Here is a 56555-nt window from a genome sequence, read left to right on the forward strand (position 1 = left end):
GTACCGGTGCTCAGGTACATCGCTTTCGGTTGCACGTGTGTCTTGCACGGTCCTGCCTTCTTGTGGTCGCCGATCCCCGACAAACTTCGTCTATCAGGGTAGAACGTCGCGTCGGCAGGACCGAAAATCGGGCTGGCCTGCGGTTGCGGCGGGGTTCGCCGGGACGCCGCCCGTCGGAGGGCGCACGGCGCCGATGCGCTAGCCTGCATGAGTGTTCGTCGTCGCTCTCGTCCTGTTCGTGCTGGCTGTGGTGGCCGTCGCAACCGGAGCACTCGGGCTGACCGGCCGGTTGCCCCGCAATCGTTTCTTCGGTGTCCACACCGAGGTCGCGCTGTCGACGGACGAGACCTTCCGCGTCGCCAACCGCGTCGCCGCTCCCACCTCGATCGCGGCCGGGGCGCTGCTGTTCGCCGGTGGTCTGGTCGGGCTGGCCGCGGACGGCTTCATCGCGCTGGCGGTCGCGGCCTGCGCCGCCGTCGTCGCGCTGTTCACCCTCGGCGCGGGCGCGAACGCCGCCGCGCAGGCGGCCGAAGCCATCGCTCCGCCGCCGCAGACCGGTGGTTGCGGCAACTCCTGCGGCGCCTGCTCGCTGCGCGACGCCTGCCAGCCCGCGAGCTGAACCGGTCGCCCCGCCTCTGCCACGTCGCGCTGCTGTCGGCTCGCGAGCTGAGGCCGGTTGACTCGCGTCCGCGCACTATGCCGGCCTCGGCCCGCGAGCTGAACCGGCCCCCCGCCTCCACACCTGGTGCCCCGCGAGTGAGACCGATTGCCCCGCGTCCGCGCACTATGCGATGCCTGCCAGCCCGCGAACGGTGTGCGGTCAGCTTGCGTCCGCGCACTCCGGCGGGGGAATGCTGCGGGACAACGGACTGCCGACCGGCGTGACGTAGAGCACGCACAGCAGTACCGGCACGGTCCCGAGATTGCGCGCGACGTGCGGGTAGCGCGGCCCACTGGGTTCCCGGAACACCCGCCAGCGCCGGTAGGTCACCGGCGCGCAGTCCGCGCCCGGATGATCCAGCGTCCCCCGCGCGACCAGCACGAACAGCGTCCCGTCGTGGTAGTGCCACCCGCTGCTGCCGCCCGGCTCGATCAGCGTCTGGCGCAGTATGACCGCTCGCCGACCCAGCGTGAACCGGAACAGGACCCGGCTGGCCGTCCCGCGGGCGGGCGGCGCGTTCACCTCGAATTCGGACCACACGCCTCGATCGAACCATCCCCCTCCGCGCCTCGCACTGGCCTCGACTGCCGCCCGTCGACCCGCTGTTGCCGCCGACGCGACGATCCAGCCGGTCGACGGATCGCTCGTAGAAAGACCGGGGCGAATCCGTTCGCAAGGCATCCGCGCGGATGGTTGCAGTTAAGAAGGGCCACCCAAGCTTCTATACGGTGGGGAAGGAGTTCACAATCAGGCGAAGCTCTTTATCCAACTTTCGTAGCCAACGTAGGCGAAGAGCCTCATCCAGATCGATACGAGCGGTCAATCTCGCCTGTTCTTGAGTCTCGCGATACCGACCGTCGATCAGAATCGAACGAATCCGTTCCTTCGCTCCGCGAATGGTTTCCGGGTTCTCGATGGTAGGAGTGCCGGTCTTGGTCAGCCCCACCTCGGCGAGACTATCGGCCGCTGCAAGAAAAATGGATTCGTACTCACGTTGGGCGGAAATTACCACTACCGGACAAGCCGCTCCTGCCGCTTCTCCAGCCGACGAAACGGACTGCGCTAGTTCAACCGGGCAGGCGTCGTCACTGTCCAACACGATGATCACAGCACCGAAGTCCTCTACGCGCAATGAAGCAAGTTTAATCGCCCGGGAGAGCTCCTTTTCTCTGACCATCTGATCGCGTGGAATCCTGACAGGTGGCGCCACTCGCAGAGAGTAGAATCCTATTCGTTCCAAGAGGCGCCGTAGAAGAATTGGCACAGCTTGCGCATCGCCGTGTCCCTCGACGATCGGAGCGAGTATCATCGAATTCAAGAAGCACCCTCGAAAAGCCGCATCTGACTTGACTCAGGATCGCTTTCGCCTTCGTCGGGTAATAGTTGATTTATACGCAGAAGCTCCCCCGGTGTATAGAGGTGGTCTCGTAGAGCGGCTATCCCCGCCCGGTCGGGCCGTGCAAGTCGGGTCGTTCCCTCCTCGGCAGTTACCGCGATTATTTGATCATCCCCTATGTCCGAGGAATCGAGTAGTTCGGGACTATGGCTGCTGGCCAGCACTTGCCGGGTTTCACTGGCCTCGAGGAGAGCATCGCGAAGCACGTCTGCAGCGGCAGGATGGAGAGCGACCTCTGGCTCTTCGATCGCGATGAGCGGAAGATTGTCGGTCGTGGCCGGTACTTGGAAGAGCGCGACAAGCACACCGAGCGCCCGCAGGGTCCCATCGGACATACTGGCGGCGGAGAACCGCCAAGAATGGCCGCCTCCTTGCACATTTTGGCGAAATTCTAAAGTCTCTTTAGGACCGAGGTTCACTCTTGCCACCGAAACTATGCCGGGCACTACAGTCGCCAGGTAACTCTCTATACGCTCCTTGGCTTTCGGGAATCGATGCTCGAGGCGTCCGAGCACACTGGCAACATTCGCGCCATCCCGAAGCAGAAGTTCTCCCGCATCTGGCGATTGAAGCTCGCGAACGGCGTCGGGATTGAGGTTGTAGAAACCCATCTCACTCAGGCCGTCGTATATCGGTCGATACAATGGATTTCCCGACAAGGCCACGAGTAGCAGCCGATCTTCGCTCACCGCTGGCAGCGTCTTTTCGCTGGAATCCACTACCCTGCCGCGCTCGACCCGGTACCAGCAAGACGGCGTCTCCATATCGACATATTCGACACGGCACTCCTCTTTGGTGACCGCATATGAGCCGCCTTCACGAGATCCGATTTCGAAAGCGTAGTGTCCTGCGGTATTCGCCGACGCGAAATCAAGACGAATCGAGAAATTTCGAGGGTGCCCCGTGGACCTCCTGCGAACCTCGGAGATTCCGCCGCGGTCTCGCAGCGCATGATCCAGCGACGTACGGAGGGAGTCGGCAACCAATCTCAGGGCATCAATGAAATTGCTCTTTCCTGATCCGTTCGGCCCTACCAAGAATGTCAGCGAGCCAAGCCTGACATCACAAGCCGCGACGCTGCGATAATTCTTGATCCGCACGCGCGTAATCCGAAACCCTGCCACTTCACCTCCGCTGTTCGGGTACTGGCGTACATGGCGGCGTCGCTCGGTCCAGTTGCGCGCTCAATCTCCAGTTCCGCGTAGTCCACGATAGTGGACCTGTTGCGCCAATGGTCAGCGGACACAGAAGGATGCAAGCGTGCAGCTCAAAAGTTGTGCGCAGATGGGCGCGGCCTGGAAGTGAGGGCCACGAGCACCGCATGGTCGGACGACGGGTCGCCGACGGCGATGCGGGCGCTGCCGTCTGCGTAGTACTTGGCGGCTATGCCCGCGCGGCGCAGGGCCGTTGTCGTGCCGGGGCCGGGGATGTACAGGAAGTTGGCGTGGCTCTCCGGAATCGCGTAGCCACGGGCCAGCAGTGCGCCGCGCAGCGCGTCTCGCGCTTCGGTGATGCGGAGGGTGCGCGCGGCGAGTTCGGGTTCGGCGGCGTAAGAGGCGGCGACCGCGGCCACCGCCGCCGCGCTCACTCCGAAGGGCAGTTGCAGCTTGCCGATCCGCGCGATCAACTCGGTTCGGCCGAAGGCGTAGCCGATGCGCAACCCGGCCAAACCGTACGCCTTCGAAAAGGTCCGCAGCACAATCAGATTGGAGTGCTTCGCGATCAACGCGCGCGGGTCGGCGTACTCGGTGGCGCCGAGGAATTCGACGTACGCCTCGTCCAGCACGACCGGAACCCGGCTCGGCACATCGGACAGGAACGCCTTCAGCTCGTCGGCGGGGACGACCGTTCCGGTGGGATTGTGCGGACGGCACACCACGATCAGCGCGGTGCGCCGGTCGACGGCCCGCCGCATCGCCCGCAGGTCCTGGTTCCCCGCCGCATCCAGCGGCACCGGTACCGCGGTGACCCCGGTCATCTCGGCCATGATCGGATACCCGTCGAAGGTCGGGGCGCTGTAGACGATCTCCGCTCCCGGCGTGGTCAGGGTCTGCAGAATTTGCAGCGCCACGCCGGTCGCCCCCGACCCGACCACCACCTGGTCCGCCCGCACACCGAGGTGTCGCGCGATCAGCAGCGGCAGGCGTTGCGGCGAGAACTCCGGGTACCGGTTGGCCTCGGCCAGCGTCATCTGCACCGCCCGCAGCACCGAGGTCAGCGGCGGGAACGGGTTCTCGCTCAGGGCGAGGTCGAAGCGGGGCGGCACCCGCGACGCGCGGTGCCTGTGGGAGGGCCGGGTGCCGTCGACGACGTGCACGCTCATCGCGCGGCTCCCCAGCGGACGGCGGCCGCGCCCGCGAAGTCGCCCGCGTGCGCGAACGCCGCCATCAGCACCAGCGATCCGTTGGGCAGCCGTCCGGCCCGGTTCTCCACGTCCAGGGTCACCGGAATGCCGGCCGCGAACAGGTTTCCACAGGAGTCGAAGGTGTCGGGGTGGCGGTCCGGCGGCAGTTCCAGCGCGTCGTGCCAATTGCGCAGGAACAGCCGGTTCGGCTGGTTGGTGACGAACGTGTCCACGTCACGTCCCCGCACGCCGATCCGATCACACACCGCGAGGGCGACTTCCGGCACCAGCCGATTGCCCCTGGCGAACACCTTGGTCACCTTGGATTCGGTGAAGCTGACGCATCCCTGGCCTTCGCCCGGCTCCCAGTACTTGCGCTCGCCGTTCGTAGAAAAGTCCATGTCTCCGGCGAATTCGGGATAGGTCCGGCATTCGATGTCGAGGATCGGCGCGCTGTCGTCCTTGCGCAGCAGTCCGACCCCGCAGCCGTCGCCGGGCACCGGAGCCTGCGCCAGCTTGCGGATCTCGGTCTGGGTGAACACCGGTCCCGCGCAGTTCTGCGTCGCCGCGATCAGCGCGGTGCGTGCGGCCGTGGTCTGCAGGATCATGCGGGCCATCGCCATCATGTGCACGAACGCCGCGCAGCCGCCGTTGTGCACGTCGTAGACGGACGACGGACGGATGCCGAGCCGTCGCGCCACCTCCGGCCCACAGCCGAGCACCGGATTGTCCGGCAGTTGGGTGTGCGTGATCAGGACGTCGACCTCGGCGATCGCGTCGGCGCCGTTGCGTTCGATCAGCGGTGCGACGGCACGCTCGACCATGTCCACCGCGGTCTCGTCGCGCGCGACGTGGTGGCGGCCCTTGGGCGCGCGGAACATGACGTTCTTCGCCATCCGATCCGAGCGCGCGAACTGGGTGAAGTACTCGGTGCCGACCGGCTCGCCGGGCAGGTACGAGGCCACGTCGACGAGACTGACCTGCGGCAGATGTTGTTGCGTGGGGATCACGTGCGTCTCACTTCATCCAGTCGGGCTTGATGGGCAGGCCGTGCGCGGCCCGGTACTCGCAGATGGCTTTGAGGTTGTCCATCTCCAGCTGATGTCCCGCCGAGAACATCTCCCAGAAATCGCCGACCCACACCGGCCGCTGCGGCGGCGCGGTCTCCGGATAGGGGTTGGCGTCGTAGAACGGGTGTTTGCAGTTCATCCACAGCACCACCGAACCGGGCTTGTGGAACACCACCTGCGCGTCGACCACGCGCAGCAGGTAGATCATCCACAAGTGTTTGCCCTGGTCCCAGGCGCAGTGGTAGTCGACAGTCATAGCGTCGGGGTTGGCGACGGTGCGGGTGAAGATCTTGGTCTCCGAGCCGAGCCGGTCGTAGGCCAGCCAGAGCCCGGGTTCCTCGGTCTCCACGAACCCGCGCAGGCTGTAGGTCCACTCCTCCAGCGACCTGGTGTCGGCGAGGTATTCGTAGACCTCGCGCGGCGGCGCGTCGATGTACGCCTGCACCGGACAGAATTCGCCGTAGATCTGGTCGTGCGGATACACCGACCGCAGCATGTCCATGATGATCGGCGTGGTCGCGTCCTTGTCGGAGTTCTCGATGCGGAGCACGCCGGGCACGGCCTCCTGCGGGATGTCGCTGAGGGCGGGGAGGGAACTGGTGGTCACGGTGTTACTCCTTCGGGTGGGCGTCGGCGGCGCCGCCGCGGGGGCGTTCATCGGTGATCGCGGGGATTACTCCACGGTGGTCAGGAAGGGCAGGAACGGGGGAATCTCGTCGGGATCGCATTCGATCGAAAGGAACGACGGCCCTTCGGTTTCCAGGCAGCTCCGGAGCGCGGCGGCGAGCTCGCTGCCGGTGCGCACGGAGAACGCGGGCAGGCCGGGGAACATCGCGGCGATGCCCGCGCCCAGGTCGGCCGGGCGGAATCGGTTGAAGCTGTAGTGGTCCCCGTAATACAGCTGTTCCCTGGTCAGGCACATGGCGTGCGCGTTGTTGTTCAGCACGACGAAGGTGACCGGCAAGGCGTGCTCGATCGCGGTGTGCAACTCCATGCCGTGCATATAGAAGGAGCCGTCCCCGGCGATGACCACCGTCCGCCGGACGCCGCCGGTTCGGGCGTGCCGGGCGAACGCGGACCCGATGCCCGCGCCGAAGGCGTATCCCATCCCGCCCATGCCGAGGGCCACCACGAACCGCCCGTCGCGCGGCACCCGGAGGTGGTGCACCACCGAGGCGCCGGTGTTGCCCGCGTCGGCGAACACGTCGGTGCCCTCCGGCAACGCGGCGTCGATCGTCTCGACCACTTCCTGGTACCGCAGACCGGGACCGGAGGACTCGGGCACCCGCAGCGAAGTCAGCGGTTGCGCCGCGCGCACGCGTTCGGCTCCGGTGGTGCCGTCGTCCAGTTCGCCGGCCAGTTCGGCGAGCGTTCGGGACAGATCGGTGCTGGTCGCGTGGATGGCGGGCAGGTAAGGCGGCGCCAAGCCGATGCTCGCGACCGTTCGGTCGGCGAGCGCGCTCTCCGAGCCCGCGCGGGCGGTGACCGGCAATCGAGTGCCGACCAGCAGGCACAGCGCCGAGGAGCGGATGGCCGCCGCCAGTTCCGGGTGACCCATGGTGCCCGCGACGCCGCAGAAGGCCGGATCGGCGTTGTCGTAGACGTCCTTGGCGTCCGGCGTGACGCCCACGGCGGCGTCCAGGGCGGTGGCCAGGCGGGCCAGTTCGGCGCGCGCGTCGTCGCGCGCGACCTGATCACCGGCGATGATCACGATCTTCCCGATGTGCCTGGCCGTCGTGAGCGCGTCGCGCACGCGAGCGAGCCCGGCCTGGTCGGATCGATGCGCCCTAGGGGCCGGACAGAGCGGCGCGATCGGGCCCGCGTCGGCCTGCTGCACGTCTTTGGGCAGCAAAAGCACCGCCGGACCGCCACGACGGGCGGCCAGCACCGCTCTGTCCAGCCGATCTGCCAGGTCGGCCGCGGTTTCCACCCGTGCGCAATAGGTGCTGACCGCGCCGAAGAGGCGGACCGCGTCGATGGCTCCCGCGCGCCCGCTGGTGTCCTGGAAGGCGCCGTTGCCCTCCAGCGTGGTCGGGGGCTGCCCGACCAGGGCGAGTACCGGCACCCGCGAGGCGAACGATTCGGCGAGCCCGGCGACGAGGTTCATCGCGCCGCCGCCGGAGGTCGCGGCGACCACGCCGAGCCCGCCCGTGCCGCGGGCGTACCCGTCGGCCATGGTGGCCGCCGAGAACTCGTGTTTCGCGACCACCCCGGTGATCCGGTCCCGCGCGTCGAAGATCGCGTCGTAGAGGTCTTCGATATTGGCGCCGTCCACTCCGAAGATGTGGCGCACGCCCAGTGCCGAAACCGTTCGCACCAGATGGTCCACGACCCGAGTCCGCATCGGCACTCCTTTCCGCTGACGAGACTTCGACTGCGTACACGAGTGATACGGGCGCGGCCGCCGATCGGTTCAACGGCGGCTCAGAAGAGACGATGACCGATCTTGCATGTACGTATACATCTACGTATAGTTGGGTCATGCCCAACAAGACGATCTACGTTGCCGATGACGACCTCCCGCTGTTCCAGCGCGCGCAGGAGTTGGTCGGTGGCAATCTCTCGGGGGCGGTGGTCACGGCGCTGCGCCGGTTCATCGAACTCGAGGAGGGCCGGCTGGAGGGCTATGACGAGATCGTGCTCAAGGTCGGTCGCGACGGTGTGCGACAGGTCCGCTTCTCCGGCACTCTGCTCGGGGAGTGGCACGAGGTAAACGATACGCGGATCGAGCACGTCCAGGTCTATCGCAGCCGTAAGGGCAAATTCGTGATGCACGCCCAGTATTCGAATTGGGACGAATATCCCGCCGAGGTGGGTACGAACTGGCTCAAGGACTGGCGGGACCCGAAGAGCTGGCGTCGCTTGCTCGGCGTCGGGCAGCAGGACTGGGGTGACTTCCACTTCGTCGTGGTGGATTCGCTCGACGAGTTGAAGGGCCGACTGCCCGACAAGCTCTACCGGCGACTGGTCGACGTGGCCGAAGGGCCGAAGATCGAGGATCTGGACATCTAGCCGCCGCATCCGCCAGCACGAACGAATCGACCGGCACCGCGCCCCAGTAGGGGAGCGGTGTGGATAAAACATGCTCACATGCGCATAGTGGAATTAATTTCAGAAAGGAAGAGCCCATGGTGAACGGCCATCGCGCGCCCGCCGTCTCGGTGCACGGCCTGCGGAAATCTTTCGGCGAGCAAGTAGTGCTCGACGGGATAGACCTCACCGTCCCGGAGGGCACGGTCTTCTCCCTGCTCGGGCCGAACGGCGCGGGCAAGACCACCACCGTGCAGATCCTCACCACCCTGATCCGCCCGGACGCGGGCGAGATCCGGGTCGGAGGCCACGATCTCGCCGCCGAGCGCAAGCAGGTGCGCGCGCGGATCGGCGTCACCGGGCAGTTCTCTGCCGTCGACGAATTGCTCACCGGCCGGGAGAACCTGCTGCTGATGGGCGACCTGCACCACCTCTCGCGCCGGGACAACCGCAGGCTGGCGGCGGATCTGCTGGAGCGCTTCGACCTGGTCGATGCGGCGGACAAGACGGTGTCCACCTACTCCGGCGGCATGACCAGGCGCCTCGATCTGGCCATGACGCTGGTCGGCGATCCGCGCATCATCTTCCTCGACGAGCCGACCACCGGGCTAGACCCGCGCAGCAGGCGGGCGATCTGGGACATCATCCGCGGGCTGGTCGACGATTACCGCGTCACGGTCTTCCTCACCACCCAGTACCTGGAGGAAGCCGACCAACTCGCCGACCGCATCGCCGTGCTCGACCGCGGCAAGCTCGTCGCCGAGGGCACCGCGCCGGAGTTGAAGCGGCTGGTGCCCGGCGGCCACATCCGCCTGGAATTCGCCGATCGAGCCGCCCTGACCGCCGCGGCCGATGCGCTCGGCGCCGTGGCCCCGCCGCAGGACGACGAGGAGAACCTCACCCTCGCGGTGCCCAGCGACGGCGGCGTGAAATCGCTGCGCGCCGTGCTCGACCGGCTCGACTACGAGCGGATCGAGGTCGAGGGTCTCGCCGTGCACACCCCCAACCTCGACGACGTCTTCCTCACCCTCACCGGCCACGCCCCGACCGAAAAGGAACCCGTGCGATGAGCATGTCCTACGCCCTCGCCGATTCGGCGACCATGCTGCGGCGCAATCTCGTGCGCGCCAAGCGTTATCCGAGCATGACCTTCGGCGTCATCGTGATGCCGACGGTGCTGCTGCTGGTGTTCAACTTCGTCTTCGGCGGCGCGCTGGAGAAGTCCTCCGGCGGAAACTACATCGACTATCTCGCCCCGGGCATGCTGCTGATGATTCCGGCGTACATGACGGTCTCGGTCGCGGTGTCGGTCGCCACCGACACGACGAAGGGCATCGTGAACCGGTTCCGCACCATGGACATCGCGCAGTCGGCCATGCTGACCGGTCACGTGGTCGGCGCGCTGATCCAGGCGCTGATCGGCATCGCCGCGATGACGGGCGTCGCACTGCTCATCGGTTTCCGCCCGAACGCGAACCCGGTCGAGTGGCTCGCCGTGTTCGCGTTGCTCGCGGCGGTGATGTTCGCGCTCACCTGGCTTTCGGTGGCGCTCGGCCTGCTCGCGCCGAACCCCGAAAGCGCGAGCAACTCGCCCTTTCCGCTGGTGATGCTGCCGTTCCTCGGCAGCGGCTTGGTCGCCACCGACACCATGCCCGCCGGGTTGCGTCAGTTCGCCGAGTACCAGCCCTTCACGCCGTTCACCGAGACCATCCGCGGCCTGTTGATGGGCACCGAGATCGGTGACAACGGGATCATCTCGCTCGCCTGGTGTGTCGGGCTCGCCGCGGTCGGCTACCTGTGGTCGTCGTCGATCTTCCGGCGGCAGACGCGCTGAACCGGTCGCAAGCGCAGACGATCCCTCGCAGGCAGTGGCTGCGGGGGATCGTTCATTGCTCAGACCGTGCCGGTGAGCACAACCTTCCCGGTATTCGCCGCGCGGATCTCGACCGAGCGGACCTGGTCGGGCTTGCCGTCGATGGTCTGGTCGACGGTCAGCTCGGTGCCGGGGCCTGCCGGCCACTGGCCGAGCTGTTCTTGCCTGCCGTTGACGCGGGTGACGTACAGCACGAGATTCGGGCTGTAGGGCAATGGCTCGCCCGGAGGATAGCTGCATGTCATCACGAGTCGCGTCTGGTCACCCGCCGCGATCAGCTTGAAGTTCGCGGAGACCGGCGTCGGCTCCACCGGCGTCATCTGGCGTTCGGCGAAAGCCTGCTCGCTGGTGCCCGGCGCCGGCGCGTTGTGGTTTCCGGCCACCGTGACGGCGATCGGAACCGCGATCGCCACCGCGGCCGCGGCAGAGGCCAGCGCGACGCCGACCGACGTCCAGCCGCTGCGCCTGCGGCGGCGCTCGGCCGCGTCGGCCAGCCGCGTGGGCGGCGGCGGAAGCTCGGGCATGGGTGGCGGCGGAAGCTCGGGCATGGGTGGCGGCGGCGGCACGGCTTGCGCGGGCGGTTCGATCATCGAGGTCGCCACGTCGGCGTCCACGAGGGCGAGCATGCCGGGCAAGCCCGCCAGTTCGGCCACGGCCGCGCGGCAGTCGAGACAGCTCGAGAGGTGGCTCTCGTACTGCAAGCGCTCGTCGCGGGTGAGCGAGCCGAGCACGTACGGGGCGTCCCACGTGCTGAAATCGTCGGTGATGTCCGTCACTGGTTTGTCACCCCCATCTCCTGTAGTGCCAGGCGCAATGCGCGCATGCCGTAGTGCATCCGGGACTTCACCGTGCCCGCCGGGACGTCCAATTCCTCGGCGATCTGGTGGGTCGACAGCCCCCGGTAGTAAGCCCGCACGATCACCTCGCGATGATCGGCGCTGAGTCTGCCGAGCGCGTCGGCGACCAGCCACCCGTCCAGCGCGCGGTCGGACTGGTCCGGGGCGGCCTGTTCGGGCGGGTTGTCGGTGCGGAACTCGCGCCTGCTGCGGGCGCTGCGATGCTCATCCACGGCCAGATTGCGCGCCACGGTGAACAACCACGCCCGCGCCGACATGGTGGACTGATCCAGGACATTCGGTCGTTGCCAGGCCCGCAGCAATGTTTCCTGCACGATGTCCTCTGCCCGCCCCGGATCCCGAACCAGGCCGAGCGTGTACCGCCACAGGGGTGTGGCGTGTTCGCGATAGAGCGCCCGCATCAATTCGGATTGATCGTCGGGCCGGCCCGTCTCGCCGCGTGTCTTGGGCACAACTGGATACCTCTCCGCTCGAGTTGCGGGGTCGGTCGGTAGGCGCAGCCGACGAGTCACCCATGCTCTTGCCGGTTCAGTTGTCGTGTCTCATGTCGTGTCTCCTTCGGTCCCTTCGAGGAGTACACGGTCTCAGTTGCGTTCGAGTTCAATCGGATGTGTAGCGAGCAGGGACAGCGGGAGCGGCTGGCGGCGCAGCACATGCGCCCACAGGTCGGGGCGGCCAGTGCTGATCGGGTCGGACGGCAGGGCCGACACCACGATCCAGTCGTCGTTCTCCAGCTCGCCCTCCAGTTGGCCGAAGGTCCAGCCCGCGTAACCCGCGAAGATCCGGATACCCTCGACCAGCGGGCCGACCCGCTCCGGATCGGCGTCCAGGTCGACCAGGACGACGCGTCCGTCGATGCGGCGCAGCCCGGGGACACCGTCGATCCGCGCGCCCACCCGCACCGTGCCCAGGCACAGCGCGGCGTCCCGCTTCACCGGGCCGCCGATGAACAGCGTGCGTGGGGCCGCGACCGCGTCCGTCCAGCGCGGCAGCACCTCGTGCACGGCCGTGTCGCTCGGGCGGTTCAGCACGACGCCGAGACTGCCCGCCTCGTTGTGCTCGATGATGTAGACGACGGTGCGCCGGAAGGTCGGCTCGACCAGCTCGGTGGCCGACACCAGCAGCGTCCCGGCACGAACCACCTGCTCGCCGTGCCGGAACTCGCGTCGCCTGCGGTCGCCGTGCCCGCCGCGGGTCTTCCGATCGTCCGGGTCTTCTGCGCGTGCCACTCCGACATCATCGCAGCTGTTCGCCCACAATGCGCCTTCTGCGGCCGACTTCTGCCTTCCGGATTTGCCGGAGGGGTCGCGGGCGGGGTGCAGGACATCACGTTGCGCCGCCGCCGCCACCTCGTAGAGTTCCACGTCATGGAACCGCCCGAGGTGCGCCTCGAGAACAACGACACCGTGTACGACTTCTACCGCGACCATCGTCAGAACCGCTTGAAGGCCTGGGGGGCCTACGCCATTCTCGGCCGCCGCTACCATCCGCGCGTCACCTACGCCGACGGCGCGCGGGAAGCGCTGCGCGCGGTGATCAGGCAGAACCGGCCGCTGCTGATCGCGATCAACCATCTGTCCGAGAACGACCCCTACACCGTGGCCGCGGCGGCGTGGCGCAGCGGGCTACGGCGGGTGATCGGCCGGGTGCGGGTGCTGGCCAAGGACGAACTGTTCGCCGACCCCGATCAGCGGCGCAAGATCGACATGATGGGCGGCATCCCGGTGTTCCGCGGCAAGGACCACGGCATCCGCGCGGTGAACGCCGCGGGCCAGCGCATGATGGACGTCTGCGCGGAGCGGATGGCCCGTGGCGACGGCATCGCGGTCTTTCCCGAGGGCACCTGCAACGATGTGGACCCGACTCGCGTGCAGGCGGTGGGCAGCGGCATCGGGCACATCGCGTTCCGGGCGATGAAACTCGGCGCCGAGCCCGCGCTGGTGTCCATGGCGCTGAGCTACGGACCGCGCGCGGACCCGACGGTGCCGCCGACGAAGGAGGAGGCCAAGGGGGCCAGCTTCTACTTCAATGTCCCGGTGCTCGAGCTGCCGCCCCGCCCCGGCGACATCGCCAAGCTGGTGCGCGCCGATCTACAGCAGGCGCTGGACGGAGCCGTCGCGGCCTACTGAGGCAGGTTCAGCCGGTCGCGCGCCCAGTGCGGCACCATCACCAGATATTCGGGGCGGGTCTCGATGAAGTGGTGGACACTCCGGCACATGGGCAGCGCGCCGAGCTTGTCGTCGCGGGTGCTGTCGAGGGCGGTCTCGATCAGCAGCCGCGCATAGCCCTGCCCCTCGTAGCGGGGGTAGATCTCGGTGTGCACGAACGCCCGCTCGGAGGCCGTGTCCTGGTATTCGGCGTAGCCGGCGATCGCACCGTCGACGTAGATCTCGAAGCGTTCCAGTGCGGTGTTGTTGCTGACCTCGGTCGACATGGCTCGACGCTACTCTGTGCGCCGGTGTCCCGGTAAATCACACTCCCGGCCGGGCGGAATCCCGCCATCGACTTGTCTGTCCCGGCGGGCCTGCGCAGAATGCTCTTGGTCGGGTCCGTCGTCGCGCGCGAGCGGGCAGGCTCGGGGAGGTACCGGAACATGGTGAGGACACTGCGGGTTTCACGGTTCGCGGCCGCCGTCGTGGCCGCGGGCCTGCTCGGCGGATCGATCGTCACCGGCGTCGCCGATGCCGCGCCGGGGGTCGCGTTCGGCGAGTGTCCCGAGGGTTCGGTGCCCGCCGATCGGGGCGTGCGGTGCGCCGTTGTCAGCGTGCCGATGAACTACGCCGACCCTGGCGGCGCGAAGATCGAGCTGACGGTCAGCCGGATCGCGGCCACGGGGGAGCGGGAAGGCGTGCTGTTCGCCAATCCCGGTGGGCCGGGCGCGGATGCGCTCGACTACTGGTCGCGGCGGTCGGACGTGTTTCCCGCGGCGCTCGCCGAGCATTACGACCGGCTCGCCGTCCAGCCGCGTGGATTACGTTGGGCCACACCGCTGCGATGCGGGGCGAGCACGAAGAACGCGGACGGTCAGCAGGTCTCGCTCGGCGGCGGCAACCGCGACGAGATCAAGAAGGCCTGTGACGCGGCGCAGCCCGGCTACCTGGACACCATCACCACCGAGAACACCGCGCGCGACCTCGACGCCGTGCGCGCCGCGCTCGGCTTGGAGCGGATCGGCTACCTCGGCACCTCCTACGGCACGTATCTCGGCGCGGTGTACGCGGCACTGTTCGGCGACCGCGTGGATCGGATGGTCCTGGACTCCAACGTCAACCCGGACTGGGTGTGGACCGAGGAGTTCGCGCAGCAGCAGGTCGCGGGCAAACAGCGCCTGGACGATCTGTTCGCCTGGATCGCCGGACACGACGGTGAATACCACCTCGGCGACACGGCGTTGCAGGTCTACCGCACCTGGGTCCGGGTGGCGGCCGGGCAGGGCGGCGGCTGGTACGCCAACCTCACCCCGCCGCCCGCGAGCATCGCCGACCTGCCCGGCGCGCTGCCGGAGCCGTTGGCCGAGATCGCGCGGGACGGCTACACCGGCAGCGTCGAGCAACTCGGCAAACTCCAGAACTTGTTGCGCACTCTGGTGAGCGGCGGTGTGTCCGCGCAGGTGCCGTTGCTCGGCGCCACCACCGTGGCCACCTACACCCGCACCTTCTGGCCGACCTTCGCCCGCGCGCTGGCCGACGCCGCCGCCGACCCGGCGAATGTCCAGCGCCTGCGTGCCATCGAGGGCGCGACCTCTACCGACCCCACCGGGCGGTTCGTGTTCAGCGCGATCACCTGCAACGAGAACGCGGTGGCAGGGAGGCCGGAAATGCTCGGCGCCGCGGTCGGCACCATAGCCTCCGGAGGCAACGCCATGGACGCGCGGGCCGACCTGGTGCGCTCGGGAATGGCCTGCGGCACCTGGAAACCGGTGACGAAGCCGGTGCCGATCACGGGCACGGCCCTGCGCACTCCGCCGCTGGTGTTGCAGAGCCGCCACGACGCGCTGACCAAGTATGAAGGCGGGCCCGCCATGGCCGCGGCCTTGGGCGGCGCGCTGGTCGTCGTGGACGGCGGCGACCACGGCACGTTCGGCCGCGGCAACCCTGCGGTAGACGAAGCCGTGGTCGACTATTTGCGCACCGGAAAGGTGGAGATCACGCGGGCCGCTGAGGCTCCACTGCCCGCGCGCTGAGCGTTCCGTTCGGCGGAAGCGGCCCGCGACCAGCGCTCGGCCGCCGACTTGTTACGACCCTCGTCGGCCCGCTCTCGATCCGGTTGGCTGGTGCCGACCGTCGTGCGCCGCGACCGGCGTGCAGGTCCGGATGCTCGTTCCCTATCCGCTGTCGGCGAACCCGCAGTAGCCGGTCAGCGGCGCCTCGGCCCCGCACTCTGGCGTGCGAATCCGCCGGTCGCGGCGCGGGCCACCACTTCCGCGTGCGGGAAGCGGCCTCGCCGGAGATCAGCGACGCACACGACGACGCTGTCATGTGGTGCGCCGCGTGCGGTCGCGGCCGAGAATGTGGGGATGGCATCCGCTGCACGAGTGATCCTCGCTCCGGACAAGTTCAAAGGGTCGCTAGCGGCGCCGGAGGTGGCGGCCGCGCTGGCTGCCGGGTTGCGGCGGAGCGCACCGGACGCGCAGATTCGGCAGGTGCCGGTCGCGGACGGCGGTGACGGCACGGTCGAAGCGTTCATAGCGGCGGGCTGGACGCGGGTGGAGGTGACCGCGCCGGGGCCGACCGGAGTTCCGCGTCGCACGTCGTATGCCCGGCACGGTGCGACGGCGGTCGTCGAACTGGCCGCCGTGGTCGGCCTGGCGCTTCTGCCCGAGGGACGGCCGGATCCGCTGGACGCGAGCACGTATGGACTCGGCGTGGTGCTGGCGCACGCGATGGAGCACGGCGTGACCGAGATCGTGCTCGGTCTCGGCGGCAGCGCCTCCACCGACGGCGGCGCGGGAATGGCGCGGGCGCTCGGCGTGCGCATCCTTGATGCGGAGGGACGGGAATTGCCGCTCGGCGGAGCGGCTTTGGCCCAGGCCGCACGGCTGGACCGTTCCGGCCTGCACCCCGGTGTCGCCGGTACGACGATCACGCTGGCCTGTGACGTCGACAATCCGCTCCTCGGGCCGACCGGCGCGGCGGCGGTGTACGGGCCGCAGAAGGGCGCAGGGCCCGCCGAGGTGGACCTTCTCGACAACGCGCTCGCGGCGTGGGCGCAACTGGCCGGTCCGCAGTTCGCACGCCTCCCCGGCGCGGGCGCGGCGGGCGGAACCGGTTTCGGCGCGCTCGCCTTGCTGGGCGCGCGTATCCGCAGCGGTATCGAGGTCGTGCTCGAATTGCTCGATTTTCCCGCCTTGCTCGCCACCGCCACCCTCGTGGTCACCGGTGAGGGTTCGCTCGATCAGCAGAGCTTGCACGGCAAGGCGCCGGTCGGCGTGTGCGCGGCCGCGCGCAAGGCCGATGTCCCGGTGATCGTCGTGGCGGGTCGCACGCTGCTCGGGTCCGACGACATCCGGGCCGCGGGCTTCGCGGGCAGCTACGCGCTCGCCGATCTGGAACCCGACCCGGAACGTTCGATGGCCGAGGCGGCGGCGCTGCTCGAACGCGTCGGCGCGCGGATCGCCGCCGAGTGGCTCGGTTAACTCGCCGACGCCAGAAGGTTCGCGGTCAGTTCGTGCTTGTGCCGACCGCCCCACTCCTCGAGCGGACGCAGCGCCACGGCCAGTTCCTCGCCGAGCGGCGTGAGCGAGTACTCCACCCTGGGCGGGACCTCGGGATAGACCTCACGGTGCACCACACCGCTGGCCTCGAGCTGACGCAAGTTCTCGGCGAGCACCTTCTCGCTGACTCCGTCGAGCAACCTGCGGATCTGGCCGAAGCGCTGGGGGCCCATGCCGAGCACCCACATCAGGTGCATCTTCCACTTGCCGCCGACGACATCGATCGCGACCGTCATGCCGCAAACTTCGTGATCCCCGTCACTGCTCATGCCCACCGCGCTCCTTTGACCTCGTTTCGAACCTCGAGGTAAGCAACCGCACCTCCACGTTCGGTCTTCCCGACTCTACCTGCGGGAACGACGATGAATGCCGGCGCCGAAGCAAGCAATCATCGAGAATCGAAGGGACACATCATGTCCGAGCAGACCACCGCCCGCGCTGTCTCCGTCGTCGGCCTCGGGCCGATGGGGCAGGCGATGGTCAGGGCCTTCCTGGCCGCAGGCGTCGAGGTGACGGTGTGGAACCGCAGCCCCGAGAAGGCCGACGCAATGGTCGAACTGGGCGCGAAGCGCGCCGCGACCGTCGCCGAGGCACTCGACGCCAACGAGGTCACCGTGCTCAGCCTGACCCACTACGCGGCGATGTACGACGTGCTCGGTCCGGCGACCGGCCACCTCGACGGCAAGGTGATCGCGAATCTGTCCTCCGACTCGCCGGAGCAGGCCCGCAAGGGCGCGGCGTGGGTCCGCTCGCACGGCGCGCAGTTCCTCTCCGGTGGCGTGATGTCGGCGGGGGACAACATCACGCATCCCGCGTCCTACATCTTCTACAGCGGTCCGCGAGCGGTGTTCGACGCGCACGCCGAGCTGCTTCGCCCGCTGAGTCCGCAGGAGTACCTGGGCGCGGACGACGGTCTCGCGCAGATCTTCTACCAGGGGCTGCTGACCATCTTCCATCCATGGCTGCTCGCGTTCGACCAGGCCACGGCGATGATCGACAAGTCAGGTCACGATGTCGCCGAGTTCGTCCCGTTCGCGATCCGTTCGGCCGCCGCCTTCCCCTATTTCATGGAGGAGCACTCGGTCGCCAACAAGAACGGCGGGTGGGCGTCGCTGGCGAGCCTGAAGATGATGGACGCGGGCGCGCAGCACGTCATCGACGCGAGCGAGGAAGTCGGCGTCGACGCGGTCCTCTCGCACACCGCCCAGGAGCTGTGGCGCAAGGCCGTCGCCGCCAGTGAGCGGGCGGGCAAGCCCATTTCCACGTACGCGCTGCTTCGCGATCCCTCCTGACCGCCACGCCCCCGCCCCGGCGGAGTCGGCGGGTCCTCGCACTCCTCGTCGCGGACCCACCGGTTCTTCCGGGGCGGGTGGCTCTCAGGGGTTGATATGCAGCCTCATGGCTGCCTATTGTGTAAATAGGCAGCCGCAGGGCTGCGTATTTGAAAGGTGGGCGATGGACGAGGTGTTTCGGGCGCTGGCCGACCCGAACCGGCGGCGGCTGCTGGACAGCCTGAATCGGCGCAACGGACAGACGCTGCGGGAGTTGTGCGCCGGACTGGCGATGGCCCGCCAGTCGGTGAGCAAGCATCTCGCGGTGCTGGAGGCGGCCAACCTCATCACGACCCGGCGCAGCGGCCGGGAAAAGCTGCACTACCTCAATGCCGAGCCCATCAACGCCATCGCCGAACGCTGGATCGATCGGTACCACCGCGGGCGCGTGCACGCCCTCGCCGACCTGAAGAGAGCACTGGAGGAACCACCCATGGGCGACAACGCATTCGTCTACACGACCTACATCAAGACCACCCCGGAAAAGCTGTGGCAGGCGCTGACCGATCCGGCCTTCACCAACCGCTACTGGGGCGCGAGCTTCGACACGGATTGGCGTCCCGGCTCGGAAATGACTTGGCATCAACAGAACTGGACCAGCAAGGACCCCGGACAAGTCGTGCTGGAGGCCGACCCGCACCGCCGCCTTTCCTACACCTGGCACACCTTCGACCCGGCCTTCGCCGAGACCTTCGACATGAACCCCGACGACGTCGCCGCCTGGTCCCGCGAGCCCCGCTCGAAGGTGACGTTCGAACTCGAGCCCCAGGGCGAAGTGGTGAAGCTGACGGTGGTCCACGACGGCTTCGAACCCGACAGCCCCGTGCTGCAAGCGATCACCACCGGCTGGCCCGGCATCCTCTCCAACCTCAAAACCCTGCTGGAAACCGGCGAACCCCTCCCGGTCCCATAGATCCTTCAAGATCAACGGCACCTGGTGGAGGAACCACTCGCGAAATGCCGCAGCCATGTGCCGTTGATCTTGGTCTCCGCACGAGCGAGAGCGGTGCTCTTGACTTCATGGGCACTGCTGTGGAACAGTTCTCTCTATAGAGAGCAGTGCTCACAACAAGGAGTCGTCATGGATCTCAACACCCGCTACATCGGCCCGGCCGGATTCGACGCGGTGTTCAACCGGATCGCCAACCTGCTGCCCAAGCTGGGCATCAGCGTGATGGGGTCGCGGCTGCTCGCGGTGCGCGGGCGCAAGAGCGGGGAATGGCGCACGACGATGGTCAACCTGATGGTGCGGGAGGCCGGTGAGCGCTTCCTGGTCGCGCCGCGCGGGCACACGCAGTGGGTGCGCAACCTGCGCGTGGCGGGCGGGGGCGAGCTGCGGCTCGGCCGCAAGGTCGAGGCGTTCACCGCCACCGAGGTGGCCGATGCCGACAAGGTGCCGCTGCTGCGCCTCTACCTGCGGAAGTGGGGCTGGGAAGTCGGCAGGTTCTTCGAGGGCGTGACCAAGGACGCCACCGACGAGGAACTCGCCGCCATCGCGCCGGGCTTCCCGGTCTTCCGGTTGAACTGAGTTCAGGCCGAGCCGGCCAGGAATTCGATGGCGGCGGCGTAACCCTGGATGCCCATGCCCGCGATCACGGCGGTGGCGATCGGCGAGATGTAGGAGTGGTGCCGGAACTCCTCACGCGCGTGCACATTGCTGATGTGCACCTCGACGATCGGGACCTCCGGGATCACCAGCGCGTCGCGCAGCGCCACCGAGGTGTGGGTGAGGCCGCCGGGATTGATCACGATGCCCGACTCGGCCCCGCGCGCCTGGTGGATGCGATCGATCAGCGCGCCCTCGGAATTGGATTGGAAGGCGACGATCTCCCGGTCGAACTTCGCCGCGGTTCGCTGACACAGCTCCACGACGTCGTCCAGCGTCGCCGACCCGTACACCTCGGGCTGCCTGATGCCGAGCATGTTGAGGTTCGGCCCGTTCAGAACCAGGATCGGGCCCGGCGTCGCGGTCGCAGCCATGCACGGCAAGATACCGCGCCCCGCCGCGCCACTAAGACCGGGCCCGATCGGCTACAGCCCCTGCGGCCCTTCCGAGCGCAGGTCGTCGACCTTGCGCATGGCTTCGCGCAGTTCCTCCAACCACGTCTCCGCGTGCTTGCCCGCCAGCTTCACCGTCCAGGCGAGCGCGTCGGCGCGGGAACGGGCGACGCCCGCGTCGACCAAGGTGTCGAGCACCTTGCGTTCGGGCTGGCGCAAACGGGTCATCACGGGCACGGCCAGATGGGTGAACAGGATCCGTTCCCCGTCCACCGACACGCCCCACGCCACATTGCGCCGGTAGCGGTGCTGCGCTTCGTTCGCGATCTGCATCCGGGCGGGCCGGGTGGACTCGCGGAACCGGGCGACCGCTCCCTCCTTCGTCGCGCGGGGCACTTCGTCCGTCGCGGCTTCGGGCTCGTCGGCCTCCGGCTTCTTCTCCGGTTGCGGGATAGGCAGCTCACCGATGACGACGATCTCGTCCCGGTCGACCTCGATCACCGGCGGACCGGTGAACCAGTCGCTCGGCAATCTTCCCGCGAACCAATCGGGCACATCCGACGGGTCGGGCAGGTCGGCTTGCTGCCAGCCGCCCGTGCGTCCGAAACCCCGGCCGCGGTGCGCGCTTCTCATGACGGGTCACCTACTTACTGTGGTGCGATGCTTTCAGTGATTACAAGATTACGTCGCAATGGCGGTAGGGGCGTTCCGCTGTGTGCGAACAAGGGACCGGTTGCTTCGACCCGCACCCGAGGGAGTATTTATTGATTCCGAAACGTCGACTCGGGTGGTAACCGCGCGACTTTTCGGGATGGCCGGTACGGTAGCGGCGCCGGTTGCCTCCGACCGGCTGGACGATGATCATGAAAGGCCCCCCGAGATGCGAGATCCCGGGGCAGAATTGGGATGCTGAGCATGGGTAACGTCCGCGCTACGGAGGCATCGCGGTCTGGTCTTTTTCGGGTACGGTGGTCTTGTTACTGAAGTGACAAGAGTGAAGAGTGGGCGACATGGACGTGTGGGGATCCCGCCGCTTTCGTGTTCGCGGCGCAATGGCACTCATGGGGGTGGCGGCGCTCGCGCTCGGGATCGGGTCGTGCGGGATACACGAGAAGCAGAATGAAGCCGAAGCGGTCGTCGAGCGCTTCACGGATCTGCTCGACGATCAGGACTACACCAAGGCGGCAGACCTGACGTCGTACCCCACCGCGGCCACAGCAACTCTGAAGCAAATGTTCGAGGGGTTGCAGGGCGCCAAGGTCGACTACCGCAAGACGCAGTTCATCGGTCTGGACGCGCAGTCCGCGATCTTCAGCATGGACGTCGAGTGGAACTTCGGCGAGCGGAAGACCTGGAATTACAGCCTCGAGGGCAATGTGCGCAAACTCGCCATCGGCTGGCGGATCTCCTGGGAGCCCGCGGTCGTGATGCCGCAGCTGACGCACAACCGGACGGTGCGGTTGGTGCGCACCTATCCGAAGCCGGCGCCGCGGGTCAACGACATCGCCGGTGAGCCGCTGATGACCGAACAGGTCATCAACGTCGTCAAGCTCGATCCGACGAAGATGCCCGACCCGGTCGCGTCGACCGACGCGCTGGCCAAGGCCATCGAGCCGGTCGCGCCGTTGATCACCGGACCGTCGCTGATGCAGCAGCTGGCCACCTCGCAGGGCAAGCCGATCGTCGCGGTGAACCTGCGCGAGGGCGACTTCGCGATCCTGGAGCCGCGGATGGCGCCGATTCCCGGGGTGGTGATGGAGAAGCAGCCACGGCTCATCTCCGCCGACCGCCGGGTCTGGTCGCCACTGCTCGACGCGCTGCGCAAGGTGCAGCAGGAGAGCCAGGAAGCGCATTCCGGGTGGGGCGTGCAGCTGTTCGAACAGGACGGGCGGTTCATCTCCCAGCTCGCCGGTCAGCAGGGGCCGCCGGGACCGGACATCGCGGGCACCATGGACCAGCGCTTGCAACGCGCCGCCGAGGACGCGGTGGTCAGCGTGCCGACGCAGGCCTCGATCGTGGCGATCCAGCCGTCCACCGGCGCTGTGGTGGCGGTCGCGCAGAACAGCCAGGCCAGTGAGCACGGTTCGGTAGCGTTCACCGGGCTGTATCCGGTCGGCGGCACCATGGAGCTGTTCCGCGCCGTCGCCGCCGGGGCGAAGAACAAGGCGCCGCAGGACGTCTCGGTGCAGGACGCGGCCGAGGCGGCGACCGCGCTCGGAGTCGGCATCGACTTCAAGGTGCCCGGCCTCGACGAGGTGACCGGCCGCCTGGCCGTCGCCGGACGCAGCGCCGAGCAGGTGGTCCAAGGCGGTGGATCGGACGCCGTGCTGGCCAGCCCGTTCGGCATGGCCATCGCCGCCGCCGCGATCGCCCGCGGGTCGGTGCCGCCGCCGATGATCGAGGCAGGACGTCCGAGCACCACCGACGCCAAGCTCGACCCGCTGCCGCCGCAGACCGCCGACCGGCTGCGCGGCATGCTGCGCGACGCCACGAACGCGCCGGAGCTGGCCAGCGTGCGCCGCTATCGCGACGTCGCCGCGTTCGCCGCGACCGCGGGTCCGGATGGATGGCTGATCGGATCGATGGGCGATCTGGTCTTCGCGATCCACATCAACGACGTGGACAGCAAGGACGCGACCGCGCGAATGGCGGCCAGGATGCTCCAGGCGCTGGCGACTCCGGAGCCCTGATCACCGCACGGCTCGGTACACCGCGCGCCAGCCGAGCAGGAACACCGCGAGCACCACACCGGCGACCAGCACGAAGCTGACCGCTGTGCCCTGACCGCTCACCACGCGCAGCAACATGCCCCCGACCAGGGTGCAGGCCCAGATCACGACGCCGGAAGGCCACAGCGCGGCGATGTCGAACCGCGCGGCCTTCGCGGCGCGCCCCCTCAGCGCCACGACGAGCCAGCCGACGACCAACCCCGTCGCGAACGGCCACACGGTGCGCAGCAGCCCGGCGAGCACCGCTTCGTCGTGGCTGCGCCTGCCGATCGCGCAGAAGACGACGACGAGCAGCGCATCGAGCACGAAGGGCATCAGTTTCCGCACGCGGCCCAGCGTAACGGGAGGCCGGACGCGGCGGCCGTCACAGCCGCCGCTGCTCGAACTCCTTCTCGAACTCCGCGTCGTCGGCCTGCGGTGTGCGGAACAAGAACAGGAACACGATCCACCCGACGATGGCGACCAGGATGAAACTCACCATCCGATACACGAACGCCGCGGCGACCGCCTGCGCGGCGGGCAGGCCCGCGGCGGCGGTGAGACCGTAGATCAGCGTCGCGTCGACGTAGACGATGCCGCCAGGAGCGAACGGGATGGACCCGACCGCCTTGCCGACCGCGAACGCGAGCAGCAGCCCGGCGATGCGCGGATCGGCGCCGACCGCGTAACAGGCCGCGCCGAGGCAGGCCACGTCGGCGAAACGGTGCACCAGTGCCCACAGCGCCACCAAGACGCCGTCGCGCTTGCCGAGGTCGACCGATTCCAGCTGGTCGAGCACGTCCTCGATCTTGGCGGCGCCGTGCTCGGGCGGCCGTTTGCGCAGCCGGTTGACCAGTGCCAGGAGTTTGCGCAGCAGCGCCTCCAGCGCACCGGGATGGCGCGAGACGTGATTGCCCGCCCACACCAGCGCCACCACGGCGGCCAGCGAAAGGATCAGTTTCAGCGGGCCGACTCGCCCACCGGCCAGCAGCGTGCCGCCCACGCCGAGCAGCGCGAGGCCCACCGCGGCCACCACCCCGGAGAACACCAGCTGCCAGGAGGCGACGATCGGGTTCGCGCCCCAGCGCCTGGTCTGCCGATAGGTGAACGTGGTGGAGAAAACCTGGCCCGCGGGCAAGGTCACCGACATCGCCGTCGCGCCGTAGACCACCGCGACGGACTTGCGCTGACTCACCGCGACGCCGCCCGCGTTGAGCAGCTGCTTCTGCACCCTGCCGAATCCGCTCATCGACAGCGCCTGCAACCAGATCGAGGCCGCGAGCCAGCCCCAGTGGATCTCGGTGAGCTTGCGCCATGACTCGTGCAGCCGCGGCCAGAGATACACGCCCTCGGCGATCAGCAGGGCCAGCAGAGCGGCGCCGAGCACCCATTTCACCCAGCGGAACCTGCCGCGACGGGAACCCGCCATGGGCGGCGGCGCCGGATCTCCTGGCTGTTCCCCGTCGGCCGTCACGCGGTCAGCCTAACGAACGCGCCGTCTCGACCTCGGCATCGTCGTGCGCGTCGTCCCGTTCTCGTGGCCAGGCCAAAAGCGTTTTCCTGCGTCTGCCGCGCAGCTGCACTTCGTCGCCGGTCTCCCACTGGTCCTGCTCGCTCTCCTCGGCGAAATACAGCGCGCTGCCCGAGGCCAGCGTCCGGCCGGGACGTTCCTTGGCCAGCTCGGTGAGCCGGGACGCCTCGTTGACCGGATCGCCGATCACCGTGTACTCGAAGCGGTTGGCCGCGCCGATGTTCCCCGCGACGGCCAGGCCCGCCGAGACGCCGATCCCGATGTCGAGGCCGGGGACTACCCGCAGGGTCTCGCGCAGTTCGCGCGCGGCGGCGAGCGCGGCGGTCGGCGCGTCCGGGCGGTCCAGCGGCGCGCCGAAGATCGCCAGCGCCGCGTCGCCGACGAACTTGTTGACGAAGCCGTGATGGCGGTCGATCACGTCGACCACGATGCGGAAGAACTCGTTGAGCAGGCTCACCACCTCGGTGGGCGGGCGCTCGGCCGCGGTGGCGGTCGAACCGACCATGTCGACGAACAGCACCGCGACGAAGCGGGTCTCACCGCCGAGTTCGGTGCCGTAGTCCAGCGCCCGCTGCGCCACCTCTTCGCCGACGTGCTGACCGAACAGCTCCTGCAGCTGACGGCGCTTGGCCGCCTCCTCCATCATCCGGTTGAAGCCGACCTGCAGCAGGCCGATCTCGCTGCCGTCGAACACCTCGACCTGCACGTCCCGCGCCCCGGCCTGCACCCGGTCGATGGCTTGGCTGAGCTGGCGCACCGGATCGGAGATGCTCGAACCGGTGAGCATGGACAGCGCCAGCGCCTGCATGATCACCACGCCGCACAGCAGCAGGATGGAGATGGCCAGCGATTGGGCCGAGAATTTCACCTCCGATGAGATCTGCGTGACGCACAGCAGCACGATGGCGATGGTGGGGGCGAAGGTGCCCATTCCCCAGGTCATCGCCATCCTGGTGCCCACGCCGGGGGTGAGGGTGTGGTCGAAGGTGCCCTCGGTCAGCGCCTGCGCCGCCACCGGGCGCAGAATGCGTTCACCCAGCATGTAGGTGAAGCCGAACACGATGGTCGCGGCCATGCACTCGGTGATGATCACCGCGCCCGCCAGCGCCGGAGTGTCCTTGATGATCAGCGCGGCCAGCACGGCTCCGCCGATCAGCCACAGTGCGAGGTGCAGGATCGCCTGGCGCAGCGGTGCGTGCAGCGCGGCCATCTGCTCCTGGCGGCTCGGTGGTCCGCCGCGCATCTGCCAGCGCATCACCGGGCGCAGCATCAGCGCGGACGCGGCCATGCTGAGCAGGCCGCCCGCTACGAAGACGACGGCCGGGATGAGCAGGCCGGTGCTCCTGGCACCGGATGGCTCGCCCTCGGGGACGGGTAGTCCGTACTGGATGAAGGCCCACACCAGAACCGCGCCGAAAGCGTTCGCCAGCAGCATCGATGTCAGGTACAGCGGCCAGCGCGTTCGCATGGTCTGTTTGACCGCTTCCAGAGGCGCCGACACGGGGTCCAATCTAGCGTTCCGGTCCGGCCGGCCTGTTCGCGGCGCTGGCCGCAGGTGAATGCGCGGGCTGAGGACGGACTATGTCCGACGGCACACATTAGGCTCACGGAGGTGAGCGAGCCGAAGCCAAGTCCAGAGCGGAAAATCACGCTGTCGCGGCCCGCAGCGGAGACGGTGCATCCGATCGTCCGGGTGGCGGCGGAGTGGGGCTGGCGACTGCTGGTGTTGTTCGCGCTCGGGCTCGCGGTCACCGCGATCGTGCAGAAATTGGCGACCGTGGTCATCCCACTCGCCATCGCGCTGCTGGCGGCGGCGCTGCTGGCGCCACTGGTGGACTGGATGCAGCGCTTGGGCGTGCCGCGCGGGGTCGGCGTGTTCGTGGCGCTGGTCGGGTCGATCGGCGTGGTCGCCGGCATCATGACCTTCGTCGTGGAACAGTTCGTCGCCGGTGTGCCGCAGCTGTCGAACAAGTTCACCGACAGCATCCATCAGATCCAGGACTGGCTGATCAACGGCAGGCTGCATCTGAGCAACGAGCAGATCCGCAACGCGGGCGACGCCATCGTCAAGGCGATCCAGTCCAATCAGGACAGCCTCACCAGCGGCGCGCTCACCACCGCCACCGTGATCGGCGAATTGCTGACCGGCACCTTCCTGACGCTGTTCATCCTCATCTTCTTCCTCTACGGCGGCGATCAGATCTGGGAGTTCGTCACCAGGATCGTGCCGACCGACCACCGCGAGCGGGTCCGCACCGCCGGGCGGCTCGGGTTCGGCACGCTGGTCGGATTCGTCCGCGCCACCGTCGTGGTCGCCGCGGTGGACGCCATCGGCATCGGCGCCGGGCTGGCCATTCTCGGCGTGCCATTGGCGCTGCCGCTGGCCTCGCTGGTGTTCATCGGCGCGTTCATCCCGATCATCGGCGCGTTCCTGGCCGGGTTCATCGCGGTGTTCATCGCGCTGGTGACCAAGGGCCTGGTCACCGCGTTGATCGTGCTCGGCATCATCATCGCGGTGATGCAGCTCGAGGGCCATGTGCTGCAACCGCTACTGCTCGGCCGTGCGGTCAGCATCCATCCGCTGGCTGTGGTGCTGGCGATCACGGCCGGCGTGGTGATCGGCGGGATAGCGGGCGGTCTGCTCGCGGTGCCGTTCGTGGCGGTGATGAATACGGCGATCCGGTCGTTGCTGGAAGGTCCAGAGGAGCTGTACGGGGAACTGAACACCGGCGAGGACCATCGCGGGCTGTATTCGGCCGATCCGGATCGGCCCGAGCCCGGTCGGTTCGACGTGGCCGCGACGCTGCTCGAGGCGACGCAGAAGCGGGCGACGGATTCGGCACAGCGGAAGGCGGACTCCGATGACGGCGGGCAAGCCGGCGACGGCCCGGAGCAGGGCTGAGCTGCGCTCGGCCGATGTGGCGACCACCCCGCTGTGGCGGGCCGCGCAGGCGTTGCGGCTGGTCACGCTGCTGTACGCGGTCGGTCAGCAGATCGCGTCGGCGCCGTACTACACCAATCAGCGATTGAGCTGGGTGCTCATCGCGTTGATGGCGGTGTGGTCGGGCGCTTCGGCGATCATGCTGTCGCAGTGGCACTTTCCCGAGGTGGCCCGGCTGCGCATCTGGGTGGTGATCGGCGATCACGTGGTGGTGATCGGACTGATGGCCGCCACCCGCCTGGTCGCCGATTACGGCTGGTATCACGGACACCAGACGCTGCCGACCACGCTGTGGGCCACCAATGCCGTGATCGGCGCGGCGATCCTGCGCGGACCGTTCGCCGGCGTGCTGTCCGGCGCCTTGATCGCCGCGGTGTCGCTGACGGTCCGCGATCAGTGGGGCGAGGACGTATGGGCGGACGCGACGGTGCCGGTGCTCGTCTCGGTGGGGCTCGCGCTCGGCTTGGCCGCCAACACCGCGCGCCGCGCCCAGGACCAGCTGGAGCAGGCGGTGCGCCTGACCGCGGCGGCCGAGGAGCGCGAACGGCTGTCGCGCGAGGTGCACGACGGGGTGTTGCAGGTGCTCAGCTACATCAAGCGCCGCGGCAGCGAAATCGGCGGTCCGACGGAGGAATTGGCTCTGCGCGCCGGTGAGCAGGAGGTGGCGCTGCGCGTGCTGATCACCGAGCAGGCCGATCACCGCGACGCGGGTGGGGCCGAGGTCGACCTGCGGCCGCTGCTGACCGCGCAATCCACGCCGACGGTGTCGGTGTCGACGCCCGGCGATCCGGTGCCGGTCGGTCGCTGGATGGCGAACGAGATCGCATCGGCCGTGGCCACGGCGCTGTCCAATGTGGAATTGCACGCGGGGCCGGACGCGCGGGCTTATGTGTTGCTGGAGGACACCGGCGACGAATTGGTGATCAGTGTGCGCGACGACGGCGTCGGCATTCCGCCAGGTCGGCTGGCCGAAGCGGAAGCCGAAGGGCGCATGGGGGTTTCCCGGTCCATCGTGGGGCGGATCGCGGCCCTCGGCGGCAGCGCGGACCTGCTCACCGAGATCGACGGCGGGGTCGGGTTCGGCACCGAATGGGAATTCCGGGTGCCGAGATGAGAGACGGGAGGCGCGGATGACCGACCAGGCGGACGGGTCCATTTCGGTGATGGTGGTGGACGACCACCCGATGTGGCGGGACGGCGTCTCCCGCGACCTCACCGAAGCCGGATTCCGGGTGACGGCCACGGCCGACGGTGTGGCCGCGGCGAGCAGGCGCGCCGGTGCCGTGCGGCCGGACGTGGTGCTGATGGACATGCAGCTGCCCGACGGCAACGGGGCACAGGCGACGGCCGAGGTGCTGCGGGTGTCGCCGCAGAGCCGCGTGCTGGTGCTCTCGGCCTCGGCCGAGCGCGACGACGTGCTCGACGCGATCAAGGCGGGCGCGACCGGTTATCTGGTCAAGAGCGCGTCGGCGGCCGAGCTGATCGACGCGGTGCGCGCCACCGCGGCCGGTCAAGCGGTGTTCACACCGGGGCTGGCCGGACTCGTGCTCGGCGAGTACCGGCGGATGGCGACCACGCCCGCGCGTCCCGACGAGCCGCACCGGCCCGCGCTCACCGAGCGCGAGACCGAGGTGCTGCGGATGGTGGCGAAAGGGCTGTCCGCCAAGCAGATCGCGACGCGGCTCGGGCTGAGTCACCGCACCGTGGAGAACCACGTCCAGGCGACGCTGCGCAAACTGCAGCTGGCGAACCGGGTCGAATTGACCCGCTACGCCATCGAACAGGGGCTGGAGTGATCCGCCGGACGGCTTCCGAATCAGGGATCGCCCTGATGCGCGCGTGGCCGTCTGCTCGGTAACCTCGATCGCATGGGTGGGCCCGAATCGGTATCGAATGCGGTCGGCTCCGGCGGCGCTGTGGGCGACCGGGAACTGCGCGTGTCGGACGCCGAGCGGGAACACGTCGGTCAACTGCTGCAACGCGCGGTCGGCCTCGGCATGCTCTCGCTCGGTGAGTTCACCGAGCGGATGGACACCGCGCTGGCCGCCAAGACCCGCGGCGAACTGAACGCCGTCCTCATCGACCTGCCCGGCGTCCGCCTGGTCGGGCAGCCCGCCGCGCCGCCGTCGACGTTCGTGAACTCCTCGCCCGCTTTCACCAGGCAGGCGCCCGCCGCCAACGGCGCGGGCAACGTGATCCGCTCGCGGTTGTCCGGGGTGAGCCGCCGCGGCCCGTGGCAGGTGCCGCCCACGCTGCATCTGAACAACTGGCTGTCCGGCGTGACCTTGGACTTCACCGAGGCGATCATGTCCACCCAGGTCGTCGAACTGCGCGTCGACGATTTCGCCGGTTCGATCACCCTGATCGTGCCCGCGGAGGCCACCGTCGATCTGAACGGGCTGGAGCTGATCGGTTCCAGCGTGAACAACAAGGTCCGCACCGGGCCGCCGATCGGCCCGCTCCACCTGGTGGTGCACGGCAAGATCCGATTCGGCTCGGTCACCGCGAAGCACCCGCTCATGGCGCAGTGGCGCCGGTTGATGGGTCGCTGAACCGGGTCGGCCCGCGGCGGGGACCGGGTCGAGCGTCGGTGTATCAGTGTGAGATTCAAGACCGAAGTGGAAGGGCCAGGGGACGGATGCGGATCGGGGAACTCGCCGAGCGCACCGGCGTGAGTGAACGGTCGCTGCGCTACTACGAGGAGCAGGGCATGCTGGCCTCCGATCGCACTCCCGGCGGTCATCGCGACTATCCGGAGCGGGCGGTGGACCGCGTCATCCATATTCAAGAGTTGCTCGCGGCGGGACTCACCAGCAAGAAGATCGCGCGCATCCTGCCGTGCATGCGCGACGCGGACGGCGGTCCCAGCGAGTCCGCCACGCCCGCGCTGGTCACCGAACTGCACACCGAGCGCGAACGGATCACCCGCACCATCAACGATCTCCTGCGCTCGCGCGAGGTGCTGGACGAGGTGATCGAGCGGGCCGGGGAACGACCGGCGTCCTAGGTGTTCACCCCGATCCGGCGGGCGAACGCGCGCAGCGGCACCTTGCGGTCGTGGTCGAGCAGTTCGGTCACGATATGGCGGGGCAGCGTCTGGTATTTCAGCCAGTCCGCGCCGCCCACCCGCTCCGCCGTGAGCAAGGCGTCCAGCGCGCGCTGGTGTCGGCCGGTGCGGGTCAGCGCGACCGCCGTATCGGCGAGGTGCCTGGCCCGGGACGCCTGCGGGAGACTACCGTTCACCGGCATCTGCTTGGCGGCGGCCAGCGCCTCCGGGTAGCGCTCGGAGGAGACGTTGACATCCACCGTCTGCATGACGACCTGCGAAGGGCCGAAATACGTTTCGTAGTCCTGCCGGTCCGTGCCGATCCGCAGGGCGACCTCGCTCGCCGCCTGCACCAGGGACAAGGCGTCGTGCACGTCCTGGGCTCGGCCCGCGGCGGTCGCGCCCTGCAACACCAGCGAACCGTAGGCGGACAGATGCGTCGGCGTGACGTCGCCGGAGGGCTCGAGGGTCGCGGCCGCGTTCAGCGCCACGCCGCGGGACTCGTCGTAGCGGCCCTGCACCAGCAACTGCCAGGCCACCGAACCGCGGATGGTGGCGAGCAGCAGGGGATCGTCGCCCAGCTCGGCGGCGGCGAGCGCCTGCCGGATGGCGAGGAACGCCGGATCGGTTTGTCCGAGATGCACCAGCGTGCATCCGGTTACCCAGTACATCCTGGCCAGCAACTCGTTGGCAGGGGCGACCGAACCGTTGCGCGCGGCATGCACGGTGGCGCGCAGCTGGGTCAAATTCGGCGGAAGAATCGAAGTCAGCAACTCGTAGCGGCCCGACCAGTAGGCGCCCCAGGCGTATTCGACCGCGCGCCTGCCGTCGTCGAGGCTGACCGCCTCTTCTTCCCTGGTCTCGCCGAGCAGGTCGTCGACCGGCGTCAGCGCGCGTCGGATGGCCACGATGCCCGCGTCCGGATTGGTGGACGGCACACCCTGGCGCTTACCGATCAGATCGGCGATGTCCACGTCCAAGGCGCGCGCGATCTTCTGCAAGCTGGCGATGGACGCGGTTTGGCGACCTCCCTGCTCGAGTTTGCGCACCAGATCGACGCTGACCCCCGCCTGGTCGGCGAGCTGGCGCTGCGTGAGCGCCTTGCCGCGGAACTGGCGGATCCGAACTCCGATCGACGATTCGTCCATACCCAAGTCCTTTTGTTAAATCTGGGTTTCAGAGTACGACGCTATGTTATCTGCGACTACCGAAGTGGGACATTGCGTACGACTCGTTCGCCGCTGGTTGGAATACCGTTGCCTTTCTGCAACTTTGACTGCAAAGGGCGGCGGCAATGAAAACCATGCCGATGAACACCGTCCAGGCCGGGCGCGCCGATCGCGCGCGGCGGCCTGGCGCTCAGACCCTACGATCGGCGCGCCACCGCGCGTTTCGATCGGCACGTCTCGTCAGCGCTCCGCTGGCAAATATGCGCGACCAGCGCGGGTTGCTACCCCGAACGTCCGTCTATTCGACCGAATTCGGCTACTGCGATGCGGAGTAAAGCGATGTTCGAGGGCTGTCACAACCCCCATGAAGTCGCGCATCTGCTGCGGCATACCTACGGGCTTCCGGTTCAGCTGCTCGCCGGACGCCCGACCATCACCACCGGCTCCATCATGGGCGCGATCGTCATGCCGCCGGAGCTGGGGCGCAAGGTGCTCGTCCAACTGGACCGCAACCACACCGCGCCCGTCATCGCCGATCCGGGTGAGCGCACGTGGACCTTCCTCGTCACGCCACCAAGCCCCGCCCGGCCGGTCGAAGTCGCGGTCCGGCGCTGCCTCGCCGGGCACGGGGTCACCGTGATTCCCGGCGGTCGCATCATCCTGTTGCCCAGCTCCGATTCGTCACTCGGCTGGCACTGGGCGGGCGAACCCGCGCCGGGCGTCCTGCGCATGCCGCCGCGCGCCGCGGTGATCGACGCCGTGCACGAGGTCGTCGGGCTGCGCACCTACTGACCACCTGGCGCGACCGGTCCGCATCCGACTGCCCGGGTGCGGGCCGGTCGGGCGGGTAGAACCCGCCCGTCTACCAGGGGTAACTACTCATGTCCGCGCGGGTCGCGATGACCAGCATGAAGTCATGACTACCTCCATCGATCCGGCGTTGCTCGCGCGGCTCTCCGGCGAGTTCACCACGCTGGGTACGCAGCTGGGCGTGCTCGGGAGCGATCTGCGGCTGCTACGCGAGCAGGTCGTCGCGGACATCTCGGTGCGTCCGGCCGCGCCCGGCACGTGGGGTGCGGGCGTGCCGGGAGGAACGCATCCGACGTCGGACCGGCCGGGGGTGCCCGGCACCGAAGCGGTGCGTGGGGCGGAGTCCCGCGCGAAAGGTGCGGACGTATCCGGGGTGATGCGGGAGTCGGCGTTCGACACGCTGGGGGCTGGCGTTCCCGGGGATGCGGGTGGCTCGGTGTCCGACCCGTCGGGTGCCGGTGTTCCTGGGGCAGCGCGAGGGTCGGCGGCCGATGCGACGGGGGCTAGCGGTCTCGAAGATGTGGGTGGCTCGATGTTCGGCGTGTCGGGGGGCGTCGGCGTGCCTGGGGCAGGGGGCGGTTCGACGGCCGACGTAACTGCTGGTGGCGTACCTGGGGCGGCATCCGACGCGTCGGGTGTGGGCGAGCCCGGGGTGGCACGGGGGTTGGCGTTCGGCACGCTGGGGGCTGGCGTTCCCGGGGATGTACATGGATCGGTGTCCGACCCGTCGGGTGCCGGTGTGCCTGAGGCAGGGCACGGGTCGCTGCCCGTCTCGACGGGTGGGGGCGAGCCCGGAGATGTACGTGGCTTGGTATCCGACCCGTCGGGTGCTGGTGTGTCCGGGGCAGTGGCCGACGCGACGGGTGCGTCCCGGACGGAGGCGCCACGCGGGTCGGCGTCCGGCGAGGCGCGCGGCTCTCTTTCGCAGCCGTCGGTACGCCCTGGGACTGGCAGTCAGGCGCTCGGGTCTGTTCCCGAATCCGTAGGCCCGGTCGCGGGGACGGTGTCGAGTGGGGGCGGTGCACCCGCGGGGAGCGGGTTCGCGGGGACGGTGTCGGGTGGGACCGACGGGTCCACAAGTGGGTTCGGGGAGTCGGGAGGCGTGCCGTCAGGGGCGGTATCTCCGGTGACTCCGTCGTGGCCGGGCCGGTCAGCGGCCGGTGTGCCGGGTCCTCCTCCGCAGCCCGCGTACGTTCCGCGTTACGCGCCGCCGCCGGGCGGTGGCTGGGGTGGCGCTGCCTGGCCGCCGAACGCCTGGGGGCCGATGCCGGGCGCGGTACCGCCTCGTCCACCGGTGCCGCCGCGCCCGGCGTCGCCGGTACCGCACACGCCGTGGTGGCAGCGGGACGGGGTGATCAGCCGGATCTTGGCGCTGGCCGGTGTCGCGGTGACGTTGATCGGCGTCGCGATGCTGCTGGTTCTGGCCGCTCAGGCGGGCTTCTTCGGGCCGGTGCCGCGGGTGGTCGCGGGTGCGGTCTTCTCCGCTGGGCTGGTCGCCACGGGCGTGCGGGTCTTCGGGCGGACCGGCGGACGGGTCGGCGGCATCGCCCTGGCGGCCACCGGCGTCGCGGGCGCCTATCTCGATGTCGTCGCGGTGACGGCCATCTACCACTGGCTGCATCCGGTGTTCGGGCTCGCCGTCGCCTTGGGTGTCGCCGCCGGAGGCGTCGGTTTGGCGATGCAGTGGCGCTCGCAGCCTTTCGCGGTGCTGGTGGTGCTCGCCGCGGCGGCGCTGTCTCCGGTGGTGACCACGCGACCGGTGCTGCTCGCGTTCCTGATCGTGTTGCAGTTGGCCTGCGTGCCGGTGCAATTGGCGCGGGACTGGCCCTACCTGCACGTCGCACGCACATTGCCCGCCGTACTGGCGACATCGACGTTTGTCGCGGGTGTGGTACTCGGTGCTCCCTCCGCTGGAGAGCGCACCGGGGTGCTCGTGGCAGCGGCGGCGGTCGCGCTTGTGGGGATCATCGGGACGATCGTCGTCGTCCGGCAACGGCCCGCCGACGTCACCGCATCCCTGACGATGGCGGCGGCGCTCGTGCCGATTCTGTTGGCGCCGGGCATGTATTCCGAACGGCTCGTCGCGGTGTCGGTGGCGTCGCTCGCCGCCGCGGTGCTCTTACTCGTCGCCGCGGCGAGCGCTGTGCCGAAAGTGGTTGGCGTTGTCGCGATTCCAGGACATACGACCCTCGTAGCGGCCGTCGCGGGTTCGATCGCGCTACTCGAAGCATGTGTGGGTGCGACCGACGCGCAAACGCTGCCAACGGCGCTGCTCTTGGTGGCGTTGGTCTTCCTCGGCGTGGCGGGCCAGCGGATGTCCCGCCTGGCGGCGGGCCTCGGCGGGGCGTTCGCGGTGCTCGGCGGCTTGGCGCTGCTGAACGTCGCGAGTCCGGAAACGCTCGCCTCGCAGCATCGTTCGGAGAGCGACCTGGGGATGTCGACCGCGCTCAGCGCGGTGCTGGCCCTCGCGGTGGTCGCGGTGGCACTGTGGTGCGCGCGGCGGTCGCCGGGCCCGGCCGCGGGTAGCGCGTGGCCGTGGATCGTCGCGAGCGTCGCCGGACTCTACGCGGTGACCACGACGACGGTCTCGGTCGGCGTCGCCACCGGAACGCCGAACGGGTTCGTCATCGGCCACAGCGCAGCGACGATCCTGTGGATGGCCGCCGCGACCGGAGCCCTCCTGTTCGGACTGCGCGAACTCGCCGACGCACCCGCGGTCGCCAAACTCGCCCTGGGTTCCGGATTGCTGGTCACCGCGGCGGCATTGGCCAAACTGTTCCTCTTCGACCTGGCAACCCTGGACGGCCTGCTTCGCGTCGCCGCCTTCCTCGTCGTCGGCATCCTCCTGCTCCTGGCCGGAACCCGCTACGCCCGAGCCTTCGCCGACGCGGGCAGCGAATCCCGCGGCCCGGCAACAGCTGCCGCGAAACAGCAGGAAGAGCCCGACGACGTCGGCCGGGCAAGCTGACCGGTCGCCGCGGCGATCGCCGCCGCTATCGCGTCATTGAGGTTCGGCACTACGCCCAACGACGAACTTCGGCCTGCGAACCGGTCGGATGGGCGCAAGTTGTCGTTGTCAGGAGCGACCGTTCACTCGCGCTCGCGGCGGCGCAGTAGTTCGTTCACGCTCACCGTGCGGCCGTCGCCGCCGTGGTGTCTGCCTTCCTCGGGGACCCGGCCGATGTGACGGCGGGAGGAGCGCAGTTCGGCCATCCAGCTCTCGATGCTGCTGCGGTTGGTGGTGTCCGGTCCGTTGTACGGCTCCGCGGTGGCCTCTGGCTCGGGTGCACGATGGGCGGGACTGTCGGAGACGGCCGGATCCTCGGACGGCAGGCGTGCCGGACGTGGGGCGGCCGGCTCCTGCTGTGCGAGTTCGAAAGTCGGCTCCTGCGCGATACCGGACAGTGGACGCGGTTCCAGCGCGTGCGGGGCGGGCGGCGTGATCGGCGAGACAGCGGGACGCGGGCTGCGCTCGGGAAGGATCACCGAGGGCACACCGGCGTGCGATGTGTTCGGGTCGTGCGGCAGGCCGCTGGGCGGCATCGGTCGCGACCCCGCGGGACCTTGTGGGTTCACGGGCGGCGACGGCGGCCGCTGCTCCGCCTGCTCGGGCGTCGAGCGCGGATCGTTCGGAACCTGCGAGATCCGCCGCGGCCGAATGGGTTCACCCCGCGGGGGTGTGGGAGTGCGCGGCGGTTCCGGGCGCTGCCTGCCCGGATCGAGCGGCGGCGGCGCGGGCGTCGGCTGCGGCGCGGGCGGCGGCGGAACCCGGTCCAGCCGCCTGGTCGGCGCCTCGGCTTCGATCTCGGCGACCGTGCGCGGCTTGCGCCTGCGCGGCACCTTGTTCGCGGCGGCGACCGCGGGGATCTGCATGGTCACCGGATCGGTGATCGGCGTGGTCTTCACCAAGTCGACGACGTCGCCGCCACCGACGCGCTCGTCGTCGAGAATGGGCTCACCGAGCCCGACCTTCTCCTGCACCTTCTTCATCCAGGCTGGCGCCCACCAGCAGTCGTCGCCGAGCAGCTTCATGGTGGCCGGGACGAGCAGCATGCGCAGCACGGTCGCGTCGATGAACAGCGCGGCGATCATGCCGTAGGCGATGTACTGCATCATCACCAGATCGGAGAAGGCGAACGCACCGGTGACGACGAGCAGGATCAGCGCGGCCGCGGTGATGATCCGGCCGGTCTGCGCGGTGCCGATCCGCACCGCCTCGGTGGTGCTCGCGCCCTGGGCGCGCGCCTCGACCATGCGCGACATCAGGAAGACTTCGTAGTCGGTCGAGAGACCGTAGATGATCGCGATGATCAGCACCAGCACCGGCGACATGATCGGCTGGGGAGTGAAATTCAACAGCCCGGCGCCGTGGCCGTCGATGAAGATCCAGGTGAGGATGCCGAGGGTGGACCCGAGACCGAGGGCGCTCATCAGCGCGGCCTTGATCGGCAGCACCAGCGAGCCGAAGGTCAGGAACATCAGCAGCGTCGTCACGAACAGGACGAGCGCGATCATCAGGGGCATCCGGCCCAGCAGCGCGCTGATGCTGTCCTTCTGGATCGCGGGTTGACCCCCGACGAGCATGGTCACACCGTCGGGCAACTCCAGCGAGCGGATGTAATCGATGGTCGGATCGGCGTCCTCGGAATTGGTGAGCGTGACGGAAGTCTTGAAAATGGTCTTGTCGTTGGGCGCCGTGCTCGGGGGATAAGCGAATTCGCCTGCCAGTCCTGGCGCTTTGCTCGCCTCTTTCACCACCTTGCCGACCTGGGTGGCGAGACTGGGATCATCGACGACGAATACCAGTTCGATCGGGTCCGATTTGCGCAGCGGGAAAACCGTGTCGAACTCTTTCTGCGCCAGCCGGGTCGGATTGTCCGGCGGCAGATACCGCTCGTTGATACCGCCGAAACTGAGGTTCTTGACGGGGATGATCAGCAGCAACAAGATGATGCACAGCGGAATCGCGATCTTGAGCGGATGCTTCATCACCCAGCGGGTGGACTGCCCCCAGAAGCCGCCCTCCACCTCGTCGGCGGTCTTCGTCTTACGGAACCGCTTGAGGCCGAGCATATCGACGCGCTTACCGAGCACCGCCAGCATGGCGGGCAAGACGGTGATCGAGGTCAACGCCGCCAGCGAGACCGTCGCGATGGCGCCGTAGGCGACCGATTTCAGAAAGCCCTGCGGGAACAGCAGCATGCCGCCGAGGCTGGCGACGATCATCGTCGCGGAGAACACCACGGTGCGGCCCGCCGTCATCACCGATCTGCGGACCGCGACCCTGGTGTCGTATCCCTCGGCGAGTTCCTCGCGGAACCGGCTCACGATGAACAAGCCGTAGTCGATGGCCAAACCGAGGCCGATCATCGAGACGACCGGCGAGACGAACGAGTTCACTTCCGCGAACTCGGTGATGAAGCGGACGATCCCCCAGGCGCCGATCACGGTGAGACCACCGACGATCAGCGGCAATCCGGCGGCGACGATACCGCCGAAGATGAAGAAGAGCAGCACGGCCACCGCCGGAATGGCGAGGATCTCCATGCGTTTCTGGTCGTCGGCCATGGTGTCGTTCAGCGTGCCCGCCACGGCCTGCAGACCGGTCACCTGCACATCCACCCCGGGGATGAAGAAGACGTTCTTCACCTTCCGGTAATTGCGCACCATCTCGGTGTCGTTGTCGCCCTTGATGGCGATGGAGGCGAAAGCGTACTTCTTGTCCTTGGAACCGAAAACGGAAGCCTGAACCGGGATATTCGCGGTGTTCCGCCAGTAGACACCGTTGATCTGGGTGATCTCGTCGGGATGGTCGCGGGGCAGACTCGTCAGGTTGTCGAGGATCTTGCCGCTGAATTCCGGATCATCGATGGTCTTGCCCTCCGGCGCCGTGTACAACACGATGACGTCGGAGGTGTGATCCCGTGCGAAGGCGCCGTCCTTGATCCGCGCCGCGCGCGCCGACTCCGAGGTCGGATCGTCCCACCCGCTGGAGCTGAGGTGGTCCTCCAACCCGAGGCCGTAGCCACCGAGAGCCAGAAGACCGGCCACGACCACGCCGATGACGGCGAAACGCAGCCGGTATACCAGATCGCCCCAGCGTGTGAACACTAAGCGACTCCTTGGGCGGGGCGAGAGGTGAGCAGTGCCGACAGCGGCCGGAACGGCTGCAGCCAGGCACCCTCGTCGGGCAGCGAGTCGAGGCTCACCCGGGGCAGCGGTTCACGGAACACGCCCGGAATGTCCTCGAGGTCGATGAATTCGAGAGTATCGGATGTGACGGCCCAACTCGCGTGCTCGCGGAAGCCGAGCACCTGAACCGGCACTCCCTTGGCGGCGAGCGCCTCGAGCGGTTCGCGGAACGCCTGGCCGTCGGCGGAGGCGACCATGATGCCCGCCAGACCGGCGCCTCGGCTGCGCAGGGCGATGTGCGCCAGCATGTCGGCGTCGACATCGGAGTCCTCGTCGATCTTCGGTTTGGCGAAGACCGCGTAGCCGACGTTGCGCAGCGCCTCCACCCAAGGCCGCACGACGTCGGCGGTGCCCGGCGCGATGTTGGTGAAGACGGTGGCCTCTGGTTCCACCCGATGCACCGCGCCCACCGACAGTTCGGCGGTGCGGGCCAGCAGCCAGCGGCCGAGCGCGTCGAATCGCGGGCGGTAGGCGGCGGTCGGACGACCGCCGAGAATGGCGCCGAGGCCCATGTCGAGGTTCGGGGCGTCCCACACCAACAGGACACGGCGCACGTCCGGCCCCGAACTGCCGAGACCTTCCGCTCCGCCGTCGTGCACCTCCCCGGCAACATCGACCACTTCGTGGGCCATTTCACTGACGCTCATCGGTCGATCTTCCCCCATATGAGCTCTGTGATGGCGCTACCGGCGCGATGTGCCTTGCCTTCGAATTTCGTGACGGGCCGCTCGAAACCGATCGGCGCGGTGTCGCGATGGTCGGCGCTCACCCCGCCTGTCGTCTCGTTCAGGCCGATGAGCAGGGGCTCCGCCATGCCCACCGCGTGGATGTGCTCGGCGTAGCCCGCGTGGTCGGTGGCGACGTGCAGGACACCGCCCGGCTTCAGGCGGCTGGCGATCAGCGCGACCGTCGCGGGTTGCAGCAGCCGCCGCTTGTGATGGCGCGCCTTCGGCCACGGGTCGGGGAAGAACACGCGGACGCCGGTCAGCGACTCTTCAGCAATCATGTTCTCCAGCACGTCGACCGCGTCGCCGCGCAGCAGGCGGATGTTCTCGATCCCTTCGCGCTCGACGCGCTGCACCAACTGCGCGAGGCCGGGCTGGTAGACCTCGATGCCGATCAGGTTCAGGTGTGGTTCGGCCTGTGCCATGGCGGCCGTCGCGGTGCCGGTGCCACAGCCGATCTCGATGACCAGCGGCGCATCGCGTCCGAACCAAGCGGCCGCGTCCAGTGGCTCGTCGGCGACTTCCCGGCCGATCGACGGCCACATCCGGTCCCAGGATTGCTGCTGGGTCGCGGTCAGCGCGCCCCTGCGCGACCGGAAGCTGGTGACTCGTGGGTACAGGCGGGAGCCGGTCTTGTGCCTCGGCCCGCCCTCGGCCGGAGCCGAAGTTGTGGACGGCGGGCCCGGAACTGACTCGGCAGTATGGTTCGCGGCGTCGTTCACGGCGTCCATTGTCCAGCATCCTGCGATCGGTGCGGCAGGCGGTTGTACCCGGGCCGCTGAGCAGGCCGTCAGGCGGCGCGCGCCGGCGCGATCCTCGGCGCGGTCGGCCGTTGCTGACGCAGCGGCCTTCCGAGTGCGACCTTGGCCGCGGTCACCGCCATCTCCAGCAGTCCGCGCACGCCCGACGGGGAGGCCGCGACCGACCACACGGTGCTGTCGCCGACTTCGCTCACCGGTTGCCCGGCGAACCGGTCCGCCAGCCAGTCCAGGCTGATCGGCGTGGACAGCGGCAGCAGCGAGAAATGCTCGCTGAGCCGGTCGCGAACGTAGGTCACCGCGGCGCCGCCACGGCGGTAGCGGGCCACTTGGCCGTCCACCCCATCGATGTGGATCACCTGGTCGTGGATCGGTTGCACCACCAGCAGCGGGCACGCGGGCGGGGTGTTGCCCAGACGCAGATCGTCGAACATCGCCCGCAGCTCCGGGGTGTCGAGTACTTCGGCGAGCGGCCGGTCGAGGAAGTCGTCCACCTTCTTGCCCGCGAGCCCGAGGATCGCGCCGAGCGGTGTGGCGTTCTCCGCGCGGACGACGAACCGGTGGCCGTCGGGACTGAGCTCGTTGTCGATCAGCGAGCTCAACGCGGGATACAGCCTGCGCAGCGCGGCGATGACGATGGCGGGCAGGCCCGCGTACGGGGTGCCGTTGAGCCGGTCGAAGACCTGCCGCGGGTCGCCGACCGGGGCGCCGAGCACCGCGCCGACGATGTCGAGTTCCGGGGCGTAGGTCGGCGCCATCTCGACCGCCCATGAGCTGGCCATGCCGCCGCCGGAGTAGCCCCACACCGCGACGCGGGTTTGCGGCCCGAGCCCCATCGGGCCGAAGCGAAGGGCGGCGCGGATGCCGTCGAGCGCGCGGTAGCCGGGCTCGCGCGGCGCGCCGAAGTTCCCGTGCGGGCCCTCGTGGTCGGCGATGCTCACCGCCCAGCCGCGCCGCAGGGCGTTCGCGACCAGGAGCCATTCCAACTGGGTGACCGAACCGAGTGCCCGCGCACCGTGGCGCAGGGCGTAGGAGGGGGAGCACTTCTCGGTCACCGCGTCCATCGCGGTCTGGAAGGCCAGCAGCGGGCGGTCCTCGTCCGGCTCCGCGTCGATCGGCAGCAGCACCGTGGTGACGGCCGCTTCCGGCGCACCGTGCAGATCACAGCTGCGGTACAGTAGCTGCCAGGCCGAGACCTGCTGCGGGACAACCCCGAACAGGGCCACGTCGATCTTCCTGCTGCGCAGGATGGTCCCGGGCGCTTTGGCCGCGAACCCTTTCGGCGGTCGATGGAACGGGTCCGCGCTCGGCAGCAAAGGCTTGCGGTCCGCGGGACAGGCCGGCTCCGGGTCGACAGCGCCGATGACGTTCGCGGTCATCGCAACCTCCTCATCGTCGAGGTCGGTTGCCGCATGCGAAAGTTCAAGCTGCGCACCGGTTATGGTGCCGACCACTTCAGTAGGGTAAGTGGCCGACCGGGCGTCTGGGAACCCCCGCGGTACACGGCATTCCCGGCACTAGACTCCCCGGCATGAGCAGACCGACAGTATTCATCACCGGCGCGGCGTCCGGTATCGGGCGGGCCACCGCCTTGCTTTTCGCTGCGCAGGGATACCAGGTCGGGGCTTACGACATCGATGAAGTCGGGCTGACCAGGCTGTCCGGTGATATCACAGCCAAGGGTGGCGCAGTGCACACCGGGGTGCTCGATGTGACGAACGCCACGCAGTGGGCGGAGCGGCTCGCGGAGTTCCACGCCGCGACGGGACGGCTGGACATCCTGGTCAACAACGCGGGCATCCTGCGCGCCGGACCGTTCGAGGAGATCGACCTCCCCGCCCATCGGGCGATCGTGGAGGTCAACGTGGTCGGCGTGCTCACGGGCACGCACAGCGCGTTCCGGTACCTACGCGACACCCCTGGTGCGCAAGTAGTCAACCTCTGCTCGGCTTCGGCGATCTACGGGCAGGCCGAACTCGCCAGTTACGGCGCGAGCAAGTCCGCGGTCAAGAGCTTCACCGAGGCGCTGGACCTGGAATGGGAGCGCTACGACATCCGGGTGCTCGCGATCTGGCCGATGTTCGTGTCCACGGCCATGGTGGACGGCGTGACGACCGGGACGACGAAGTCGCTCGGCGTGCGGCTGACCGCCGACGACGTCGCCGCCGGGATCTGGGAGGCCACCCGCAAGCGCGCCAGGCTGCCGAAGGTGCACTACGAGATCGGCGCGCAGGCGAAGGTGCTGGCGACCGTGGGCAAATACGCGCCGAACTGGGTGGTGCGCACCGCGAACAAGTACTTCAGCGGCAGCTGAGCCGTCGAACCTGTGCCGCGCGCCGACTTCTGACAGAATTGCGCACCGTAAAAGGGGGTACGTGCAGCATGCCGGCAGCCACTGATTCCGATGGACCGCTGCGGGAGCGCGGCGTGCCCGCCTCCACGCACGATCAGCTCGACAGGCTGCTCGCCGAGCTCCGCTTCGGCACGGGGCGGGATCCGCAGATCGGATACGCCGCGGCGGCGGCCGTCAGCGCGTGGCGCAAGCCACCGCGTATCCAGGTGACCGGGCGCGCGCACGCGGGACGGACCACGGTGCTGCACGCGCTCGCGCTCATGTCGGCGGTGGAGACCGATCCGGTGGACCGGCCGGGAGCGCCCGACCCGGAACTCGACGCCGATATCGTCGTCTACGTGCTGTCCGCCGCGCCGACGCCGGCCGATCGGAGGGTGCTGGCCGCGCTGCCGCCGCAGCGCGCGATCGCGGTGCTCAACAAGGCCGACGCGATCGGTTCCCGCTGGGGCGACGCGGTGGCGGCGGCCCAGCAGTACGGCAGGGAGCTGCGAGTCCCGGTGGTTCCGGTGGTCGCCTCGCTGGCGACGCGCACCAGGTCGGGCGCGCTCACCGAGGCCGAGCTGGACCTGCTGCGCAAGCTGGCGACCGAAGCCGACCCCGCGCTGCTGCTCGCGCCGGACCTGTTCGTCGCGGCGGGGCCGGACACCGCCGAGCGCGCGGAACTGCTGCGACGCTGGGACCTGTACGGCGTGGCCTGTGCCTGCACGGCCCTGCGGCACGATCCAGGTCTCACTCCGCAGGCGTTGCTGCAAGTCCTGCACGCGGCCAGCGGCATCGACGCGCTGCACCAGTTGCTGCACCGCCGCTACGAGCAGGTGTCCGCACTGCGCGGCGGCGAGCTGCTCGACGAGCTGGCCCGCCTCGCCGCCCGCGCGGTGCCGGAGGACGGCGGCCGGGCGCGCGACCTGCTGGAGTCCTATCTCTCCAGCGACGACGCCGTCTGGCTCGGGCTCTGCGCCGGCCTGGCCGGGCCCGAAGTGGCCCATCTCGCCGCCGGATATCCCGCGCCCGCGCCTTCCGACGCCGACGACGCGCTGGCTCGCGCCGCGCGCTGGCACGCGGTCGTCACCAGCGATATGCCCCCGCCCGCCCGCCGCGCCGCGTTGCGCGTGCACAACGGATACATCCGACTATGGGAACGGATGAGCAGTGCCGGTCTCTGAGCCTCCGGAATCCGCGGCGGCGAACGTACCTGCCGAGGCGGTTCCGCCGTCTCGCACGCGTGGCTCCTCCACCAACGGCGAACCCGCCGCCGCGCTCGGCCCGGAACTCGCGGCCGTGGTGGAGCGATGGAATCCGCAGGGCATGGCGCTGCTGCGCGCGGTGCGCGACTCCGGCGCCGCGAGTACGGTCACGGTGATCGGTCCCGCCGACGTCAACACGACGCTGTTGCGCACCGAGCTGGCCCGGTTCGAACCGCGCCTCACGCTGTCCGAGCCGCACGCCGACGCGATGGCAGGGGCCGAGACCAGCCCGCCCGCGGTGGCGCTGATCCTGCTCGACGCGGGCACCATCATCGGCGCGGACACGCTCGGGGTGATCGACCGGTTGCGCGCGGACGGCGCCCGCGTGCTGCTGGCCATGAACGGCATCCACGCGCATCAGGACTGGCAGGCGGTGCGGGAGCGCGACTTGGAGCTGCTGGCCGCGGTGGGCGCGGGCGACCTGGACATCGTGCCGGTCTCGGCACGGCTCGCGGCCGCCGCACGCACCGCGGGCGACGCCGGACTGCTCGATCGCTCCGGCGTCGGCGCCCTGCACGCACAACTCACCGCCGCGACCGCCGCGGGCGGTGACCGGCAGGACGCGGTCGTCGGCCGGGTCATCGCCGACACGCGCCGACGGGTGGCCGAGCAGGTGGCGGTGCTGCGCTCCGGCGCCGAACCGGCCCGGCTGCGCGAGGCGCGCTCCGTCCTGCTGGCCGGTCGCGACGGCGGGCGCGCCACGGCCATGTCCACCCTGCGCGGGCAGCTACATCTGGCCAGGGTGGACCTGATGACCGAGATCGGCTCGAACATCCGGGCGCTGCACACCGCCGTGCGCGCCGAGCTGGACCGGCTGCGCCGCGCCGAGCTCGGCGGCTATCCCGCCCGGCTACAGCAGTACGTCATCGAGCTGACCGGCGCTCTGGACCAGCTCATCGACCAGCGCATCGCCGAACTGAGCACCCGGATCGAGAGCACGGACCGTGGTTCGCCGACGCGGCGGCGCGATCCGGCGCCTCGGGTCGGCCCGGATCCCGAGCCCAGGCATCGGGGTGTCGAAGATCACCTTATGATCGCGCTCGGCGCGTCGGCGGGTGTCGGCCTCGGTCGCCTGCTGGTTGCTCCGTTCTCCCTCGTACCGGCCTTGGACGTCGCCAGCGTGCCGGTCACGCTGCTGCTCGGCGGCGGCGCCGCGGCGTGGGTGGTCCGGGCCCGCCGCCAGCTGGCCGATCGAGCGCACATCCGGCAATGGATCGCCGACGCGCTGGTCAATGTAAAAGCGCAGCTCGAGCAGCGCGTGGTGACCGCGCTCGTGGAAGCGGAGACCGTTCTGGCGGATCACGTGGTCCAGGCAAGCACCGCGCGAATGGTCGAGACGGACCGCAGGGTGGCCCGGTTGGAGGCCGAATTGCGCCGGATGGCGGCCGAGCAGCCGGGGCAGCTCGCCGCATGCGAGCGGGATGTCCGGATCATCGATCGCTGGATCTCGCCTGTTGAAACGAACGACCGATTGGGTACACAGTGAGGAACCCGATACCGTACCGGCCGTCACATCGCGTTAACCTCTATTCAGGAACTTGGGCGTCCGCTAAGTCCTGATCTGCCGCCCTCCTGGGGTGCGCGTTCGACCGGTCGGAGCGGGCGCCTTCCCGCCAACGGTGGCGCTCGGTGCATTCGCGCTGGTCATGGGCCTTGGGCCAGGTGGCGAAGCATCGAATAGCCACCCATCTCAGGAGAGTTTTCATGACGTCAGCGACCATTCCTGGTCTTCGTGGATCCGACGGCAAGGCGCCGACCGAGCACAGCGAACTACTCGCCTGGGTACAAGAAGTCGCCGAACTCACCCAGCCGGATCGAGTGGTGTGGGCGGACGGCTCCGACGAGGAATGGGAGCGGCTCACCGAGCAGCTCGTCGCGGCGGGGACGTTCAAGCGCTTGGACGAGAAGAAGAAGCCGAACTCCTTCCTCGCTCTCTCCGATCCCTCCGACGTGGCCCGGGTGGAGTCGCGCACCTTCATCTGTTCGAAGACCGAGGCCGACGCGGGCCCGACCAACAACTGGGTCGAGCCGGCCGAGATGCGCGCCACGATGACCGAGCTGTACCGGGGCTCGATGAAGGGCCGCACCATGTACGTGGTGCCGTTCTGCATGGGTCCGCTCGGCGCGGAGGACCCGAAGCTGGGCGTCGAGATCACCGACTCCGAATACGTCGTCGTGTCGATGCGCGTGATGACCCGCATGGGCGCCGCCGCCCTGGAGAAGCTCGGCGCCGACCGCCCGTTCGTGAAGGCGCTGCACTCCGTGGGCGCGCCGCTGGCCGAAGGCCAGGCCGACGTGCCGTGGCCGTGCAACGACACCAAGTACATCACCCACTTCCCCGAGGACCGGGAGATCTGGAGCTACGGCTCCGGCTACGGCGGCAACGCGCTGCTCGGCAAGAAGTGCTACTCGCTGCGGATCGCCTCGGCGATGGCCCACGACGAGGGCTGGCTGGCCGAGCACATGCTGATCCTGAAGCTGATCTCCCCGGAGAACAAGGCCTACTACATCGCCGCCGCGTTCCCCAGCGCCTGCGGCAAGACCAACCTCGCGATGATCCAGCCGACCGTGCCCGGCTGGCGCGCGGAGACCCTCGGCGACGACATCGCCTGGATGCGCTTCGGCAAGGACGGCCGCCTCTACGCGGTGAACCCCGAGTACGGCTTCTTCGGCGTCGCGCCCGGCACCAACCGCAGCTCCAACCCGAACGCCATGGCCACCATGGAAGCGGGCAACACCGTCTACACCAACGTCGCGCTGACCGACGACGGCGACGTGTGGTGGGAGGGCCTGGAAGGCGAGCCCGATCACCTGATCGACTGGAAGGGCAACGACTGGTACCTGCGGGAGACCGAGACGCTGGCCGCGCACCCGAACTCCCGCTACTGCACGCCGATGGCGCAGTGCCCGATCCTGGCGCCCGAGTGGGACGACCCGCAGGGCGTGCCGATCTCGGCGATCCTGTTCGGTGGCCGCCGCAAGACCACCGTCCCGCTGGTCACCGAGTCCTTCGACTGGCAGCACGGCGTGTTCATGGGCGCGACGCTGTCCTCCGAGCAGACCGCGGCCGCCGAGGGCAAGGTCGGCACCGTGCGCCGCGACCCGATGGCCATGCTGCCGTTCCTCGGCTACCACGTCGGCGACTACCTGGGCCATTGGATCAACGTCGGCAAGAACGCCGACGCGGCCAAGCTGCCGAAGATCTTCTACGTCAACTGGTTCCGCCGCGGCGCGGACGGCCGCTTCCTGTGGCCCGGCTTCGGTGAGAACTCCCGCGTGCTGGAGTGGATCATCGGCCGCATCGAGGGTTCCGCGGAGGCCGAGGCGACCGCGATCGGCAACGTGCCGACCGCCGCGCAGCTCGACCTGGACGGGCTGGACGTCGATCCCAAGGACGTCGACGAGGCGCTCGCCGTGAACGCCGACGAGTGGCGCAAGGAGATTCCGCTGATCGAAGAGTGGTTCGAGTTCGTCGGTGACAAGCTGCCTTCCGGCGTGCGCGACGAGTTCGAGGCGCTGAAGCAGCGTCTGGGCTGACACTCCACCCAAAGTAGCACCTCGCCCGTGCCATCTGACAGATGGCACGGGCGATTTGTTCTGCGCGACAAAGGTTTTGCGGGGGTCCCGGAAGCTACGAGCCGTAGTCGAACGGCGCAGGCAGGCCCGCCGTCCACCGCTGCGCATGCCGACCGGCGGTGCGTGCCACTTGATGACCGGTTACAGGATTCCGATGGCTTCGAGTTGATCCAGGATCTCCGACACCTGCGTGTGGATCGATCTCAGGCTCGTCACGAGCGGCACATCCTCATTCGTGTCGGGAATATTGACGACGACGGTCGACCCGAGTCGGTTGTTGTAGGTGAGCTGGGACTGCGTGACGCCGGGGCGGAGCCGCAAACGGAAATGCTTGAAGACCGCTCCCGGCACCAGTTCGTGTACCTCCAGTCCCGGCGCGTCCACGACTTCGTAGTCATCCGATGGTGCGAAAATAAGCTCGGCCCGGAATTGGTTGCTCACGCGCAGTCGGCAGTGCCGGTCACGGTCGACCAGTTCGCCGAGAAGGCCGAGGGGATGGTGCGTCGGCAGGGGATCATTGAAAGGCTGATTGCGGAGAATTATGGCTGTGGTGACCGCGTCGAATATTTCCTCGATGCATATCTCCTCACCCTTGCTGTTCGTATTGCTCAGCATGATGGGGAAATGCTCGGCGTGCGGATAGACGGCGCGGTCGAGCGCGGACCGCAGGTTGGTCAGCGCATCGCCCGTGATCAGCGCCCATTCGTCGGGCACGTCGGACACGCTGACCGCCGCTACCTCGCAGTCGATCTCGTTTTCGTCTCCGATACCCGGGGAAAAGTCCACCCGGACTTCGACCTCATTCGCGTCCTGGTATTCCGAGATAATGCGTTCGAGGTTGTTGATGTGGTGCCCCGCGCGCGCGAGCTTCAGCCGTGCGCTTGCGATGCCGGTGACACCGTTCATGACATCGAGCATACTCACGCGGCTGGGGCTTGCCCAGCGAGCGCGGAGGGGCGAGAAGCTGGATCAATTCGGAAAATAATTGCTTGTCCGCCTTTGTGTTCAGTTCGGAAATCCGCTTCGCCAATGGATCTATTCGGCGAACGGGGACATTCGGACCATGGTCTGGAAACCCGCCCCGTTGAGCCAATGAATCCGGCCCTCCGGCATCGCCTTCGCCTCCGCCCGGAAAGCGGCGACGGCGTGCCGTTTGAATTCCAGTCGCGGGTGGCGGCGCAGCAGTTCGGCGACCCATTCCCGGTCCAATTCCGCCAGGCGCGTCCCGAGCACGTCCACCGAGGCTCCCGCGGAGACGAAGCCGCCGGGGTCGCCGAGATCGTCGGCGACGCCGGGCGTGAGGTGGGCGGCGACGGCCGCGCCGATCGCTTCGGCCCGTTCCGGCGGCGCGCCGGCGCCCAGTGCGAGAGCGACTGCCCGTTCGCCGCCGACCACGGCGAAACACCGGCCGGGCGTGGGATGTTCGAGGTGCAGGTCGTGCAGGAGGCAGGAGACGTAGACGAGTTCGTCGTCGTAGGCGGCGCCGTCGAGATCGGCCAGGACCCGGCCGAAGTAGTAGGTCCGCAGCGAATGGTTCAGCATGTGCGGCGACAGCGACTCGCACGCCTCGGTCTCCGCCGCGACGGCGAGCGCGGAATCGGGTAACCGCAGACCGGCGAACTCCAGTCTTCCGCGACCGCGCCTGCCCAGCGCCAGCCGGACCCGGTTGGTCACCATGGCGGGCAGCGTGCGGGCGGTCGCGACGGCCAACCCGCGGCGTTGCTGTCTCGACAGCGCGCCGCCGGTGCTGGTGGCCCATGCCCAGTCGAGGCCCGTCGGTGCGGCCACGATGCCCTCCTTCTGATCGGAACTCGGTGTGCGTCGAGTCAAGCGGGCGTTCGGATGCGCGACGAGTGGCGCGAATGACAGTATCGCTCGGATTTCTGCCAAACTGGGGACGATGAGGCAGGTGGTGGCGCTCGCGCTGGACGGAGTGATGACCTTCGACCTGGCCTGCGCCGTTCAAGCATTCCGGCACGGGCCGGGCAAGACCGGCGAACCGTCCGGGTTCGAGATGCGGACCTGTGGATTGCGTCCCGGGCCGGTATGGACACCCAATGGTTTCGAATTGCGGGTGGAGCACGGGCTGGAGGCGTTGGCGGAAGCCGATGTCGTCGTCGTGCCCGGCATCGGCATCCCGACGCTGCCCACCCCGCCGGAGGCGCTGACCGCGTTGCGCGACGCGGCGGAGCGCGGCGCGACCATGGTGAGCATCTGCGTCGGCGCGTTCGTCCTGGCCGAGGCCGGGCTGCTGGACGGGCGGCCCGCGACGACGCATTGGGCCTACTGCGGCGAATTCGCCGAGCGGTATCCGGCTGTGCGACTGGACCCGAAGGCCCTGTACGTCGACGACGGTAACGTGCTGACGTCGGCCGGACTGTCGGCAGGACTCGACCTGTGTCTGCACCTCGTGCGCAGGGAGCTGGGCGCGCACGCGGCGGCGGAGCTGGCCAGGTGGAACGTCACCGCGCCGCACCGGGAAGGCAATCAGGCGCAATACATTCCGGACGCGTCTGCCGGGCGTGCGGATGGCGGGCTGGCCGCCACGCTGGCGTGGGCGGTGGCGGAACCCGCTGCCGCGGTGGATGTTCCGGCGCTCGCCGCGCACGCCCTGATGAGCGAGCGCACCTTTGTGCGGCGTTTCAAGGCGGAAGTCGGCACCACACCGCGGCGGTGGCTGGATGCCCAGCGCACCGCGCGTGCGCGTGAACTTCTGGAAACCACGCGTTTGCCAGTGGAAGTCGTCGCGGCGAAGGCGGGGTTCGGCAGCGTCACCGCGCTGCGCGTGCACCTGCGCGCGGCGACGGGCGCCACGCCGGCGGCGTATCGCCGGTCGTTGGGGCGGTGAGCACGCCGCTGTGAACCGCCCGGTTCGGTGAATGCCGTTGCGATGGAGCCGATTCGGGCACTCAGCGCCCGGTGCTCGAAGTGCGGGCGGATGTGGTGGTGTCCCACGTCACACCGGAGTACGCGAAATTCCCACGGACCAACGGGTTTAGCCCGTTGGGGAAGGGGGTAATGATCTTGTCGAGAGACTTCGTGTATTCGTACCTTATGCTTGGCGTGTTCTTCCTTCCGCATCACCCAGTCGGATTACTGGCGGTTAACTGATCGACTGAACGACTTCCATACCGATATCGGACCCGCGATGCCGCGGCGCACGGCGAGATCGACGCGAGAGGTGGATGGAGCATGGCCGATCTGGAGACATTCGAGTTCGAGACATCGAGCACCCCGCTGCGCCGGGCCGCCGGACGGCTGCGCGCGGTGCTGCCGCCCGGGTGGCGCGTCGAGATCGTCGAGGCGCCACCCCGGCGTTACGGCGGCAACCGTGCGCCGCTGCTGCGGGTGGTCATGCCACCGGAGTGATCAACCGGTCCAGCCGAGCGGCATGAGCAGCGACTTCTGCTCGCAGAACGAATCGAGACCCTCCGGGCCGTTCTCGCGTCCGAGGCCGGAGGCCTTGTAGCCGCCGAACGGCGAACTCGGGTCGAACGCGTACCAGTTGATCGCGTAGGTGCCGGTGCGCACCCGCGCCGCGATCTCGGCGCCGTGTTCGACGTCGGTGGTCCACACCGAACCGGCGAGGCCGTAGACCGAGTCGTTGGCGATGGCCACGGCCTCGTCCTCGGTCTCGTACGGGATCACCGACAGCACCGGCCCGAAGATCTCCTCCTGGGCGATGGTGGACTTGTTGTCCACGTCGGCGAAGATCGTCGGCTCGACGAACCAGCCCCGGTCCAGCCCTTCCGGGCGGCCGCCGCCGAGCACGAGTCGCGCGCCCTCGGCCTTGCCCTTGGCGATATAGCCCTCCACCCGCTCGCGCTGGCGCTCGGAGATCAGCGGGCCCAGCTGCACGGCCGGGTCGTTCGGATCGCCCACCTTCATCGTCTTCACATGCTCGACCAGCGCGTCGAGGATCTCGTCGTACCTGCTGCGCGGGGCGAGGATGCGGGTCTGCGCGACACAGCCCTGGCCGCTGTTCATCAGGCCGGAGAACGCGAGCACGGGGATGCCGGCCGCCAGGTCCATGTCGGGCAGCAGGATCGCCGCCGACTTGCCGCCGAGTTCGAGCGAGACGCTCTTGAGCTGACCGGTGGCGATGGCGCCGATCTTGCGGCCGACCGCGGTGCTTCCGGTGAAGGTCACCTTGTCCACGCCGGGGTGGGAGACGAGGTACTCGGCCGCGTCGGGCTCGGCGGGCAGCACCGAGAGCACGCCTTCGGGCAGACCCGCTTCGGTGAAGATGTCGGCGACCAGGTTCGCCGTGAGCGGAGTCAGCGGGGCGGGCTTCAGCACCATGGTGCAGCCGGCCAGCAGGGCGGGCGCGAGTTTGTTGACCGCGAGGAACAAGGGGACGTTCCACGCGGTCACCGCCGCGACGACACCGCGCGGCTCGCGGCTGACCCGCGTGGTGCCGAACCCGCCGACCCGGGTCTCCGACCACGGGAAGGACTCCGCCAGGGCCGCGTAGGCGTCCAGCGCGGCGACCGCGGGAAGCTGGTTCAGCGTCATCGCGATCATCTGCGGCGCGCCGACCTCGGCGATCAGCGCGGCGAGCAGGTCGGCGGAACGCTGTTCGATCAGCCGGGCGGCGCGGGTGAGCACCTCGGCGCGCTGCTTCGGCGGCGTGGCGGGCCACGGCCCATGGTCGAAGGCGTGCCTGGCCGCGGCGACCGCGGCGTCGACGTCGGCCCGGCTCACCGCGGGGACGCTGCCCACCGGCTCGACCGTGGCCGGCGAGATGACCTGGATGCGCTCGGCGGTGGCTGGCGCGGTCCAGCGGCCGCCGATGAACAAGCTGTCGTAATGCATGAGAACACGTTACAGTTTTCCTCCCCGATTGTCTGTAACCTGTTCTAGTTTTGCGACGCGGCGACGCTCTGGCCAGTGTGAATCCCGACCTCTCGGTTCGCTTTTCGCAGAACGCACTATTGCGTTCTGTTGCTGGAGGGGGGATGCTGGAGCGGCATATCAGCTCGCTCCATTACCGAACCGTTACCGCAAACTGGGGAGTCCGAGTCATGGCGGTGCAAGTGATCGGCCGGTCGTTGATGACAAGTGATCAGACCGAGCATCAGGCGAAATGTGTCGGCAGCGGCGGGTGGGTGGTCTCCTTCCTACCCGGACGCACCCTGACGATCGAGCAGGCGACGGCGGCTATGCAGGCGGCGGAGGCGGTCGCCACGGTAGGGATGCTGGCCGATCTGGTCGGCCTCACCACGCTGGAGACCGTCGGGTTGGCTATGCGCGAATCGCCGTGGAGCGAGCCCGTGCACGCGCCGTGCGGAAAGCGGCACTGGCGCCGCGGGTGGCTGGAGCCTTGCGTCGGCTAACTTTTGGTTGCCACCACGACCAAATTGCTGACAAGTAGCTCACGCACCATCGGGACCCGGACCAACCACCACGCCCAGCGGGGGTGATACCGCGGGAACACTGTGTGCACCTCCGCCGGAGTGCTTGCCGCCCAGCGCAATCCGTCCGCGGCCCGTACCGGGAACAGCGACGTGCCGAACCTGTTCTTGGGTTCGCGCCCGTGCTTGCGCCGATACCGCCGGGCGGCGTACTCGCCGCCGAGGTAGTGCCACGGTCCGGTCTCGTGACCGCCGAACGGGCCGTGCCACACCGTGTAGGAGAGCACGATCAATCCGCCCGGCCTGGTCACCCGCACCATCTCGTCGGCCATCACCCACGGCTTCGAGACGTGCTCGGCGACGTTCGACGAGAAACAGATGTCGACCGCGTCGTCGCGGAACGGCAGCGCCATCCCCGACCCGCGCACCGCGCCCGCCACCGAGAGGCCTGCGGCGTGCATCTCCCTCGGGTCGGGCTCCACCGGAATGTAGCGCGCCCCCGTACGGGCGAACTCGTCCGCGAAGTAGCCCGGACCGCCGCCGACGTCGAGTATCGTCGCTCCGTCCAGCGACCGGCCGGTGAGGTCGGCGTAGAAGTCGGCGATCATCGCCGCGCTGTCGACGGCCAGACCCCCGTAGAACAGGGCCGGGTCGGTCTGCTCGAACCGGAAACTGCCGAGCAGCCGCAGCGACCGGCGCAGGGTCGCCCTGCCGGCGAACCGGGGCTGGCTGCTGCGTGTCGGCGTCTTCGCGGCTTTGAGCACGGCGCCGAGTCTCGCACAACCGCGATGCCGGGCTGCTCGGGCGGGTGCTCGGGTTAGGGTGTAGCGCGACATCCGACGTTCCCACCGGGACCTACTGACCGAGAGAAGCTCCACCGTGCGCGAAGTCCTCCTGCTCTGCTGGCGTGACACCGGGCACCCGCAGGGCGGCGGCAGCGAGCGGTACCTCGAGCAGGTCGGCGCTCAGCTCGCGGCGCGCGGGGTCAAGGTCACGCTGCGCACCGCCCGCTATCCCGGCGCGGCGCGGCGCGAACACGTCGACGGCATCGATATCAGCAGGGCCGGCGGCCGCTACACGGTGTATCCGCGCGCGCTGGCCGCGCTGCTGCTCGGCAGGATCGGTCTGGGTCCGTTGCGCGGCGTGCGGCCGGACGCGGTGATCGACACCCAGAACGGCATACCGTTCTTCGCCAGGGCCGTCACCTCGGCCCCGTCGGTGGTGCTGGTGCACCACGGCCACCGTGAACAGTGGCCGGTCGCGGGCAGGCTGGTCGGCCGCGTCGGCTGGTGGATCGAGTCGCGGCTGTCGCCCCGCGTGCACCGCCGCAATCAATATCTGACCGTTTCGCTGCCGTCGGCGGAGGAATTGGCCACGCTCGGTGTCGACCGCTCGCGGATAGCAGTGGTTCGCAACGGAGCCGAACCTGTTCCAGTGGACGCCCCCACCGGCGCCGCGGAAACCCGCACTCCCGCACCAACTGTCGTGGTGCTGTCCCGTCTGGTGCCGCACAAGCAGATCGAGGACGCCCTCGCGGCCGTGGCCCTGCTGCGCGACCGCGTCCCGGGTCTGCGCCTCGACGTCATCGGCGACGGCTGGTGGGCGGACAACCTCCGGGACAACGCCCGCGAACTCGGCATCGCCGACGCGGTCACCTTCCACGGGCACGTGGACGAGCGGCGCAAGCACGAACTCCTCGCCCGCGCGTGGGTGCACGTGCTGCCCTCCCGGAAAGAGGGCTGGGGACTCGCGGTGATCGAGGCGGCGCAGCACGGTGTGCCGACGGTCGGCTACCGCAGTTCCCGCGGCCTCACCGATTCCATCGTCGACGGCGCCACCGGAATCCTGGTCGACGACGTCACCCAGTTGGCCGACGCCGTCGGTGACCTGCTGGACGATCCGGGCGCACGCACGGTCATGGGGGAGAAGGCCCGCGCCCGCGCTCGCGAATTCTCTTGGGAGCAAACCGGTAACGGGGTTTACGAAGTGCTGGCGGCGGCTGCGAGGGGCGAGCACACGAGCGGATTGATCGCGCCACGGACGGTCGGCTGAGTTGTCGCCGCCGGGCGGTGACGAGGCGGCACGGTAGCCGGTTCATGCCGGGGGAGCCCACAGCGCGTTGGGCCGGGGGTGCGCTGTCCGAAGTACGTCGAGGACTTCGGGGAGTTCGGTGACGCCGTCGTCGGCGAGGAAGTGGCCCGCACCGGGGATCGTTCGCGCGGTGACGCCGAGCAGGGCGGCGAGGCGGTCGGTGTGCGCGGTGGGGACGCACTCGTCCGCGTCGGAGCGGAAAACGGTCAGCCGGGTCACATGCGCGGGGATCGCCCGCACGTCGCAGCCGGATGCGATGTAGCCGTCGAGGTTCGGCAGCGCGGGTAGCGGGTCGAGGAAGCCCGCGACCAGTACCAGGTGGCCGAGCCGCCACCGGCCGGGAAGCGCCGCGAGGTAGCGCAGGATGGTCAGGCAGCCGAGGCTGTGCGCGACCACGGCGGTGCCCTCGTCGGGAGTGCCGACGGCCCTCGCGGTGGCGGCGAGCCACGCATCCGGATCGGGATCACCGGGGTCGGGCATGGCGGGGATGTGGGCCGGGATGCCTACGGCTGCGAGGCGGTCGGCGAGCCAAGGGAACCAGTGGTCGCCGGGCGTCGCGTGGTAGCCGTGGATGACAACGGTGCGGGTGGGTGTTGGTCGTGAGGTCACGGTGCCCGACGGTAGGAGTTCACGTCGGCGTGAAGGTCAAGCTGAGGAGGACAAGTGCTCATCGGGGAACTCGCGGAACGCACCGGGGTGAGTGCGCGCGCCCTGCGGCACTACGAGGAGAAAGAGCTGCTGGTGCCCGAGCGTGACGCGAACGGATACCGGCATTACGCCGAGTCCGCCGTCGCCGTGGTCGCGCAGATTCGGGTCATGCTCGGAGCGGGGCTGAACGCCGCTGCCATCCGGCGGTACCTGGACTGTGTGCGCGACGGTGAGCACGGCCTCAGCGTCGACATGTGCCCCGAGCTGCGGGACGAACTCGACCGCATCGCCGCGCGACTCACCGCGCAGCAGACGGCGCTGGAGGCGACGCGGCGCAGGCTGGACGCGCTGCGGAGCGCGTGACGGCGAGCGCCGTGATCAGTTCCGCGGTCTGCTCCGGGATCGGACTCGTGTGCCGAGGGCGATCACTGGGCCTGCGATGAGCAACGCGGCCCAGAGCACGTGGGCCGCGATGGCGATGGAGCGTTGCGTGGTTGTCGATGCACCGCGCTCGATGACATCGGGCACGCGATACAGCGCGAGGTCGGTGTCCTCGTAGACCTGTTCGACTTGGGCGAGAGTGGACGCCGATGCGCCGACCGGACCCGGGGTGGTCCGTTCGACGAGAATCCAGCCCACGCCGAGACGGGCCAGGTCGGCAGGCGCGCCACCGTGGAGCAGCAGGTTCTCCACTTCTCTTGCGCGGGCGCCCTCACCGGAGACCGTACGTCCGCGCACCGGCAACTCGCCGGTCTGCAAGACGTCGTTGGGCAGCATGCGCGGGGCGGGGTCGAGTACGGGGGACGCGCCGCTGTAGCGGAACTTGCGGAACATGCCGCCCGGCAGCACCGCGACGTCGCCCGGACCGTCCATTCGTTCGGCGACCTGTTGCCAACCCGCGGGATAGTGCACTGGACGCACGGTCCCGCCGACGCCCCAGGCGAGGTCGTGGAGGGGCAATACGATCAGCGCCGCGAACACCGCTGTGACGGCTGCCATCGTGGCCGGAGACGTCCTCGCGGGTCGCGTTGTCGGGTTCGATGTGGTCGGGTACGTCGTCTCGGGTCGGGCCGTTGTCGGGTTCGATGTGGTCGGGTACGTCGTCTCGGGTCGGGCCGTTGTCGGGTTCGATGTGG

General features: G+C 68.9%; 56 protein-coding genes (2 of these 56 running past the window's edge). 27 read left to right on the plus strand and 29 right to left on the minus strand.

Annotation, left to right across the window (positions count from 1 at the left end):
• Nucleotides 1–48 carry the 5' portion of a leucine--tRNA ligase gene (gene leuS, locus NB3_RS03220; protein WP_067796207.1) on the minus strand. Its footprint begins 2799 nt before the window's first position, so 48 of the gene's 2847 nt are visible here — the first part of the coding sequence; it begins with the start codon at nt 46–48; its stop codon lies beyond the left edge, outside the window.
• A 163-nt stretch (nt 49–211) separates the two neighbouring features.
• Between leuS and NB3_RS03225 the strand changes: the two genes are divergently transcribed.
• Complete coding sequence (locus tag NB3_RS03225) at nt 212–619, plus strand: SdpI family protein (protein WP_067796210.1); 408 nt, start codon at nt 212–214, stop codon at nt 617–619.
• Between the two features lie 201 nt (nt 620–820).
• Here NB3_RS03225 and NB3_RS03230 read toward each other — a convergent pair whose 3' ends face one another.
• The 7 genes from NB3_RS03230 to NB3_RS03255 all read right to left on the minus strand — a co-directional run bounded on the left by NB3_RS03230 (nt 821) and on the right by NB3_RS03255 (nt 7815).
• Nucleotides 821–1201, minus strand: coding sequence for a cupin domain-containing protein (locus tag NB3_RS03230; RefSeq protein ID WP_067796213.1), 381 nt, complete (start codon nt 1199–1201; stop codon nt 821–823).
• Nucleotides 1202–1382: 181 nt separating this feature from the next.
• Entirely contained in the window at nt 1383–1970 is a 588-nt protein-coding gene (locus NB3_RS33905; RefSeq protein ID WP_084485701.1) for a DUF4276 family protein, read from the minus strand.
• 5 nt (nt 1971–1975) lie between these two features.
• The gene (locus tag NB3_RS33910; RefSeq protein ID WP_218020520.1) at nt 1976–3157 is read right to left on the minus strand and encodes an AAA family ATPase; all 1182 of its coding nucleotides are present in this window, start codon (nt 3155–3157) and stop codon (nt 1976–1978) included.
• 167 nt (nt 3158–3324) lie between these two features.
• Nucleotides 3325–4380 carry an aminotransferase class I/II-fold pyridoxal phosphate-dependent enzyme gene (locus tag NB3_RS03240; RefSeq protein WP_067796218.1) on the minus strand — a complete coding sequence of 352 codons (1056 nt, stop codon included), beginning with the start codon at nt 4378–4380 and terminating at the stop codon, nt 3325–3327.
• Complete coding sequence (locus NB3_RS03245; RefSeq protein WP_067796559.1) at nt 4377–5390, minus strand: 3-oxoacyl-ACP synthase III family protein; 1014 nt, start codon at nt 5388–5390, stop codon at nt 4377–4379. Before NB3_RS03245 ends, NB3_RS03240 begins: the two co-directional genes overlap by 4 nt.
• Before the next feature lie 28 nt (nt 5391–5418).
• Nucleotides 5419–6078, minus strand: a complete 660-nt coding sequence (locus NB3_RS03250) for a DUF8713 domain-containing protein (RefSeq protein ID WP_157111472.1) — start codon at nt 6076–6078, stop codon at nt 5419–5421.
• Nucleotides 6079–6144: 66 nt separating this feature from the next.
• A complete protein-coding gene (locus tag NB3_RS03255) occupies nt 6145–7815 on the minus strand; it encodes a thiamine pyrophosphate-binding protein (RefSeq protein ID WP_067796224.1) in 1671 nt (556 codons plus the stop codon).
• A 137-nt stretch (nt 7816–7952) separates the two neighbouring features.
• Here NB3_RS03255 and NB3_RS03260 point away from each other — a divergent pair, with 137 nt between their 5' ends.
• The 3 genes from NB3_RS03260 to NB3_RS03270 all read left to right on the plus strand — a co-directional run bounded on the left by NB3_RS03260 (nt 7953) and on the right by NB3_RS03270 (nt 10335).
• Nucleotides 7953–8483 (plus strand): EXLDI protein, encoded by a 531-nt coding sequence (locus NB3_RS03260; protein WP_067796227.1) that lies wholly within the window; start codon nt 7953–7955, stop codon nt 8481–8483.
• Nucleotides 8484–8599: 116 nt separating this feature from the next.
• Nucleotides 8600–9571, plus strand: a complete 972-nt coding sequence (locus tag NB3_RS03265; RefSeq protein ID WP_067796229.1) for an ATP-binding cassette domain-containing protein — start codon at nt 8600–8602, stop codon at nt 9569–9571.
• Complete coding sequence (locus NB3_RS03270) at nt 9568–10335, plus strand: ABC transporter permease (protein WP_067796232.1); 768 nt, start codon at nt 9568–9570, stop codon at nt 10333–10335. Before NB3_RS03265 ends, NB3_RS03270 begins: the two co-directional genes overlap by 4 nt.
• A gap of 59 nt (nt 10336–10394) precedes the next feature.
• Here NB3_RS03270 and NB3_RS03275 read toward each other — a convergent pair whose 3' ends face one another.
• From NB3_RS03275 to NB3_RS03285, 3 genes are all read right to left on the minus strand, one after another.
• Nucleotides 10395–11150: an anti-sigma factor family protein gene (locus NB3_RS03275; protein WP_067796235.1), complete on the minus strand. Its 756-nt coding sequence runs from the start codon at nt 11148–11150 to the stop codon at nt 10395–10397.
• The gene (locus tag NB3_RS03280; protein WP_280516563.1) at nt 11147–11683 is read right to left on the minus strand and encodes a sigma-70 family RNA polymerase sigma factor; all 537 of its coding nucleotides are present in this window, start codon (nt 11681–11683) and stop codon (nt 11147–11149) included. Before NB3_RS03280 ends, NB3_RS03275 begins: the two co-directional genes overlap by 4 nt.
• A 132-nt stretch (nt 11684–11815) precedes the next feature.
• Nucleotides 11816–12460, minus strand: a complete 645-nt coding sequence (locus NB3_RS03285; protein ID WP_084485733.1) for a YqgE/AlgH family protein — start codon at nt 12458–12460, stop codon at nt 11816–11818.
• A 138-nt stretch (nt 12461–12598) separates the two neighbouring features.
• On the opposite strand from NB3_RS03285, the gene NB3_RS03290 reads away from it, so the two are divergent.
• Nucleotides 12599–13360 carry a lysophospholipid acyltransferase family protein gene (locus NB3_RS03290; RefSeq protein ID WP_067796238.1) on the plus strand — a complete coding sequence of 254 codons (762 nt, stop codon included), beginning with the start codon at nt 12599–12601 and terminating at the stop codon, nt 13358–13360.
• On the opposite strand, the gene NB3_RS03295 is transcribed toward NB3_RS03290, so the two are convergent.
• Nucleotides 13354–13665, minus strand: coding sequence for a GNAT family N-acetyltransferase (locus NB3_RS03295; protein ID WP_067796241.1), 312 nt, complete (start codon nt 13663–13665; stop codon nt 13354–13356). The two genes, NB3_RS03290 and NB3_RS03295, sit on opposite strands and share 7 nt — an antisense overlap.
• A 159-nt stretch (nt 13666–13824) precedes the next feature.
• Between NB3_RS03295 and NB3_RS03300 the strand changes: the two genes are divergently transcribed.
• Together NB3_RS03300 and NB3_RS03305 are read left to right on the plus strand one after the other, a co-directional pair.
• Nucleotides 13825–15414, plus strand: coding sequence for an alpha/beta fold hydrolase (locus NB3_RS03300; protein WP_067796565.1), 1590 nt, complete (start codon nt 13825–13827; stop codon nt 15412–15414).
• A gap of 333 nt (nt 15415–15747) precedes the next feature.
• Complete coding sequence (locus NB3_RS03305; protein ID WP_067796244.1) at nt 15748–16866, plus strand: glycerate kinase; 1119 nt, start codon at nt 15748–15750, stop codon at nt 16864–16866.
• On the opposite strand, the gene NB3_RS03310 is transcribed toward NB3_RS03305, so the two are convergent.
• Nucleotides 16863–17213, minus strand: a complete 351-nt coding sequence (locus NB3_RS03310) for a winged helix-turn-helix transcriptional regulator (protein WP_067796247.1) — start codon at nt 17211–17213, stop codon at nt 16863–16865. The genes NB3_RS03305 and NB3_RS03310 overlap by 4 nt on opposite strands.
• 93 nt (nt 17214–17306) lie before the next feature.
• On the opposite strand from NB3_RS03310, the gene NB3_RS03315 reads away from it, so the two are divergent.
• The 3 genes from NB3_RS03315 to NB3_RS03325 all read left to right on the plus strand — a co-directional run bounded on the left by NB3_RS03315 (nt 17307) and on the right by NB3_RS03325 (nt 19803).
• On the plus strand, nt 17307–18236 hold the full coding sequence (locus tag NB3_RS03315; protein WP_084485707.1) for an NAD(P)-dependent oxidoreductase: 930 nt from the start codon (nt 17307–17309) through the stop codon (nt 18234–18236).
• A 163-nt stretch (nt 18237–18399) separates the two neighbouring features.
• Nucleotides 18400–19188, plus strand: coding sequence for an ArsR/SmtB family transcription factor (locus tag NB3_RS03320; protein ID WP_067796253.1), 789 nt, complete (start codon nt 18400–18402; stop codon nt 19186–19188).
• Nucleotides 19189–19356: 168 nt separating this feature from the next.
• Nucleotides 19357–19803 carry a nitroreductase/quinone reductase family protein gene (locus NB3_RS03325; RefSeq protein WP_067796255.1) on the plus strand — a complete coding sequence of 149 codons (447 nt, stop codon included), beginning with the start codon at nt 19357–19359 and terminating at the stop codon, nt 19801–19803.
• Between the two features lie 2 nt (nt 19804–19805).
• Here the strand turns inward: NB3_RS03325 and aroQ are convergent, their stop codons facing one another.
• A complete protein-coding gene (gene aroQ, locus NB3_RS03330; protein WP_067796258.1) occupies nt 19806–20255 on the minus strand; it encodes a type II 3-dehydroquinate dehydratase in 450 nt (149 codons plus the stop codon).
• 51 nt (nt 20256–20306) lie between these two features.
• On the minus strand, nt 20307–20906 hold the full coding sequence (abmR, locus tag NB3_RS03335) for an ATP-binding transcription factor AbmR (protein ID WP_067796261.1): 600 nt from the start codon (nt 20904–20906) through the stop codon (nt 20307–20309).
• A gap of 377 nt (nt 20907–21283) precedes the next feature.
• Here abmR and NB3_RS03340 point away from each other — a divergent pair, with 377 nt between their 5' ends.
• On the plus strand, nt 21284–22963 hold the full coding sequence (locus NB3_RS03340) for an NTF2-like N-terminal transpeptidase domain-containing protein (RefSeq protein ID WP_244891748.1): 1680 nt from the start codon (nt 21284–21286) through the stop codon (nt 22961–22963).
• Here NB3_RS03340 and NB3_RS03345 read toward each other — a convergent pair whose 3' ends face one another.
• The 3 genes from NB3_RS03345 to NB3_RS03355 are packed head-to-tail and all read right to left on the minus strand — an operon-like array spanning nt 22964 to nt 25980.
• The gene (locus NB3_RS03345; protein WP_067796267.1) at nt 22964–23329 is read right to left on the minus strand and encodes a DUF3054 domain-containing protein; all 366 of its coding nucleotides are present in this window, start codon (nt 23327–23329) and stop codon (nt 22964–22966) included.
• A gap of 37 nt (nt 23330–23366) precedes the next feature.
• The gene (locus NB3_RS03350) at nt 23367–24455 is read right to left on the minus strand and encodes a lysylphosphatidylglycerol synthase transmembrane domain-containing protein (protein WP_244891749.1); all 1089 of its coding nucleotides are present in this window, start codon (nt 24453–24455) and stop codon (nt 23367–23369) included.
• Between the two features lie 4 nt (nt 24456–24459).
• Nucleotides 24460–25980: an adenylate/guanylate cyclase domain-containing protein gene (locus NB3_RS03355; protein WP_174553164.1), complete on the minus strand. Its 1521-nt coding sequence runs from the start codon at nt 25978–25980 to the stop codon at nt 24460–24462.
• A gap of 144 nt (nt 25981–26124) precedes the next feature.
• Between NB3_RS03355 and NB3_RS03360 the strand changes: the two genes are divergently transcribed.
• The 5 genes from NB3_RS03360 (at nt 26125) to NB3_RS03380 (ending at nt 30460) form a co-directional block, all read left to right on the plus strand.
• Nucleotides 26125–27414, plus strand: a complete 1290-nt coding sequence (locus NB3_RS03360; RefSeq protein WP_157111475.1) for an AI-2E family transporter — start codon at nt 26125–26127, stop codon at nt 27412–27414.
• Nucleotides 27374–28567, plus strand: a complete 1194-nt coding sequence (gene macS, locus NB3_RS03365; RefSeq protein WP_067796280.1) for a MacS family sensor histidine kinase — start codon at nt 27374–27376, stop codon at nt 28565–28567. Before NB3_RS03360 ends, macS begins: the two co-directional genes overlap by 41 nt.
• A gap of 16 nt (nt 28568–28583) precedes the next feature.
• Nucleotides 28584–29249, plus strand: coding sequence for a response regulator (locus tag NB3_RS03370; protein WP_067796282.1), 666 nt, complete (start codon nt 28584–28586; stop codon nt 29247–29249).
• A 120-nt stretch (nt 29250–29369) separates the two neighbouring features.
• Nucleotides 29370–30005, plus strand: a complete 636-nt coding sequence (locus tag NB3_RS03375; RefSeq protein WP_157111497.1) for a DUF1707 SHOCT-like domain-containing protein — start codon at nt 29370–29372, stop codon at nt 30003–30005.
• A gap of 86 nt (nt 30006–30091) precedes the next feature.
• Entirely contained in the window at nt 30092–30460 is a 369-nt protein-coding gene (locus tag NB3_RS03380) for a MerR family transcriptional regulator (protein WP_067796287.1), read from the plus strand.
• On the opposite strand, the gene NB3_RS03385 is transcribed toward NB3_RS03380, so the two are convergent.
• Entirely contained in the window at nt 30457–31647 is a 1191-nt protein-coding gene (locus tag NB3_RS03385; protein WP_067796290.1) for a helix-turn-helix domain-containing protein, read from the minus strand. The two genes, NB3_RS03380 and NB3_RS03385, sit on opposite strands and share 4 nt — an antisense overlap.
• Nucleotides 31648–31992: 345 nt before the next feature.
• Here NB3_RS03385 and NB3_RS03390 point away from each other — a divergent pair, with 345 nt between their 5' ends.
• Complete coding sequence (locus NB3_RS03390; RefSeq protein WP_228827497.1) at nt 31993–32460, plus strand: hypothetical protein; 468 nt, start codon at nt 31993–31995, stop codon at nt 32458–32460.
• Nucleotides 32461–33829: 1369 nt separating this feature from the next.
• Nucleotides 33830–35446 carry a DUF2339 domain-containing protein gene (locus NB3_RS03395; protein WP_244891750.1) on the plus strand — a complete coding sequence of 539 codons (1617 nt, stop codon included), beginning with the start codon at nt 33830–33832 and terminating at the stop codon, nt 35444–35446.
• Between the two features lie 122 nt (nt 35447–35568).
• Here NB3_RS03395 and NB3_RS03400 read toward each other — a convergent pair whose 3' ends face one another.
• The 4 genes from NB3_RS03400 to NB3_RS03415 are packed head-to-tail and all read right to left on the minus strand — an operon-like array spanning nt 35569 to nt 41532.
• Nucleotides 35569–38589, minus strand: a complete 3021-nt coding sequence (locus NB3_RS03400; protein ID WP_067796298.1) for an MMPL family transporter — start codon at nt 38587–38589, stop codon at nt 35569–35571.
• Nucleotides 38589–39317, minus strand: coding sequence for an NYN domain-containing protein (locus tag NB3_RS03405; RefSeq protein WP_174553161.1), 729 nt, complete (start codon nt 39315–39317; stop codon nt 38589–38591). Before NB3_RS03405 ends, NB3_RS03400 begins: the two co-directional genes overlap by 1 nt.
• Nucleotides 39314–40126 carry a tRNA (guanosine(46)-N7)-methyltransferase TrmB gene (gene trmB / locus NB3_RS03410; protein ID WP_157111479.1) on the minus strand — a complete coding sequence of 271 codons (813 nt, stop codon included), beginning with the start codon at nt 40124–40126 and terminating at the stop codon, nt 39314–39316. Before trmB ends, NB3_RS03405 begins: the two co-directional genes overlap by 4 nt.
• Nucleotides 40127–40185: 59 nt before the next feature.
• The gene (locus NB3_RS03415) at nt 40186–41532 is read right to left on the minus strand and encodes a lipase family protein (RefSeq protein ID WP_067796300.1); all 1347 of its coding nucleotides are present in this window, start codon (nt 41530–41532) and stop codon (nt 40186–40188) included.
• A 152-nt stretch (nt 41533–41684) separates the two neighbouring features.
• On the opposite strand from NB3_RS03415, the gene NB3_RS03420 reads away from it, so the two are divergent.
• The 4 genes from NB3_RS03420 (at nt 41685) to NB3_RS03435 (ending at nt 47287) form a co-directional block, all read left to right on the plus strand.
• Entirely contained in the window at nt 41685–42467 is a 783-nt protein-coding gene (locus NB3_RS03420; protein WP_067796305.1) for an SDR family oxidoreductase, read from the plus strand.
• 68 nt (nt 42468–42535) lie between these two features.
• Nucleotides 42536–43669 carry a P-loop NTPase family protein gene (locus NB3_RS03425; RefSeq protein ID WP_067796307.1) on the plus strand — a complete coding sequence of 378 codons (1134 nt, stop codon included), beginning with the start codon at nt 42536–42538 and terminating at the stop codon, nt 43667–43669.
• Complete coding sequence (locus NB3_RS03430) at nt 43656–45236, plus strand: coiled-coil domain-containing protein (RefSeq protein WP_067796309.1); 1581 nt, start codon at nt 43656–43658, stop codon at nt 45234–45236. The genes NB3_RS03425 and NB3_RS03430 overlap by 14 nt, the downstream gene beginning before the upstream one ends.
• A gap of 218 nt (nt 45237–45454) precedes the next feature.
• The gene (locus tag NB3_RS03435; protein WP_067796312.1) at nt 45455–47287 is read left to right on the plus strand and encodes a phosphoenolpyruvate carboxykinase (GTP); all 1833 of its coding nucleotides are present in this window, start codon (nt 45455–45457) and stop codon (nt 47285–47287) included.
• Nucleotides 47288–47467: 180 nt separating this feature from the next.
• On the opposite strand, the gene NB3_RS03440 is transcribed toward NB3_RS03435, so the two are convergent.
• Together NB3_RS03440 and NB3_RS03445 are read right to left on the minus strand one after the other, a co-directional pair.
• Entirely contained in the window at nt 47468–48232 is a 765-nt protein-coding gene (locus NB3_RS03440) for a hypothetical protein (RefSeq protein ID WP_157111481.1), read from the minus strand.
• A gap of 129 nt (nt 48233–48361) precedes the next feature.
• The gene (locus NB3_RS03445) at nt 48362–49195 is read right to left on the minus strand and encodes an HD domain-containing protein (protein ID WP_371855875.1); all 834 of its coding nucleotides are present in this window, start codon (nt 49193–49195) and stop codon (nt 48362–48364) included.
• Between the two features lie 22 nt (nt 49196–49217).
• Here NB3_RS03445 and NB3_RS03450 point away from each other — a divergent pair, with 22 nt between their 5' ends.
• Complete coding sequence (locus NB3_RS03450; RefSeq protein ID WP_067796582.1) at nt 49218–50174, plus strand: GlxA family transcriptional regulator; 957 nt, start codon at nt 49218–49220, stop codon at nt 50172–50174.
• 344 nt (nt 50175–50518) lie between these two features.
• Complete coding sequence (locus NB3_RS35480; protein WP_169810639.1) at nt 50519–50695, plus strand: hypothetical protein; 177 nt, start codon at nt 50519–50521, stop codon at nt 50693–50695.
• Here NB3_RS35480 and NB3_RS03460 read toward each other — a convergent pair whose 3' ends face one another.
• Entirely contained in the window at nt 50696–52141 is a 1446-nt protein-coding gene (locus NB3_RS03460; protein WP_067796324.1) for an aldehyde dehydrogenase, read from the minus strand. It abuts the gene before it with no gap.
• A gap of 209 nt (nt 52142–52350) precedes the next feature.
• Between NB3_RS03460 and NB3_RS03465 the strand changes: the two genes are divergently transcribed.
• Nucleotides 52351–52662 carry a hypothetical protein gene (locus tag NB3_RS03465; protein WP_067796327.1) on the plus strand — a complete coding sequence of 104 codons (312 nt, stop codon included), beginning with the start codon at nt 52351–52353 and terminating at the stop codon, nt 52660–52662.
• On the opposite strand, the gene NB3_RS03470 is transcribed toward NB3_RS03465, so the two are convergent.
• On the minus strand, nt 52659–53444 hold the full coding sequence (locus tag NB3_RS03470) for a class I SAM-dependent methyltransferase (RefSeq protein ID WP_067796330.1): 786 nt from the start codon (nt 53442–53444) through the stop codon (nt 52659–52661). The genes NB3_RS03465 and NB3_RS03470 overlap by 4 nt on opposite strands.
• Before the next feature lie 115 nt (nt 53445–53559).
• Between NB3_RS03470 and NB3_RS03475 the strand changes: the two genes are divergently transcribed.
• A complete protein-coding gene (locus NB3_RS03475) occupies nt 53560–54732 on the plus strand; it encodes a glycosyltransferase family 4 protein (RefSeq protein ID WP_067796333.1) in 1173 nt (390 codons plus the stop codon).
• Nucleotides 54733–54774: 42 nt separating this feature from the next.
• On the opposite strand, the gene NB3_RS03480 is transcribed toward NB3_RS03475, so the two are convergent.
• Entirely contained in the window at nt 54775–55380 is a 606-nt protein-coding gene (locus NB3_RS03480) for an RBBP9/YdeN family alpha/beta hydrolase (protein WP_067796336.1), read from the minus strand.
• A 54-nt stretch (nt 55381–55434) separates the two neighbouring features.
• On the opposite strand from NB3_RS03480, the gene NB3_RS03485 reads away from it, so the two are divergent.
• Entirely contained in the window at nt 55435–55782 is a 348-nt protein-coding gene (locus tag NB3_RS03485; RefSeq protein ID WP_067796339.1) for a MerR family transcriptional regulator, read from the plus strand.
• A 15-nt stretch (nt 55783–55797) separates the two neighbouring features.
• On the opposite strand, the gene NB3_RS36020 is transcribed toward NB3_RS03485, so the two are convergent.
• Nucleotides 55798–56555, minus strand: partial view of an MmpA family trehalose lipid delivery protein gene (locus NB3_RS36020; protein ID WP_244891751.1) — the 3' portion only. The gene runs 1393 nt beyond the window's last position; the window shows 758 of its 2151 coding nt (coding positions 1394–2151); its start codon lies off the right edge, out of view; the stop codon is at nt 55798–55800.

Source organism: Nocardia beijingensis NBRC 16342 (genome assembly GCF_001612785.1).
Classification (GTDB): domain Bacteria; phylum Actinomycetota; class Actinomycetes; order Mycobacteriales; family Mycobacteriaceae; genus Nocardia; species Nocardia beijingensis.

Excerpts from the sequence above, each read along its gene's own strand:
- NB3_RS33905 (WP_084485701.1), bottom strand. The coding sequence starts at position 1,970 with ATGATACTCGCTCCGATCGTCGAGGGACACGGCGATGCGCAAGCTGTG.
- NB3_RS03240 (WP_067796218.1), bottom strand. The coding sequence starts at position 4,380 with ATGAGCGTGCACGTCGTCGACGGCACCCGGCCCTCCCACAGGCACCGC.
- NB3_RS03255 (WP_067796224.1), bottom strand. The coding sequence starts at position 7,815 with ATGCGGACTCGGGTCGTGGACCATCTGGTGCGAACGGTTTCGGCACTG.
- NB3_RS03260 (WP_067796227.1), top strand. The coding sequence starts at position 7,953 with ATGCCCAACAAGACGATCTACGTTGCCGATGACGACCTCCCGCTGTTC.
- NB3_RS03265 (WP_067796229.1), top strand. The coding sequence starts at position 8,600 with ATGGTGAACGGCCATCGCGCGCCCGCCGTCTCGGTGCACGGCCTGCGG.
- NB3_RS03270 (WP_067796232.1), top strand. The coding sequence starts at position 9,568 with ATGAGCATGTCCTACGCCCTCGCCGATTCGGCGACCATGCTGCGGCGC.
- NB3_RS03290 (WP_067796238.1), top strand. The coding sequence starts at position 12,599 with ATGGAACCGCCCGAGGTGCGCCTCGAGAACAACGACACCGTGTACGAC.
- NB3_RS03295 (WP_067796241.1), bottom strand. The coding sequence starts at position 13,665 with ATGTCGACCGAGGTCAGCAACAACACCGCACTGGAACGCTTCGAGATC.
- NB3_RS03300 (WP_067796565.1), top strand. The coding sequence starts at position 13,825 with ATGGTGAGGACACTGCGGGTTTCACGGTTCGCGGCCGCCGTCGTGGCC.
- NB3_RS03305 (WP_067796244.1), top strand. The coding sequence starts at position 15,748 with ATGGCATCCGCTGCACGAGTGATCCTCGCTCCGGACAAGTTCAAAGGG.
- NB3_RS03310 (WP_067796247.1), bottom strand. The coding sequence starts at position 17,213 with ATGAGCAGTGACGGGGATCACGAAGTTTGCGGCATGACGGTCGCGATC.
- NB3_RS03315 (WP_084485707.1), top strand. The coding sequence starts at position 17,307 with ATGAATGCCGGCGCCGAAGCAAGCAATCATCGAGAATCGAAGGGACAC.
- NB3_RS03320 (WP_067796253.1), top strand. The coding sequence starts at position 18,400 with ATGGACGAGGTGTTTCGGGCGCTGGCCGACCCGAACCGGCGGCGGCTG.
- NB3_RS03325 (WP_067796255.1), top strand. The coding sequence starts at position 19,357 with ATGGATCTCAACACCCGCTACATCGGCCCGGCCGGATTCGACGCGGTG.
- aroQ (WP_067796258.1), bottom strand. The coding sequence starts at position 20,255 with ATGGCTGCGACCGCGACGCCGGGCCCGATCCTGGTTCTGAACGGGCCG.
- abmR (WP_067796261.1), bottom strand. The coding sequence starts at position 20,906 with ATGAGAAGCGCGCACCGCGGCCGGGGTTTCGGACGCACGGGCGGCTGG.
- NB3_RS03340 (WP_244891748.1), top strand. The coding sequence starts at position 21,284 with ATGGACGTGTGGGGATCCCGCCGCTTTCGTGTTCGCGGCGCAATGGCA.
- NB3_RS03355 (WP_174553164.1), bottom strand. The coding sequence starts at position 25,980 with ATGCGAACGCGCTGGCCGCTGTACCTGACATCGATGCTGCTGGCGAAC.
- macS (WP_067796280.1), top strand. The coding sequence starts at position 27,374 with ATGACGGCGGGCAAGCCGGCGACGGCCCGGAGCAGGGCTGAGCTGCGC.
- NB3_RS03370 (WP_067796282.1), top strand. The coding sequence starts at position 28,584 with ATGACCGACCAGGCGGACGGGTCCATTTCGGTGATGGTGGTGGACGAC.
- NB3_RS03380 (WP_067796287.1), top strand. The coding sequence starts at position 30,092 with ATGCGGATCGGGGAACTCGCCGAGCGCACCGGCGTGAGTGAACGGTCG.
- NB3_RS03385 (WP_067796290.1), bottom strand. The coding sequence starts at position 31,647 with ATGGACGAATCGTCGATCGGAGTTCGGATCCGCCAGTTCCGCGGCAAG.
- NB3_RS03390 (WP_228827497.1), top strand. The coding sequence starts at position 31,993 with ATGCGGAGTAAAGCGATGTTCGAGGGCTGTCACAACCCCCATGAAGTC.
- NB3_RS03405 (WP_174553161.1), bottom strand. The coding sequence starts at position 39,317 with ATGAGCGTCAGTGAAATGGCCCACGAAGTGGTCGATGTTGCCGGGGAG.
- trmB (WP_157111479.1), bottom strand. The coding sequence starts at position 40,126 with ATGGACGCCGTGAACGACGCCGCGAACCATACTGCCGAGTCAGTTCCG.
- NB3_RS03415 (WP_067796300.1), bottom strand. The coding sequence starts at position 41,532 with ATGACCGCGAACGTCATCGGCGCTGTCGACCCGGAGCCGGCCTGTCCC.
- NB3_RS03420 (WP_067796305.1), top strand. The coding sequence starts at position 41,685 with ATGAGCAGACCGACAGTATTCATCACCGGCGCGGCGTCCGGTATCGGG.
- NB3_RS03425 (WP_067796307.1), top strand. The coding sequence starts at position 42,536 with ATGCCGGCAGCCACTGATTCCGATGGACCGCTGCGGGAGCGCGGCGTG.
- NB3_RS03435 (WP_067796312.1), top strand. The coding sequence starts at position 45,455 with ATGACGTCAGCGACCATTCCTGGTCTTCGTGGATCCGACGGCAAGGCG.
- NB3_RS03440 (WP_157111481.1), bottom strand. The coding sequence starts at position 48,232 with ATGAACGGTGTCACCGGCATCGCAAGCGCACGGCTGAAGCTCGCGCGC.
- NB3_RS35480 (WP_169810639.1), top strand. The coding sequence starts at position 50,519 with ATGGCCGATCTGGAGACATTCGAGTTCGAGACATCGAGCACCCCGCTG.
- NB3_RS03460 (WP_067796324.1), bottom strand. The coding sequence starts at position 52,141 with ATGCATTACGACAGCTTGTTCATCGGCGGCCGCTGGACCGCGCCAGCC.
- NB3_RS03465 (WP_067796327.1), top strand. The coding sequence starts at position 52,351 with ATGGCGGTGCAAGTGATCGGCCGGTCGTTGATGACAAGTGATCAGACC.